The organism is Ruegeria sp. YKSF131 (assembly GCF_059612645.1).
Genome location: NZ_JBXWQZ010000002.1, coordinates 112,509 through 169,073 on the forward strand (window position 1 = coordinate 112,509; position 56,565 = coordinate 169,073).

General features: G+C 57.9%; 50 protein-coding genes, 3 tRNA genes, 2 pseudogenes and 1 riboswitch (1 of these 56 cut by a window edge). Of the genes and pseudogenes, 33 read left to right on the forward strand and 22 right to left on the reverse strand.

Annotated features, from left to right (window positions below; genetic code table 11):
• On the forward strand, nt 1–479 hold the end of the coding sequence (locus tag AC2FLZ_RS01470) for an iron-containing alcohol dehydrogenase (protein WP_480516124.1). Its footprint begins 667 nt before the window's first position; only the last 479 of its 1,146 coding nucleotides appear in the window; its start codon lies beyond the left edge, outside the window; its stop codon occupies nt 477–479.
• A gap of 62 nt (nt 480–541) precedes the next feature.
• On the opposite strand, the gene AC2FLZ_RS01475 is transcribed toward AC2FLZ_RS01470, so the two are convergent.
• Both AC2FLZ_RS01475 and AC2FLZ_RS01480 read right to left on the reverse strand, forming a co-directional pair.
• Complete coding sequence (locus tag AC2FLZ_RS01475; RefSeq protein WP_496881638.1) at nt 542–1,774, reverse strand: HlyD family secretion protein; 1,233 nt, start codon at nt 1,772–1,774, stop codon at nt 542–544.
• Nucleotides 1,771–2,175 (reverse strand): hypothetical protein, encoded by a 405-nt coding sequence (locus tag AC2FLZ_RS01480; protein WP_480476916.1) that lies wholly within the window; start codon nt 2,173–2,175, stop codon nt 1,771–1,773. Before AC2FLZ_RS01480 ends, AC2FLZ_RS01475 begins: the two co-directional genes overlap by 4 nt.
• Nucleotides 2,176–2,361: 186 nt before the next feature.
• Here AC2FLZ_RS01480 and AC2FLZ_RS01485 point away from each other — a divergent pair, with 186 nt between their 5' ends.
• From AC2FLZ_RS01485 to AC2FLZ_RS01495, 3 genes are all read left to right on the forward strand, one after another.
• Nucleotides 2,362–3,435, forward strand: coding sequence for an NAD(P)/FAD-dependent oxidoreductase (locus AC2FLZ_RS01485; RefSeq protein ID WP_480554008.1), 1,074 nt, complete (start codon nt 2,362–2,364; stop codon nt 3,433–3,435).
• Nucleotides 3,432–4,085 carry a DUF938 domain-containing protein gene (locus tag AC2FLZ_RS01490; protein WP_480475690.1) on the forward strand — a complete coding sequence of 218 codons (654 nt, stop codon included), beginning with the start codon at nt 3,432–3,434 and terminating at the stop codon, nt 4,083–4,085. The genes AC2FLZ_RS01485 and AC2FLZ_RS01490 overlap by 4 nt, the downstream gene beginning before the upstream one ends.
• A 69-nt stretch (nt 4,086–4,154) precedes the next feature.
• Complete coding sequence (locus AC2FLZ_RS01495; RefSeq protein ID WP_209504659.1) at nt 4,155–4,490, forward strand: carboxymuconolactone decarboxylase family protein; 336 nt, start codon at nt 4,155–4,157, stop codon at nt 4,488–4,490.
• Nucleotides 4,491–4,531: 41 nt separating this feature from the next.
• Here the strand turns inward: AC2FLZ_RS01495 and AC2FLZ_RS01500 are convergent, their stop codons facing one another.
• The 6 genes and pseudogenes from AC2FLZ_RS01500 to AC2FLZ_RS01525 form a co-directional block, all read right to left on the reverse strand.
• Nucleotides 4,532–7,039, reverse strand: a complete 2,508-nt coding sequence (locus AC2FLZ_RS01500) for a GcvT family protein (protein ID WP_480516118.1) — start codon at nt 7,037–7,039, stop codon at nt 4,532–4,534.
• A 142-nt stretch (nt 7,040–7,181) separates the two neighbouring features.
• Nucleotides 7,182–7,460, reverse strand: a complete 279-nt coding sequence (locus AC2FLZ_RS01505) for a hypothetical protein (protein ID WP_480516116.1) — start codon at nt 7,458–7,460, stop codon at nt 7,182–7,184.
• Nucleotides 7,461–7,545: 85 nt separating this feature from the next.
• Nucleotides 7,546–8,955, reverse strand: coding sequence for an FAD-binding oxidoreductase (locus AC2FLZ_RS01510; RefSeq protein ID WP_480554007.1), 1,410 nt, complete (start codon nt 8,953–8,955; stop codon nt 7,546–7,548).
• A gap of 94 nt (nt 8,956–9,049) precedes the next feature.
• The gene (ggt, locus tag AC2FLZ_RS01515; RefSeq protein WP_496881639.1) at nt 9,050–10,840 is read right to left on the reverse strand and encodes a gamma-glutamyltransferase; all 1,791 of its coding nucleotides are present in this window, start codon (nt 10,838–10,840) and stop codon (nt 9,050–9,052) included.
• Nucleotides 10,841–10,951: 111 nt separating this feature from the next.
• Nucleotides 10,952–11,340, reverse strand: a pseudogene (locus AC2FLZ_RS01520) (GFA family protein).
• 20 nt (nt 11,341–11,360) lie between these two features.
• Nucleotides 11,361–12,347: a 2-hydroxyacid dehydrogenase gene (locus AC2FLZ_RS01525; protein ID WP_480476914.1), complete on the reverse strand. Its 987-nt coding sequence runs from the start codon at nt 12,345–12,347 to the stop codon at nt 11,361–11,363.
• 198 nt (nt 12,348–12,545) lie between these two features.
• Between AC2FLZ_RS01525 and AC2FLZ_RS01530 the strand changes: the two genes are divergently transcribed.
• From AC2FLZ_RS01530 to AC2FLZ_RS01555, 6 genes and pseudogenes are all read left to right on the forward strand, one after another.
• Nucleotides 12,546–13,007 carry an SH3 domain-containing protein gene (locus AC2FLZ_RS01530; protein ID WP_480554140.1) on the forward strand — a complete coding sequence of 154 codons (462 nt, stop codon included), beginning with the start codon at nt 12,546–12,548 and terminating at the stop codon, nt 13,005–13,007.
• A 111-nt stretch (nt 13,008–13,118) separates the two neighbouring features.
• Complete coding sequence (locus AC2FLZ_RS01535) at nt 13,119–14,108, forward strand: NADPH:quinone reductase (protein WP_480475677.1); 990 nt, start codon at nt 13,119–13,121, stop codon at nt 14,106–14,108.
• Between the two features lie 90 nt (nt 14,109–14,198).
• A tRNA-Gln gene (locus AC2FLZ_RS01540) sits at nt 14,199–14,273 on the forward strand.
• A gap of 161 nt (nt 14,274–14,434) precedes the next feature.
• A riboswitch (cobalamin riboswitch) is annotated at nt 14,435–14,626 on the forward strand.
• Nucleotides 14,627–14,779: 153 nt separating this feature from the next.
• The gene (locus AC2FLZ_RS01545) at nt 14,780–15,784 is read left to right on the forward strand and encodes an ABC transporter substrate-binding protein (RefSeq protein ID WP_480475675.1); all 1,005 of its coding nucleotides are present in this window, start codon (nt 14,780–14,782) and stop codon (nt 15,782–15,784) included.
• Nucleotides 15,781–16,830, forward strand: a complete 1,050-nt coding sequence (locus AC2FLZ_RS01550) for a FecCD family ABC transporter permease (protein WP_480493702.1) — start codon at nt 15,781–15,783, stop codon at nt 16,828–16,830. The genes AC2FLZ_RS01545 and AC2FLZ_RS01550 overlap by 4 nt, the downstream gene beginning before the upstream one ends.
• Nucleotides 16,827–17,337, forward strand: a pseudogene (locus tag AC2FLZ_RS01555) (ABC transporter ATP-binding protein); the annotation flags it as partial. The gene AC2FLZ_RS01550 and the pseudogene AC2FLZ_RS01555, both read left to right, overlap by 4 nt.
• 891 nt (nt 17,338–18,228) lie before the next feature.
• On the opposite strand, the gene AC2FLZ_RS01560 reads toward AC2FLZ_RS01555, so the two are convergent.
• Nucleotides 18,229–19,179 (reverse strand): GlxA family transcriptional regulator, encoded by a 951-nt coding sequence (locus tag AC2FLZ_RS01560; RefSeq protein WP_480605338.1) that lies wholly within the window; start codon nt 19,177–19,179, stop codon nt 18,229–18,231.
• 166 nt (nt 19,180–19,345) lie between these two features.
• Here AC2FLZ_RS01560 and AC2FLZ_RS01565 point away from each other — a divergent pair, with 166 nt between their 5' ends.
• The 4 genes from AC2FLZ_RS01565 to AC2FLZ_RS01580 are packed head-to-tail and all read left to right on the forward strand — an operon-like array spanning nt 19,346 to nt 23,820.
• Complete coding sequence (locus AC2FLZ_RS01565; RefSeq protein WP_496715814.1) at nt 19,346–20,056, forward strand: GntR family transcriptional regulator; 711 nt, start codon at nt 19,346–19,348, stop codon at nt 20,054–20,056.
• Between the two features lie 7 nt (nt 20,057–20,063).
• Entirely contained in the window at nt 20,064–20,981 is a 918-nt protein-coding gene (locus AC2FLZ_RS01570) for a dihydrodipicolinate synthase family protein (protein ID WP_480625340.1), read from the forward strand.
• Between the two features lie 5 nt (nt 20,982–20,986).
• Complete coding sequence (locus AC2FLZ_RS01575) at nt 20,987–22,483, forward strand: aldehyde dehydrogenase (protein WP_480553997.1); 1,497 nt, start codon at nt 20,987–20,989, stop codon at nt 22,481–22,483.
• On the forward strand, nt 22,480–23,820 hold the full coding sequence (locus tag AC2FLZ_RS01580) for an NAD(P)/FAD-dependent oxidoreductase (RefSeq protein ID WP_480553996.1): 1,341 nt from the start codon (nt 22,480–22,482) through the stop codon (nt 23,818–23,820). Before AC2FLZ_RS01575 ends, AC2FLZ_RS01580 begins: the two co-directional genes overlap by 4 nt.
• Nucleotides 23,821–23,829: 9 nt before the next feature.
• On the opposite strand, the gene AC2FLZ_RS01585 is transcribed toward AC2FLZ_RS01580, so the two are convergent.
• Complete coding sequence (locus AC2FLZ_RS01585) at nt 23,830–25,377, reverse strand: trimethylamine methyltransferase family protein (protein WP_496881640.1); 1,548 nt, start codon at nt 25,375–25,377, stop codon at nt 23,830–23,832.
• 228 nt (nt 25,378–25,605) lie between these two features.
• Here AC2FLZ_RS01585 and AC2FLZ_RS01590 point away from each other — a divergent pair, with 228 nt between their 5' ends.
• From AC2FLZ_RS01590 to AC2FLZ_RS01600, 3 genes are all read left to right on the forward strand, one after another.
• Nucleotides 25,606–27,072, forward strand: coding sequence for a flavin-containing monooxygenase (locus AC2FLZ_RS01590; RefSeq protein ID WP_496715818.1), 1,467 nt, complete (start codon nt 25,606–25,608; stop codon nt 27,070–27,072).
• Complete coding sequence (locus AC2FLZ_RS01595) at nt 27,073–28,074, forward strand: alpha/beta fold hydrolase (protein ID WP_496715819.1); 1,002 nt, start codon at nt 27,073–27,075, stop codon at nt 28,072–28,074.
• A gap of 55 nt (nt 28,075–28,129) precedes the next feature.
• Nucleotides 28,130–28,206: transfer RNA gene (locus AC2FLZ_RS01600), tRNA-Met, on the forward strand.
• 58 nt (nt 28,207–28,264) lie between these two features.
• On the opposite strand, the gene AC2FLZ_RS01605 is transcribed toward AC2FLZ_RS01600, so the two are convergent.
• Nucleotides 28,265–28,822: a ZrgA family zinc uptake protein gene (locus AC2FLZ_RS01605; protein WP_496881641.1), complete on the reverse strand. Its 558-nt coding sequence runs from the start codon at nt 28,820–28,822 to the stop codon at nt 28,265–28,267.
• Here AC2FLZ_RS01605 and AC2FLZ_RS01610 point away from each other — a divergent pair.
• The 11 genes from AC2FLZ_RS01610 (at nt 28,821) to speB (ending at nt 40,102) form a co-directional block, all read left to right on the forward strand.
• Nucleotides 28,821–29,042, forward strand: coding sequence for a hypothetical protein (locus tag AC2FLZ_RS01610; RefSeq protein ID WP_496881642.1), 222 nt, complete (start codon nt 28,821–28,823; stop codon nt 29,040–29,042). The genes AC2FLZ_RS01605 and AC2FLZ_RS01610 overlap by 2 nt on opposite strands.
• A 28-nt stretch (nt 29,043–29,070) precedes the next feature.
• The gene (locus AC2FLZ_RS01615; protein WP_496809316.1) at nt 29,071–30,342 is read left to right on the forward strand and encodes an imelysin family protein; all 1,272 of its coding nucleotides are present in this window, start codon (nt 29,071–29,073) and stop codon (nt 30,340–30,342) included.
• Between the two features lie 93 nt (nt 30,343–30,435).
• Complete coding sequence (locus AC2FLZ_RS01620; RefSeq protein WP_480476910.1) at nt 30,436–30,729, forward strand: (2Fe-2S)-binding protein; 294 nt, start codon at nt 30,436–30,438, stop codon at nt 30,727–30,729.
• A complete protein-coding gene (gene bfr / locus AC2FLZ_RS01625) occupies nt 30,677–31,162 on the forward strand; it encodes a bacterioferritin (protein WP_480475650.1) in 486 nt (161 codons plus the stop codon). Before AC2FLZ_RS01620 ends, bfr begins: the two co-directional genes overlap by 53 nt.
• Entirely contained in the window at nt 31,122–32,669 is a 1,548-nt protein-coding gene (locus AC2FLZ_RS01630; protein WP_496715824.1) for a di-heme oxidoreductase family protein, read from the forward strand. Before bfr ends, AC2FLZ_RS01630 begins: the two co-directional genes overlap by 41 nt.
• A 3-nt stretch (nt 32,670–32,672) precedes the next feature.
• Nucleotides 32,673–33,683, forward strand: coding sequence for an imelysin family protein (locus AC2FLZ_RS01635; RefSeq protein ID WP_496715825.1), 1,011 nt, complete (start codon nt 32,673–32,675; stop codon nt 33,681–33,683).
• A gap of 3 nt (nt 33,684–33,686) precedes the next feature.
• The gene (locus AC2FLZ_RS01640; protein WP_480519029.1) at nt 33,687–34,772 is read left to right on the forward strand and encodes a DUF1513 domain-containing protein; all 1,086 of its coding nucleotides are present in this window, start codon (nt 33,687–33,689) and stop codon (nt 34,770–34,772) included.
• Between the two features lie 100 nt (nt 34,773–34,872).
• On the forward strand, nt 34,873–36,762 hold the full coding sequence (speA, locus tag AC2FLZ_RS01645; protein WP_480625333.1) for a biosynthetic arginine decarboxylase: 1,890 nt from the start codon (nt 34,873–34,875) through the stop codon (nt 36,760–36,762).
• Nucleotides 36,763–36,784: 22 nt separating this feature from the next.
• Complete coding sequence (locus tag AC2FLZ_RS01650; protein ID WP_480519033.1) at nt 36,785–38,008, forward strand: saccharopine dehydrogenase family protein; 1,224 nt, start codon at nt 36,785–36,787, stop codon at nt 38,006–38,008.
• Nucleotides 38,009–38,093: 85 nt separating this feature from the next.
• A complete protein-coding gene (gene nspC / locus AC2FLZ_RS01655; RefSeq protein WP_496715232.1) occupies nt 38,094–39,263 on the forward strand; it encodes a carboxynorspermidine decarboxylase in 1,170 nt (389 codons plus the stop codon).
• Nucleotides 39,260–40,102: an agmatinase gene (speB, locus tag AC2FLZ_RS01660; RefSeq protein ID WP_480519037.1), complete on the forward strand. Its 843-nt coding sequence runs from the start codon at nt 39,260–39,262 to the stop codon at nt 40,100–40,102. The genes nspC and speB overlap by 4 nt, the downstream gene beginning before the upstream one ends.
• Here the strand turns inward: speB and AC2FLZ_RS01665 are convergent.
• Nucleotides 40,099–40,689 carry an HD domain-containing protein gene (locus AC2FLZ_RS01665; protein ID WP_496715233.1) on the reverse strand — a complete coding sequence of 197 codons (591 nt, stop codon included), beginning with the start codon at nt 40,687–40,689 and terminating at the stop codon, nt 40,099–40,101. The two genes, speB and AC2FLZ_RS01665, sit on opposite strands and share 4 nt — an antisense overlap.
• A gap of 101 nt (nt 40,690–40,790) precedes the next feature.
• Here AC2FLZ_RS01665 and AC2FLZ_RS01670 point away from each other — a divergent pair, with 101 nt between their 5' ends.
• Nucleotides 40,791–41,624, forward strand: a complete 834-nt coding sequence (locus tag AC2FLZ_RS01670; RefSeq protein ID WP_496881643.1) for a LysR family transcriptional regulator — start codon at nt 40,791–40,793, stop codon at nt 41,622–41,624.
• Nucleotides 41,625–41,626: 2 nt separating this feature from the next.
• On the opposite strand, the gene lptF is transcribed toward AC2FLZ_RS01670, so the two are convergent.
• Nucleotides 41,627–42,766 carry an LPS export ABC transporter permease LptF gene (gene lptF / locus AC2FLZ_RS01675; RefSeq protein ID WP_496715237.1) on the reverse strand — a complete coding sequence of 380 codons (1,140 nt, stop codon included), beginning with the start codon at nt 42,764–42,766 and terminating at the stop codon, nt 41,627–41,629.
• Between the two features lie 437 nt (nt 42,767–43,203).
• Here lptF and AC2FLZ_RS01680 point away from each other — a divergent pair, with 437 nt between their 5' ends.
• Complete coding sequence (locus AC2FLZ_RS01680) at nt 43,204–43,422, forward strand: hypothetical protein (protein ID WP_480487675.1); 219 nt, start codon at nt 43,204–43,206, stop codon at nt 43,420–43,422.
• 164 nt (nt 43,423–43,586) lie between these two features.
• Here AC2FLZ_RS01680 and AC2FLZ_RS01685 read toward each other — a convergent pair.
• Nucleotides 43,587–43,662: transfer RNA gene (locus AC2FLZ_RS01685), tRNA-Trp, on the reverse strand.
• A gap of 141 nt (nt 43,663–43,803) precedes the next feature.
• On the opposite strand from AC2FLZ_RS01685, the gene AC2FLZ_RS01690 reads away from it, so the two are divergent.
• Nucleotides 43,804–44,508 (forward strand): lysophospholipid acyltransferase family protein, encoded by a 705-nt coding sequence (locus AC2FLZ_RS01690; protein WP_480506017.1) that lies wholly within the window; start codon nt 43,804–43,806, stop codon nt 44,506–44,508.
• Here AC2FLZ_RS01690 and AC2FLZ_RS01695 read toward each other — a convergent pair.
• The 5 genes from AC2FLZ_RS01695 to AC2FLZ_RS01715 all read right to left on the reverse strand — a co-directional run bounded on the left by AC2FLZ_RS01695 (nt 44,505) and on the right by AC2FLZ_RS01715 (nt 51,678).
• Nucleotides 44,505–44,750 (reverse strand): MoaD/ThiS family protein, encoded by a 246-nt coding sequence (locus tag AC2FLZ_RS01695; RefSeq protein WP_480519045.1) that lies wholly within the window; start codon nt 44,748–44,750, stop codon nt 44,505–44,507. The two genes, AC2FLZ_RS01690 and AC2FLZ_RS01695, sit on opposite strands and share 4 nt — an antisense overlap.
• Nucleotides 44,743–46,998, reverse strand: a complete 2,256-nt coding sequence (locus tag AC2FLZ_RS01700; RefSeq protein ID WP_480519047.1) for a xanthine dehydrogenase family protein molybdopterin-binding subunit — start codon at nt 46,996–46,998, stop codon at nt 44,743–44,745. Before AC2FLZ_RS01700 ends, AC2FLZ_RS01695 begins: the two co-directional genes overlap by 8 nt.
• The gene (locus AC2FLZ_RS01705; RefSeq protein ID WP_496881644.1) at nt 46,998–47,477 is read right to left on the reverse strand and encodes a (2Fe-2S)-binding protein; all 480 of its coding nucleotides are present in this window, start codon (nt 47,475–47,477) and stop codon (nt 46,998–47,000) included. The genes AC2FLZ_RS01700 and AC2FLZ_RS01705 overlap by 1 nt, the downstream gene beginning before the upstream one ends.
• Entirely contained in the window at nt 47,474–48,340 is an 867-nt protein-coding gene (locus AC2FLZ_RS01710) for an FAD binding domain-containing protein (protein WP_496881645.1), read from the reverse strand. The genes AC2FLZ_RS01705 and AC2FLZ_RS01710 overlap by 4 nt, the downstream gene beginning before the upstream one ends.
• A gap of 125 nt (nt 48,341–48,465) precedes the next feature.
• Nucleotides 48,466–51,678, reverse strand: coding sequence for a reductive dehalogenase (locus tag AC2FLZ_RS01715; RefSeq protein WP_496809321.1), 3,213 nt, complete (start codon nt 51,676–51,678; stop codon nt 48,466–48,468).
• Between the two features lie 75 nt (nt 51,679–51,753).
• Here AC2FLZ_RS01715 and AC2FLZ_RS01720 point away from each other — a divergent pair, with 75 nt between their 5' ends.
• Both AC2FLZ_RS01720 and AC2FLZ_RS01725 read left to right on the forward strand, forming a co-directional pair.
• Complete coding sequence (locus tag AC2FLZ_RS01720) at nt 51,754–52,656, forward strand: LysR family transcriptional regulator (protein ID WP_496881646.1); 903 nt, start codon at nt 51,754–51,756, stop codon at nt 52,654–52,656.
• 131 nt (nt 52,657–52,787) lie between these two features.
• The gene (locus tag AC2FLZ_RS01725) at nt 52,788–53,489 is read left to right on the forward strand and encodes an SDR family oxidoreductase (protein WP_480475618.1); all 702 of its coding nucleotides are present in this window, start codon (nt 52,788–52,790) and stop codon (nt 53,487–53,489) included.
• Nucleotides 53,490–53,491: 2 nt separating this feature from the next.
• Here the strand turns inward: AC2FLZ_RS01725 and AC2FLZ_RS01730 are convergent, their stop codons facing one another.
• From AC2FLZ_RS01730 to AC2FLZ_RS01740, 3 genes are all read right to left on the reverse strand, one after another.
• A complete protein-coding gene (locus tag AC2FLZ_RS01730; RefSeq protein WP_480519053.1) occupies nt 53,492–54,763 on the reverse strand; it encodes an NAD(P)/FAD-dependent oxidoreductase in 1,272 nt (423 codons plus the stop codon).
• Nucleotides 54,764–54,939: 176 nt separating this feature from the next.
• A complete protein-coding gene (locus AC2FLZ_RS01735) occupies nt 54,940–56,097 on the reverse strand; it encodes an acyl-CoA dehydrogenase family protein (protein WP_480482138.1) in 1,158 nt (385 codons plus the stop codon).
• Between the two features lie 129 nt (nt 56,098–56,226).
• Nucleotides 56,227–56,565 (reverse strand): transposase (locus AC2FLZ_RS01740; RefSeq protein WP_496881647.1); only part of this gene is annotated, 339 nt, incomplete at its 5' end.

Sequence of the window (56,565 nt, forward strand, 5' to 3'; positions counted from 1 at the left end):
TGGAAGGTATGCGTTTGGTGAAAGAATATCTTCCGCGCGCCTACGCAGATGGCAGCGACATTGAGGCCCGCGCCCAGATGATGAGCGCTGCTGCCATGGGCGCAACTGCCTTCCAAAAAGGTCTTGGTGCGATCCACGCCATGAGCCACCCGGTCGGCGCGCACTTCAACACCCATCACGGCACCACCAATGCGGTCTGCATGCCCGCCGTCCTGGATTTCAATGCTCCCGCCATCGCAGATCGTTTCCAGCAGGCTGCCGCCTATCTGGGTATCAACGGAGGGTTCGATGGCTTCCGCGCCTTTGTGCAGGAATTCAACGACAGCCTCGGCATCCCGCGAAAGCTGGCAGACATTGGCGTTACCGAGACATCAATCCCAACGCTCGTCGAAGGCGCAATCATCGACCCGTCATGTGGCGGGAACCCGATTGAGTTGACCAAAGAAAACCTGACACAGCTGTTCAAAGCAGCGCTTTAATAATACGAGCGCCCGGCGGGGAACCTGCCGGGCGCGTTAAGAACTGTTCTGCGGGAACCGGATCAATGCCCGGTCAGCACCAGCGTGTTGACGGGCATCAGGATCAGGCGCAAACGCAAACCTGCCGCATGGACCACGCCAATTGTGTCGACCACGTGCAGGAAAGCAGCTTTCCAAAAGCCCAAATCCTCGTGTTCCAGACGGTCATGGTTGTCGGTGTAGACATTGGCCAGACAGTTGCTGCCCGGAGGAAGGTCATCGGCCATACCTTTATACAGCGGCTCCATATAGACCAGAATCGAGCCGGGATTGGTGTTATTCTGCACATCCCGCAGTTCATCCGATGGACGGATCTGGCCGGACGGTATGACATCCTGCACCTCGACCACCACAGTGGGAATTACGGTGAATGGCTTGGTCATGCAGCCCAACTCACCGATCATACCTGGTTTGATCACCTGAGCAGACAGCTGGTTGAAAGCAGCCTGAAAACGGTCATGTCCGGTATGCGACGGAACGAGGATGCCCGCAGGACGCAACAACGGGCTCACGTAATCACCAACTTGCAGGCTAAACTGTTCGACCCGTCCGGTAACACCGGCGACAATCAGCGTTTTGTCCAACTCGGTCTGCGCGGCATCCAGCTGTGCAATGGCGCTGGCCAGTTGCGCGGGGATCAGCTCTTCGATCTGCTGTTCAACTGCCGCACGCCTGGATTCGGCCGCAACCACCTGCGCCTCACGCTCGGTAACAAGGTTTTCCAGCCGCTCGATCTCGGTCAGCCGGACAGCGCTTGAACCTTGGTCGCGCAGGGTCGTATTTCGTTCAAGATCGTCCAAGGACTGCGCCAAAGCCGCCTTGGCGCCGGCAATACCGGCATCAGCCTCGGCCAGATCAGTTTCAGCCACTTTCAGCGAGGCCTGAACCTGTGCGATCTGTGCATTTGCCGCCTGAACCTGTGCTGTCTGGCTGAAATCTTCGATCCTGAAAATCGGCTGGCCAGCAGTTACCAGTTCATTGTTCTTAACGAAAATTTCCGAAACACGGCCACCTAGCTGCGGCAGGATCGTCACGGTTCGAAAATAGGACGCTGCGGTTTTGCTGGCTGGGTGAAAATAAAACAGCGTGGTGATTACCGTCAGCGCCAGAATGGCACAGGTCGTAAGACCCCAGCGCAATTCGTACCACATGGTGAAAAGGGTGATCTCGTGACCGATACGTTTGCCCTGAACAAACCGGCGGAACAGATAATCGGGCAGCACCGTGATCAGGGCGCAAAGCAGGGTCTCAATCATGTGTTTTGTTCCTGAACGTCCGTGGATTCTGAAACGCCAGGGGTTGGCGCAGGTGCCTCGGGCACCGGTTCCGGAGCAATCGCACGTCCAAGAGAACGAATGGCATCGGCAATGTTTTTAAGCGGGGTTGCAAAATCCGGAAACTGGAACCCTGCGACTAGTACAGCGGCAATCCAGAATATCCCGTTATGAGTAAACAGGGCCAGCAGCGCCAGAATGCCCACCAACTGAAATTGCGGATGGTTGTTCTCGTGCGCCATTTTTTCCGGAACCGAATGAAGCGTCAGGTACCCAACACCGATCAGCACCACGAGAATGACAAAGAAGACGACCATAGCCGAAAAAAGGTAATCGCTTCCGTCAGCTGCGACGACGTATCGGGGAATGTGCCCAGTGGCCATTGGATGAAGATCTGCTGCGGTCACCTTGCCCTCCTGTTCGTTTTGATACTTCTTTGACCGGGTTGAAGCCCAAATTCAAGGCTGCATATATTTTGGAGAATCTTCGAAATGCCAAATGCTTGACCCAAAGAGCTAAATGAAGCCCAGAAAACTTGTGGCGAACCTGCTGCGGAAGGAACACAAATAATGATCGATTTCCTCGTCATCGGGGGCGGAATTGCCGGGTTGAGCGCCGGAGCGCGCTTGTCGCAATATGGAACCGTGATGGTTTTAGAGGCCGAAGACGCCTTGGGGTATCACGCGTCGGGTCGCTCGGCAGCCCTGTTTGAAGAAAGCTATGGTCCGCCATCCGTGGTGGCGCTGAACAGGGCTGGAGCGGCATTCCTGCGCACGCAGGACGGTGGGTACCTGACCCCGCGCGGACTGATGCTGATCGGTTCATTTGACCAGAGCGAAGTTTTCGAAGCCGACCGCAGAGACCTGAACATGGAAAGAATTTCGATGGATCAGGCGATTTCGAGCGTTCCGATCCTGAACCCGGCCAAGGTGGGTTTCGCGGCAATCAGTGAAGCCGCATTTGACATCGATACTGATCGTCTGTTGCAGGATTTCGCGCGGACCATTCGCAAGAACGGGGGAACCGTTGCAACCAAAAGCAAAGTAACCGGCATTCGAAAAGAGCGGCATTGGCTGGTCGAGGCCGGGCAGATCTTCGAAGCCCGCAATTTGGTGAATGCGGCCGGTGCATGGGTGGACGAAATTGCCATGCTTGCCGGGGTACCACCTATCGGCATCTCTCCTCGCCGCCGATCAATGGCGCGGCTGCCCGCCCCCGGAGGCCATGATGTATCCGGATGGCCCATGATGCTGGGCACAGGCGAAACATGGTACGCCAAACCAGACGCGGGCAAGCTGCTTGTTTCGCCTTGCGAAGCCGACACCGTACCACCTCAGGACGCCTATGCCGACGACATGGTGCTGGCCGAAGGTCTGGCGCGCTATGAAGAATTGATGACCGAGGCAGTAACACGAGTCGAAACGAACTGGGCAGGATTGCGCAGTTTCGCACCGGACGGAACCTTGGTGCTTGGGCCCGACCCGATTGACCCGTCGTTTATCTGGTCTGCGGGTCAAGGCGGGTATGGTTTCCAAACAGCACCAGCAGCTTCGCAGTTGTTGTGTGATCTTGTGATCGGAAACGCGCCGGTGCTGGATCCTGACAGTGTCAAATCGCTGACCACAAACAGGTTGAACAGATGATCAAACGCTATCTACCGCCCTCTGCGAGTGTCGCCAACGTGGGGGAGGATGGTAAACTTGTTGCCCCGGCAGCAACGCGGAACTCCGATGCGCTTTGTGCGGTGCTACAAGACTGGGCACCGCGCCGCGGGCACGCATTGGAGATTGCAAGCGGAACCGGTCAGCATGTCTGTGCGTTTGCTGATTTGCTGCCCGATCTGACGTGGCATCCCACCGAACCTGACCCTGAACGCCGCAATAGCATCGACGCCTATGCCAGCGCCTTACCCAACGTGGCAAGCGCCGAACATCTGGACGCAACGAATTCGGGCTGGCATGCGCGCTTCCCATCGCAGGACCTGATCGTCTTGATCAACCTGATACATTTGATCAGTTGGCAGGATACCAGAACCATTTTCGCCGAAATCGCTCAGTCCCTGACTGAAAACGGGAGGTTCGTTTTGTACGGCCCATTCAAACGCTCGGGCCAATTGACAAGCGACGGGGACAAAAGGTTTCACGAGGCTCTGATCGGACAAGATCCCGACATTGGCTACAAGAACGACAAAGATATGCTTGGCCTGTTCCAGCAGGTAGGGTTGCGCGTGCTGAAAACCATCGACATGCCCGCAAATAACCTTGCATTTGTTTCCGAGCGCCCTGCCAACTGATCGAGATCAAGGTCAACTTACCACTGCCCGCACATATTCCCGTTATCTTATATGAAAAAGGCACTCAAAATGGCTTGGCAAGAAAAGCTCTCGGCAACTCGTACAAGTTTGCGCAATCTCAACGGGGCCATTCCCGACACGTCGCGCGCATTCGGCGCACTTGGGAAGGCTGTGAAGGAAGGCGGAACGCTCGACTATAAAACAAAGGAATTTATAGCGTTGGGCATGTCGGTGTCGCTCCGCTGCGAGCCCTGCATTACCCTGCACACCGACGCGTTGGTCAAAGCAGGCGCAACACGCGAAGAGGTGTCCGACGTTTTGGGTATGGCCATTCAGATGGGTGGTGGACCAGCCATGATGTATGCTGCCAAGGCGTTGGAATGTTTCGACGAACTATCCGCGTAACCAACAGAAAAGGCCCCGGAAATTCCGGGGCCTTAGATTGATCAACCGTCCTTGCGGATGGTTTCGTTTTTCGGATCATAGGGGCTGTCGCATGTCACGACAGCATCCCACAGCTTGTCCTGCATCTTGACCTTCAGCTTGGTGCCTTCGACTGCCAGATCAGGCTTCACATAGCCCATCCCGATCGACTTCTCGAACGCGACAGAATAGCCGCCCGAGGTCAGACGGCCTACACGCTCGCCTTCTGGCGTGTACAGCGCCTCGCGGCCCCACGGGTCAGCATCGGCTGGACCGTCGATCAACAAGGTGCAGCACTTGGCGCGCACACCGGTCTCCTCCAGCTTGGCCTTGCCGTGGAAGTCCTTGGACAGGTCGACAAAGCGCGGCAGGTCGGCTTCCAACGGGGTCGCATCGCGGCCCAGTTCGGTGCCAAAGGCGCGGTAAGATTTCTCCTGACGCAGCCAGTTCTGGGCACGGGCACCAACCAGCTTCATGCCGTGCTTCTCACCGGCCTTTTCCAGCAAATCGAACAGGTAGTTCTGCATCTCGATCGGATGGTGCAGTTCCCAGCCCAGCTCACCGGTATAGGCCACGCGGATCGCGTTGACCGGGCACATGCCCAGCTCGATCTGACGGGCCGACAGCCACGGGAAGCGTTTGTTGGACAGCGCGGTTTCCGGGTCGGCGTCCTTGATGACTTCTTTCAGAACATCACGCGACTTGGGTCCGGCGATAGCGAAGACGCCCCATTGCGTGGTCACGTCCTGGATTTCGATGTAACCGAACTCCCCCATCTTGTCCTCGGCTGCTTTACGCAGGTAGTCGGCGTCGTACTCGGTCCATGCACCGGCAGAGACGATGTAGTAGTTGTTCTCGCCATTGCGGACGATGGTGTATTCGGTGCGGGTGGTCCCGTGCGAGGTCAGCGCGTAGGTCAGGTTGATACGACCGACCTTAGGCAGCTTGTTGCAGGTGAACCAATCCAAGAATTGGGTGGCACCGGGGCCTTTGACGACATGCTTGGTGAAGGCCGACGCGTCGATCAGGCCAACACCTTCGCGGATCGCTTTGGCTTCTTCGACGGCGTACTGCCACCAGCCGCCACGACGGAACGAGCGTGCTTCCTTGTCGAAATTCTCGGGCGCGTCCAGCGGGCCGAAATAGTTCGGGCGTTCCCAGCCATTCACCCAGCCGAATTGAGCACCGCGTGCTTTCTGGCGATCATAGGCCGGAACGGTGCGCAGCGGACGGCAGGCTTCACGCTCTTCATCCGGGTGGTGCAGGATGTAGACATGCTCATAGCATTCTTCATTCTTACGCGCCGCGAACTCGGTGGTCATCCAGTTGCTGCTGTAACGCTTGGGGTCCAGCGAGGCCATGTCGATCTCGGCTTCGCCATCGACCATCATCTGTGCCAGATAATAGCCGGTCCCGCCCGCAGCGGTGATGCCAAAGCTGAAACCTTCGGCCAGCCACATGTTACGCAAACCCGGAGCCGGACCAACCAGCGGATTGCCATCCGGTGTATAGCAGATCGGGCCGTTGAAATCATCCTTCAGGCCGGATTCGGCACAGGACGGCACGCGCTCGGCCATTGCCATGTACTGCTCGGCGATCCGGTCCAGATCCAGCGGGAACAGGTCGGCGCGAAAGCTGTCCGGCACACCGAATTCGAACTGCGCGGGGGCGCCGTGTTCATAGATACCCAGAATCCAGCCACCGCGTTCTTCACGCGCATAGGATTCGTTGTCGGCATCGCGGACAACGGGGTGCTCGGGGTTGCCTGCTTCGCGCCATTTGACCAACTCGGGGTCTTTGTCCATGACGATAAAGGTATGTTCCACCGGGATGGCAGGCATCTTGATGCCCAGCATCTTGGCGGTGCGCTGCGCGTGGTTGCCCGACGCGGTCACAACATGTTCGGCGGTGATCACGACCTGCTCGTCGGAAGGCACCAGGTTGCCGCCCTTTTCAACCATCTTGGTGCAGGTCACTTCCCAGTGCGTGCCGTTCCAGTGGAACGCGTCAGCCTGCATCTTGCGCACGATCTCAACCCCGCGCTGGCGGGCCCCCTTGGCCATCGCCTGGGTCACATCGGCAGGGTTAATATAACCGTCCTCGGTGTGATAGATCGCGCCCTTCAGATCCGATGTCTCGATCAGCGGCCAGCGTTCCTTGATCTGGTCCGGGGTCAGCCATTCGTATTTCACATCACAGGTTTCGGCGGTCGAGGCATAGAGCATGTATTCGTCCATACGCTCTTGCGTCTGTGCCATGCGCAGGTTGCCCACAACCGCGAAGCCTGCATTCAGGCCGGTTTCTTCCTCAAGCGTCTTGTAGAAATCCACCGAATACTTGTGGATATGGGTCGTCGCATAGGACATGTTGAACAGCGGCAACAGGCCCGCGGCGTGCCAGGTGGACCCGGACGTCAGCTCGTCCCGTTCGATCAACATCACATCGTCCCAGCCCGCTTTGGCCAGGTGATAGGCAATCGAGGTCCCAACGGCGCCGCCGCCTACGACCAATGCTTTGACTTGGGTTTTCATAACCGGGCGTCTCCCCTTGAAATCAGTTGACACCATATGGCGTACTTAAGGGGGATAGCGCGACATTCATCCGACCAGTGATATGAAAAAAACGACCCGAATATCGAAAGCGGGTCGCATTTCATTCGCCGCACCGCTGCCCTCAACCACTGGAGCGACAGCGTTTGCTTGTTCCGACCGAGACGCAGACCATTTTGCCAATTTCTTCCGAGGGATTCTTCACCGCCGGTTCCCGTGATGGCGAAGCCTGCGCCTCTGCCGCGAACCAGCCGTCAGAAAGACCGACACGCGAGGATACCGAGGCAAGATATTCCTTCATGCCCAGACCATTTTCCGATGCTTTTGCTTGCTGAACATAGTCCAACCCTGCAACGGCCAACCCGCAGATGGCTACAAACCTCGCCAGATATTTTGCGCTCATGTCGCCCATCCTCTGTCCTCAACCCCGTGAAACCAGAACATGTGGACGTTTTGAGGGCGTAAACACGGAACAGAGGCGAATACGGCTACGTGTCGTCCGACAAGATCTTGCCAGGATTCATGATGTTGTCTGGGTCCAGCGCGGCCTTGATCGCTGCCATGTACCGCGTGGCGGCGCCCAGTTCCCTGGTCAGATAAGGCCGCTTTCCCTGCCCGATGCCATGTTCACCGGTACATGTGCCTTCCATGGATATCGCCATGTCGTTCAGCCAGCCGACAAACGCCTCGGCCTTGGCAACTTCTTCAACGTTTTCCATGTCGATCAGCAGCAGCGTATGGAAATTGCCGTCCCCCACATGGCCCACGATGGGCGCCAACAAGCCGAGGCCAGCAGCTTTTTTCTGCGTTTCGGTCACACACTCGGCCAAACGCGAGATCGGTACGCAGACATCGGTCGAGATGCCCCGCGCACCGGGGCGCAATTGCAGACACGCCCAATACATATCGTGCCGTGCCTGCCAAAGTTTGTTCCGTTCTTCGGTGGTCGAAGTTGCTGCAAAATCTGTGCCACCAAACTCTTCGGCGATCTGACCAAAGGTTTCAGCCTGCTCTACGGCACCGCTTTCCGAGCCGTGAAATTCCAGCAACAACAAAGGTGTATCCGGCAGACTCAGCCCGGAATAGGCGTTGGCGGCCTGAACCGACAACTCGTCCAGCAACTCGATCCGGGCAACCGGGATGCCGTACTGAATTGTCATCATCACCGCACGGCACGCGGCGTCGACGGTCGGAAAGGAACACCGGGCCGAACTGATCGCTTCGGGGATACCCTGCAACCGCAATGTCAGCTCGGTGATGATTCCCAACGTGCCTTCCGCCCCGATCAGAAGACGGGCCAGATCATAGCCGGCTGAAGATTTCTTGGCCCGGTGCCCGGTACGAATGATCTGACCGTCTGGCATTACGGCTTCAAGGCTGAGAACGTTGTCTTTCATCGTCCCATAGCGCACTGCATTGGTGCCCGACGCGCGGGTAGCGGCCATCCCACCCAGCGACGCATTCGCCCCGGGATCAATCGGAAAGAACAGGCCCAGATCGCGCAAGTGTTTATTCAACGCTTCGCGCGTGACACCGGGCTGCACGACACAATCCAGATCCTCGGCATGAACTGCAAGCACACTGTCCATCTGTGTCAGATCGACCGAGATTCCCCCCGCCGGCGCATTTACATGCCCTTCCAGCGATGTTCCTGTTCCGAACGGGATCACTGGCACCCGGTGCGCCGCACAAGTTTTGACGATGTCCGAAACCTCTTGCGTCGAATGCGGGAAAACCACGGCATCGGGGCTTTGGTTTTCGATCCAGGTCGTGGTGTGCCCGTGTTGTTCACGGACAGCGGCACCCGTTTGCAACCTGTCGCCAAAGCGCTGCTTGAGAATGCCTATTACGGTTTCAATACCAGCTTCATTCCTTGGTAATGCGGTTGCCTGTACCATTGTCATCCTCCCCAGCCCCAAAAACGTTTTGGGCCTTTCAGCCTATGACTAAAAGGCCCGTTAAAAGCAGGCAATCCCCACAAATACCGAGGGCCTATTCGCCCAGCGCAATCCCTTCGCGGCGCGGGTCGGCACCACCGCTCAGCCTGTCACCGATTTCGATGGCGTGCAGCCCCGAAGTCAGGTCGCGTGCGTTGACTTCGAAACCCAGCTGAGCAAGCGCGTCTGTAAAACCTTCTGCCGAAGTCGCAGCCTCGACATCATATGTTCCGAACCGGTTGACCAGATGAGGTAGGGAAACCGCTTGCTGCACATCCATTCCCCAATCGGCCCAGGCGATGATGGACTTGGCGACATAGCCGATAATCCGGCTGCCGCCCGGAGACCCGATAGCCAGAACCGGCTCACCATCCCGCAACACGATGGTCGGGCTCATGGATGAGCGCGGACGCTTGCCGGGCTCCAGCCGGTTGGCAATCGGCACACTGTCGCTGTGTGTCTTGAACGAGAAATCAGTAAGCTCGTTGTTCAGCAGGAACCCGTTTGTCATCAGGCGCGACCCAAAACCATTCTCGATCGTCGTCGTCATCGACAACACATTGCCATAGCTGTCCACGATCGAGATATGCGAGGTTGACGGCAGTTCCAGCGACACGTCGTCCGCCCAAATCAAAGCATGGTCAAATTCCGGTTTACCCGGTGCGACCTCGGACAAGGCCACTTCGCTTTCCAGCAACGCCGCCCGCTGGGACAAGTAACCCGGATCAACCAGCCCCTTGGTGGGCATGGGTATGAAATCGCTATCTGCCATGTACCGCCCACGATCCGCAAAGGCGAGGCGCGAAGCATCGCCGATCAGGCGCCATGCCTCGGCACTTTCGGCGCCCATTGCTGCAAGATCATAGCTGTTCAGCATCCCCAGAATCTGCCCGACGGTCAGGGCACCCGACGACGGCGGGCCCATGCCGCAAACATCGTAGGCACGGTAATCGGCACAGACCGGTTCACGTTCGATCACCTGGTAGAGCGCCAGATCCGCCCCCGCAAGAACGCCGGGATTTCCGGGGGCGTTTCGGACTGTTCGCACAATATCCGCAGCGATCTCACCTCCGTAAAACCCCGCAACGCCATCGCTGGCCAACACGCGCAATGTTTCGGCATAGTCGGGGTTCATCAAACGCTGTCCCTGCTGCAACGGCTGACCATCAGGCAGGAAATATGCGGCTGTTTCCGGAAAGCGCGACAGGCGGTCAGCATCGTTTTCAACAAGGCTGGCCAGACGCGGGGACACCAGAAACCCTTCATCCGCCAATCGGATGCCATCGGCAAACAACCCGGGCCAGGACGCGCGCCCCCATCTTCGGTGCGCCTCTTCCAGCAGTGCAGGCGTACCCGGTGTACCCACCGACAATCCGCCCACCACCGCATCGAAGAATTTCAGCGGCTCGCCGTTTTCGTCCTGAAAGAGCGTCGGGGTTGCGGCAAGCGGTGCTGTTTCGCGGCCGTCCAGCGTCGTCATTTGCCCGCTGGCCGCGTCGTACCAAACCAGAAACGCACCCCCGCCCAGACCAGAGGATTGCGGCTCGACCAGCCCCAGCACGACCTGCACGGCCACCATCGCATCCGCGGCAGACCCGCCCGCGCGCAGCACTTTGGCCCCGGCCTCCACCGCCAGCGGATTGGCCGCAGCTATCATCCAGTTTTCGGATGTGACCGGAACTCCCTCAAGCTTGGCTTCGAGGGCCGCAATAACCTCGTCGGTCATCGCCTGAACCTGCCCTTCTGTCGCGGCTTCGGGTGCAACAGCATCGGCTGTTTCCTGCGCGAACCCCGGTGTCGAAATAGTAAGTGCGGTAGTAAACAACAGTGCTGAAACATGTCTCATCTGTTCTAACCCTCCAATACAATCTTTATTTTCAATCCTGTAAGGATTTTGCCCCCTCTGCAATGATCAGGCATGGCAGCGTGTTATCACAGCGAAGTTTCGCCATATCCGCTATGGTTCGGTTTCTTCGGCGCGACGATCCTGATCATAGCGGGTCATTCCGGTGAATTCGGGCAGCCACGCCTCGCGCCGGGTGGTCCAGCATTCATATGTCGGTGTGAATTGGTCAGGCGCATCAAGGCTCCCCAAATGCACTTCGACTTCGGCACCGCTTCGGGCAAATACCGGAGATCCGCAATCAGGGCAAAAGTACCGGTCGGAATAGCTTTTTGCCTTGCCGATTATCCTAACCGCATCCGCCTGAAAATGGCTGCCGCATAGAACACCGCGCCATGGTGTTTGCGGCAGTCCAGACAATGACAAATCCCGACGCGAAGAGGACGGCCCGCGGCCTTGACGCGCAGATTTCCACAGCGGCATCCCCCTTCAAACACGCCCATCCATAATCCTTTCCGACGCGTCAGAGCATCGCAGGCACAACCTGATCCGGCGGGCGGTGGCCATCCTCGAAGGTTTTGATGTTGATGATAACCTTTTCACCCATCTCAACCCGCCCCTCCAGCGTGGCCGACCCCATATGCGGCAGTAGAACCACGTTGGGCAATTGCCGCAAGCGCGGGTTCACACTGGTTCCCTGTTCGTAGACATCCAGCCCCGCGCCCGCAATTTCCCCCGTACGGATCATCCGGGTCAAAGCGTTCTCGTCAATAACCTCACCCCGCGAAGTATTCACGATCACTGCCGAGGGTTTCATTAGCTTCAGTCGACGCGCGTTCATCAGATGGAAGGTCGACGGCGTCGATGGGCAGTTGATCGATATCACATCCATACGCGCCACCATCTGATCCAGGCTTTCCCAATAGGTCGCCTCCAGTTCTTGCTCAATCTCTGGGCGCAATCGGCGGCGGTTGTGATAATGGATCTGCATACCAAACGCCTTGGCGCGGCGGGCCACTGCCTGTCCGATCCGGCCCATACCCAGAATTCCCAGTCGCCGCCCGCCAATGCGACCACCCAGAAACGCGGTGGGTGCCCACCCGGTCCAGTCGCCTTGCTGCATGACGCTCAACCCTTCGGGAATGCGCCGTGTCACAGCGAGAATCAGGGCCATGGTCATATCTGCCGTGTCGTCGGTCAGCACGCCGGGCGTGTTGGACACCAATATGCCGCGCTGCCGCGCCGTCGCCACATCGATATTGTCGACACCAGCCCCGTAATTGGCGATCAGCCGCAACTTTTCACCCGCCTGACCCAATAGCCCGCCATCAATGGTATCGGTCACCGTGGGCACCAGCACATCGGCATCCTGCACCGCTGCTACTAATTCCTCACGCGTCATTGGGGTGTCGTCGTCGCGCAGGCGCACGTTAAACAATTCGCTTAACCGGGTTTCTACTGCCTCAGGCAACCGTCGCGTAACAACAACACTTAAACGTTCTCTTGGCACCTCGGCTCTCCCACTGCTTTGCAAACGGACGCGCGCCATGGCATCGTGGCGCAGGATAAGGCGGGGCACAAGAACCCCAATGGCATTGAGTCGACCTTTTTTCAAAACCGGATCAACAGGCATAAGAGCGGGCAGTCAGTGAGTGGCAATCTACCTGTAAAACGCCGATCTCTGGCGGCAGTTTCCGTATTTCTGGTCATGTTCGGTGTCTGTGCCGCACATGCCGAGGTCAAACGCGGTTCGGTCACCAACCTACCCCTGCCCCGCTATGTTTCGATGAAGGCAGCCGAAGGCAACGTGCGACGCGGACCATCCCTAACCCACCGAATCGACTGGGTATTCAAACGGCGCGGCATGCCGCTGCAGGTCACCGCCGAATACGGAAACTGGCGCAAGGTTCAGGACCGCGACGGCGCGGGTGGCTGGGTTCACTATGCCTTGTTGTCTGGCGTTCGAACGGTGCTGATCGAATCCGAGATGCTGCCTGTTTATGCCCGCCCCGATCCAGCCTCGCCCGTGAACGCTCATTTCGAGACCGGAGTAGTGGCGCGCCTTGGAACCTGTTCGCAGGACTGGTGCCGGATCACCGCTGGCGGATACCGTGGCTGGACATTGAAATCGAACCTTTGGGGCGTCGATCCTTCCGAAATTCGGGAATAGGCGAAAGACGAATTCCGGTATCCGCGGTTGCGCATCGCCCTGAAAAAGCGCGACAAGGTGTTTGAGTTACCGGCCCAATCGCCGCTTAACTCGACCTAAATGGAGGACGCTATGCGCGCAGTCACTTATTCAGCCTTCGGAGACGCTGTCGATGTCTTGCGTATACAGGATATTCCCCTGATCCAGCCTGAACCAGGTGAAGTCACGGTCGAGTTGTCCTATTCCGGCGTAAACCCCTCGGATATCAAGGCCCGTGCGGGAACCCGGCCGGGTGTCACGGAACCCCCGTTTCCGCTGATCGTTCCGCACAGCGACGGGGCTGGAGTCATCACAGCGGTTGGCGATGGAGTACCCGCGGCGCGGATTGGCCGGCGCGTGTGGATTTGGAACGGGCAATGGCAGCGCGCATTTGGTACAGCTGCCAGCCACATCACCCTGCCCGAATCTCAGGCTGTCGAACTGCCCGAGACAGTGTCACTTGAAACCGGGGCAATTCTTGGAATTCCGGGCCTAACTGCAAGCCATGCGGTGTTCTCGGGCGGCGCACCGGGCGGGCAAACCATATTGATCCATGGCGGGGCGGGCACCGTCGGGTATCTGGCTGTGCAGCTTGCCAAATGGGCCGGAGCCAAAGTGATCGCAACGGCCAGCGCCCGCAACTTTGACCGGGTCAAGGCAGCTGGTGCGGATGTCGTGCTCGACTACACCGGTGAACACCTTTCGGATCAGATCCTCGATGCAAATGATGGGCATGCAATCGGTCGAATCGTCGATGTCGAATTTGGACAGAACCTTGCCACCAACATTGCCGTCATCGCCGAAAACGGCCGTATCAACGCATATGGATCTGCCCGGAATATGACACCTGTCTTTCCCTTTGGACCCATGATGTTCAAGGCCGTGACGCTCGAAGCGGTTCTGATCTACCTGCTGCCCGCGGACTTGCGCGCCACCGCAATAAAGACATTACACAAGGCACTGACTGATGGCGCACTGATCTGCCCCGTTCACAAGGTCTTTACGTTGGAAGAATGCGCTGCGGCCCATGCGCTGGTACAAGAAGGCAACCGTACCGGAGCGGTGTTGATCGATACCAAATGAGGGGCCTTCAAAAAAAATTTACGGCGCTCGCTTTTTTTGCAAAACGCTCTTGAACCCTGCCATCAACAATCGTAGATAGCCGCTCACCGTTGGGGTGTAGCCAAGTGGTAAGGCAGCGGTTTTTGGTACCGTGTATCGTAGGTTCGAATCCTACCACCCCAGCCATGATTTTCCTATATATCACACACCGACGTCCTCGGGGCGGATTGTAGCGCCTTCTCAGCGGCTTGTCTGACGTCAGCACCATGTTGAGACGCGCAGGTTCATGCCCTTGGGAGAAAATGGGAAAGACCCCCGAGTTTTTTCTTGCCGCAGAGTAAGTGTTAAGGTACCCGCGTTTTACCGGTCCCGATGTGGCTAAGAGGGAATCCGAGGTGCCTTTTGGTGCCAACCGGAACTGCCCCCGCAACTGTAGGCGGCGAGCGCTGTCCATTCCGTCACTGGGCCATTTCGGTCTGGGAAGACAGGACAGACAAAGACCCGTCAGTCAGGAGACCTGCCGGTATGAAACCGAAACACACCGGGCGGGGTTGTCCGGGGAGGTTGCCGAAGAAACGCGCCGGGCGGGCTATGTACCACTCTGCGCTCACAGCAGGCAGAAAAGCGTCTGTTGCTTCGGTAAATGCCCATTCACCCGTTCTCTGGTCATTGACACATGGAGATCGATTGTCATGTTTCTACGCACTGGCCTGATTGGCCTTTCCTTGCTGGCTACCAGCGCTGCCGCCGAAGGAAACTTTCCCTTAACCATCGAAAACTGCGGTCACTCGGTCACGTTTGACGCGCCAGTGACGTCGTCAGTCACGGTCGGCCAAGCCGCGACCGAGGTGCTTTATGCGCTGGGTCTGAGTGAGCAGGTTCTTGGAACTTCGGTCTGGTTCAACGAGGTGCTGCCTGAATATGCCGAGGTGAATGCCAAGGTAGAGCGTCTGGCAGACAATGATCCCAGCTTTGAAAGCGTTGTTGCCAAGCGGCCGGGACTGGTCGCAGCGCAATATGAATGGCATGTCGGACCCGAGGGCATCGTCGCCACGCGTGAGCAATTTCACGAACTGGGTATTCCAACTTACGTGATGCCTGCGGATTGCGTCGGCAAAGACAATACGGTCGGCGGCGATGGCACCCGCCTGCAAGCGTTCTCGACCGATACGCTGTATCAGGGTATCGAAGAACTGGCGGCAGCCTTTGATGTGTCCGAACGCGGCACGGACCTGGTTGCCGAGTACAAGGCCCGTGAAGCCGCAGCCGTCGCCAAGGCGCAAGCCGTGAAGCTGGACGATGTGTCCGCCGTATTCTGGTTTTCCTCTCCTGAAATGGAAAGCGATCCGTTTGTGGCCGGGCAGAAGGGCGCACCGGGATACATGATGAGCACATTGGGCATCCGCAACGTCGTCGAGACGGATGAAGAATGGCCAACAGTGGGCTGGGAAACCATTGCCAAGGCCAATCCGACGGTGATCGTGATTGCCAAGATGGACCGCCGTCGCTTTGCTGCGGACGACTACCTGAAAAAGCTGGAGTTCCTGCGCGCTGATCCGGTGACCAGCCAGATGGATGCGGTCAAGAATGACCGGATTGTCGTTATGGATGCGCAGGCCATGGACGCCACCATCCGCGCAATCCCGGCACTGGAGGATCTGGCCGAGAAGCTGGATACCATCGGAAACAACTTGTGAACGAGGTCGCCGCAATCTTTCGGCAGGGTTTCAAGGCCGCGTGCCTAACTGTGCCACTGTTGATTGCGGCGGTCCTTGCGGGCGCGATGATCGGGGAAACCTCGTTGTCGCCCGATTTGGTTCTCTCCGTTCTGGTCAACAAGCTGGCCGGAGCGGACCTGCCCGTCGACCCAATTGATCAGGGTATTATCTGGAGCTACCGGATTCCTCGCGCTCTGGTCGCTGCGTCCTGCGGTGCCGGTCTGGCTGTCGCAGGGGTCGTGTTGCAGGCATTGCTGCGAAACCCGTTGGCTGACCCTTATATTTTGGGCATTTCTGCCGGGGCCTCGACGGGTGCCGTGGCTGTTACCATCGCTGGTTTGGGCGGGGGAGCTTTGTCGCTGTCTTTTGGCGCGTTCAATGGCGCGCTTTTGGCTTTCGGTTTTGTCGCGTTGCTGGCCCGAGCCTCCGGCGCAGGCGGCGGGCGGGCTGCGACGGCGCAAATCGTTTTGGCGGGAATTGCCGGGTCTCAGTTGTTCAATGCGCTAACGGCCTTCATCATCGCCAAATCCGCCAATGCCGATCAGGCGCGCGGGATCATGTTCTGGCTGATGGGAAACCTCAGCGGCGTGCGCTGGCCGGATGTATATCTGGCCATTCCGGTGGCCTTTGCCGGCTGGCTTATTTGCCGCTTTCACGCCAGAGCTTTGGACGCATTTATTTTCGGCACTGATTCAGCGGCCTCGCTGGGCATACCGGTGCGGCGGGTGCAGGCAACCCTGATCTTCGCCACCGCGCTGACAACAGCGGTCATGGTTTCGATCGTCGGGTCCATCGGCTTTGTCGGGCTGGTCATCCCTCATGCTGCCCGGTTCCTTGTAGGACCGGGGCATCGCAGGCTTATCCCAACGGCCGCCTTGATCGGAGCGGTCTTCCTGATCGGCGCCGATATCGTGTCGCGCATCATCATCCCGGGTCAGGTTCTGCCGATTGGGGTGGTTACCGCCCTGATCGGTGCGCCTGCCTTTGCCGTAATTCTGGTGCGCGGCCAGAGGAACGCCCAATGAAGATCGAGGCGCAAAACCTGACATTTTCGGTTCGCGGCAAGACTTTGCTGTCAGACGTATCGTTTGTCGTGGAGCCCGGCGAAACACTGGCTTTGGTCGGACCCAACGGTTCGGGCAAATCAACTCTGATGCGCCTGTTGGCGGGTTTGGCACGTCCGGTTTCGGGAAAAGTCGTCATAGCGGGCCATCCCGTTTCGCATTTGTCGCGCAGACAGATTGCCCAACGGATTGCCATTGTTGAACAACAGGCTGATACAGCCGAACGCGTAACTGCACGGTCCGTGGTCGAGCTGGGCCGCACGCCCTGGCTGTCGGCCTTACGGCCCTGGCGCGCCGAAGATACCAGGCAAGTCGACAAAGCCCTGCAAACTGTGGAAATGGCCGATATGGCACACAGAGAATGGGCAACATTGTCTGGAGGAGAGCGCCAGCGGCTGCACATCGCGCGGGCTTTGGCGCAGCAACCGGGCCTTTTGCTTTTGGACGAACCGACCAACCATCTGGACATACATCACCAACTGTCGATCCTGGACTGTGTTCGAATTCTAAAAGTGACAACGGTGATGGCACTGCACGATCTGAATCAGGCAATGGCCTGTGATCGCGTGGCTGTTTTATCAGAAGGACAGCTGGTTTCTCTTGGCCCGCCCAAACAAGCCTTGTCTTTGCAAACCGTTTCAGAAGTTTTCGGTGTCAAAGCACAGTGGGGGTATAGTGCCGGCAGGACAGAACGGTTTCTGTCCTATCATCTGGACTGACGGATCCCGATCGCTTCTGGTCGCAAAGGATATCAGCGTCGTCAGCGCGCCATGCCAGATACGTACAATCTGCGGCCTCGAAGGCGTATTCCAACGGCGAGCAAGCTTGATCTGGGTTTCCTCACAAACTGCAAAATTGCTCGTCGAATGCTGTCTAGATTCTAACAGAAATAGGATTTGTTCGTTTTCTTGCCTTCCAAGATGATCGGCAGGCGCGTCGTCCGAGCGTTGGTCGACCAAACCCTTGTGGTATGTTCACTACTTGATTTGAACCGTGAAACAGATTCCTTTCGGAAACCACTGGGACCTGACCCAAATCTCGAAACGCCATCAGCTTGAACAAATTGCGGCGACCGCACGTCGATATTGCAGATTACCCACAATCAAAGCCTCAACTTGAGCCTTAAATTAACGGTAGATTAACGAAACAGGGCACAACAAATCTCTGGATGACAAGTTCTTGATATACTTATGCCTATATCGAGATTTATTGGTGGGTAATCCTGCCGGTCTGTTGACTAGTCCAGTTTTTAACGAGGGGGTATCCCGGCAGGATCAGGGGGTGCCAGATCGGGCCAGTTCGAGGCCAACAGATCGCGGCACCCCCGCCGGTAAGCGCGAACCAGCAACTCATCTTTCATCAGTTGATCTTGTTGCGCTGCGCGTGGGGTGTGATGCCAAAACTGGATCGGTATACCCGAGAGAAATGCCCCGGATTTTCGAAGCCGCAGGCCACGGCGACTTCGGTAACCGACGCCTCGGTTTGCAAAAGCAGTTTCCGGGCTCGTTCCAGCCGCATTTCCATAAAGTACCGTTTTGGCGAAGTGTTCAGGTATTTACCAAACAACCGTTCAAGTTGACGGGTGGAAATACCCAAAACATCGGCAATGAAGGATGGTGAGACAGGGGTTTCGAGACTGTCCTGCATAATGTCTATCGCCTTTGCCAGATGGGCATTGCGCATTCCATTGCGCGATTGCAGCGAAACGCGCTGCTTGGCGGTCGCATTACGCACAGTGTTATAGACCATCTGATCCGCAACATCAGTGGCCAGTTCTTCGCCATGGTCGCGTTCGATCAGATGCAGCATCAGGTCTGCGGTCGCGGTTCCACCTGATGCGGTAATGTGTTTTTCGTCGGCGACAAAGACGCTGCGCACCAGATTGACATCCGGAAACGCCTCCATGAATGCGTCGTGGTACTCCCAATGGATCGCCGCCTGCATACCATTGAGGAACCCGGCCTCGGCCAGCAACCACGCCCCGGAACACAATGCCCCGATCCGCGTTCCGCGCGCGCGTTCGCGCCGCAGTGCAGCCAGAAGGGAACGAGTCACGTGGTCACGCATGTGAATGCCCGACAAAACAAAGAGTTGATCGCACTTGGGCAGTTCCTCAAGTCCGGAATGCACAAGAGTGACGGATCCATTGGAAGACACGGCCTGCTCGCCCTGTTCGGATACAAAAGACCAGCGATACAGCTCATCGCCACTCACTAGGTTGGCGATCCTCAGCGGTTCGACCGCACAGGAAAAGGCGAGGTGCGAAAACTCCTCGACAAGGATGAAGGCGAAGTGCTGCGTCTGAAGCATGAGCAGGACCATTTCCAAACTGGGCCGACGCCCAAGCGTGAGTCTATTTTGCAGACACCCATGCTGCACGAGATTTTTTTGTATACAAGTTGTATTTTTTAGAAATACAAAAATACGACCACCGCGATTCGGACACGGCAGCCAGAGGACATAGTGAGGCCAAAGGATGAAAGACGAAGCCAAGTCGCGCAAAAATGCGCTCAGAGAACACCTGAAGATGTCCATCCTGACGCTGCGCCTTCGTCCAGGTGACGATCTGGATGAGGCGCATTTGTCCGATGAATTCGGCCTGTCGCGCACGCCTCTGCGTGAGGTGTTTCGTCAACTGGCAGGCGAAGGCTATCTGGATCTGCGAAAAAACCGCAGCGCCCGTGTTTCGGAAATGTCCTACACCACACTGCGCGATTTCTTCCTTGCCGCGCCGATGGTCTACGGGGCCATCCTGCGTCTGGCGGCAGTGAACGCGACTAACGCGCAAATCGAAGAATTGAAAGCGGCTCAGCACGCGTTCAAAGCTGCCCTTCGTTCAGGGTCGGTCGAGGATCGCGCACTTGCCAACAACCGTTTTCATGACGTGACCGGAGAGATGTCCGGCAATGTCTACCTGCTTCCGTCATTCAACCGGCTGCTGATCGATCATGCACGGATTGGCATGACGTTTTATCGGCCGCAGACAGTTGAAATGTCGGAAAACCTGTCGCTGGCCAGCCAACAGCATGACGCGATCATCGCAGCCATCGAGGCACGCGATGAAGCCGCGGCGGCGAAACTGGCCGAGGATCACTGGAACCTGTCCCGGGATCAGATCGGGATGTTCGTGATGCCTGACGCACTGGATGTCGCAATGGGTATCCCGCCACTTTCGAAGCCCGCATGAGGGCGAAATGAACCCGATTTTCAAGTTCGAAGGAATTTATACTCCTGTGGTCACCCCCTATCACGACGATGGCAGCGTGAACTGGGACACCCTGTCCGACGTGATCGAATACCTGATCGAAAATGGTGTGCACGGCCTGATTTCCGGCGGATCCACGGGTGAGAATTATGCCCAGACCGGGCCGGAGCGGCTGGAACTGGCCAAATTCACGCATAAGCACCTGAAAGGGCGGTTGCCCTTGGTCGTTGGCACGGGCGCGATGCTGACTTCGGACTCGATTGCGCTGGCCGCTGGCGCACGCGATATCGGCGCGGACGCCATCCTATTGGCCAGCCCGCCCTACTCGGTGCCGACGGATCGCGAAAACGCGCTGAATGCACTGGCTATCGACAAGGCCGCCGACCTGCCGGTGATGCTGTACAACTATCCGCACCGTACCGGCACAATGATGGGAGAAGAGTTCCTTGACCGCGTAGGTCGTAGCCGAAATTTCTGCGGCATCAAGGAAAGCTCGGGCGATATCAACCGGGTGCATCTGTTGGCCCGGGATTATCCGCATATCCAGCTGGGCTGTGGCATGGACGATCAGGCACTGGAGTTTTTCGCCTGGGGCGCACCATTCTGGGTCTGCGGCGGTTCGAACTTCCTGCCAGCGGAACATGTGGCGCTGTATCAGGCCTGCGTGATCGAAGGCAACTTTGCCAAGGGGCGTCGGATCATGTCAGCGATGATGCCGCTGATGCGGGTGCTGGAACAGGGCGGCAAGTTTATCCAGACCATCAAGCATGGCGTCACCATGAACGGGATCGACGCGGGTATCATGCGGCCTCCGCTGAAGGGCCTGAACAAAGATGACAAGCGCGCGCTAGAACAGGTGACGCGCGTGCTGAGAAAGACAATCGCCGACATCGTGGCTGAGGGGTGACAAACATGGATCTGCTGACACAGGACGAGTACAAATCCATCGCCGCAGGTCTGAGCCTGCCGACAGGCGCCTTTATCGACGGCGCGTTTCGTCCGGCGGTTTCGGGCCAGACCTTTGCGACAGAGAACCCTGCAACCGGTGAAAAGCTGGCCGATATCGCATCCTGTGGCGCGGAGGATGTGGACTTTGCCGTCAAGAAAGCTCGTGAGGCGTTCGACGATGGCCGCTGGTCCAAACTGCACCCCGCCGAGCGCAAGGATGTGCTGATCCGGCTGGCCAAACTGATGGCTCGCAGCGCCCGTGAACTGGCGGTAATGGAGAGTATCGACAGTGGCAAGACCATCTACGACTGCGAAACTGTTGATGTGCTTGAGACAATCCACTGCCTGAAGTGGCACGCTGAGGCGATTGACAAGATTTACGATCAGGTTTCGCCCGCCAGCGACGATCACATCGCCATGGTGGTGCGCGAGCCAATCGGCGTTGTGGGTCTGGTGCTGCCGTGGAATTTTCCGCTGCTGATGTTGGCATGGAAGATCGGGCCAGCGCTGGCGGCAGGCTGTTCTGTTGTTGTAAAACCGGCGATGGAAACCACTTTGACGGCCCTGCGCCTTGCCGAATTGGCGATGGAGGCCGGCTTGCCGCGCGGTGTCTTGAACATCGTTCCCGGTGGCGGGGCCGAGGTGGGCGAACCCATTGGGCGGCACATGGATATCGACATGGTGTCCTTCACAGGCTCGACCGTGACCGGCAAACGTTTTCTGACCTATTCGGCGGAAAGCAACGCCAAAGAGGTGGTGTTGGAGATGGGGGGCAAGAACCCTGCTATCGTGATGGAGGATGCCGAAAACCTCGACCGGGTGGCGGCGCATATCGTCAATGGCGCATTCTGGAACATGGGTGAGAACTGCTCGGCCTCGTCACGCCTGATCGTGCATAAGAAAGTGAAGGCTGAGCTGCTGGAGCGCATCGCGCATCACGCCAAACAATGGAACATCGGCGACCCGCTCGACCCCGAAACCCGCATGGGCGCACTGGTGAGCGAAGACCACTACACCAAGGTTTGTGGCTATCTGGATCAGGCCGAGAACGTTGTGATCGGTGGCAAAGCGGACAACGGGTTTGTCGAGGCCACCGTGGTCGAAGTGCCCGGCAATGACGCTGCTTTGGCGCGCGAGGAAATCTTTGGCCCTGTCTTGTCGGTAATTGAAGTCTCGGGCTTTGATGAAGCGATCCAGATCGCGAACGACACCGACTATGGCTTGTGCGCCTCAATCTTTACGGCCAATGTCAAACGTGCCATTCGTGGTGCGCGGATGATCCGCGCAGGCACCGTGACAGTGAACAGCTTCGGCGAAGGTGACATCACGACACCTTTCGGTGGCTACAAGCAATCGGGATTTGGTGGCCGTGATAACTCGATCCATGCTCATGACCAGTACACACAGTTGAAAACCATCTGGATCGATCTGGCCGATGACGCGGATGAGGCCGTCGGTTGAGCCGACACGACGCCAAAAGGCTACCCCGGCAGACAGGCCCGTCGGGATGGAATACGATTCTGCCGCCCCAAACACCTCTGGCGGTGCTGGAACGGGACCTGACCGCGGATATCACAATAGTTGGTGGCGGGTTTGCCGGGCTCAGCGCGGCGCGGCGGCTGCATCAATTGGATCCTTCTCTGAAAATCGTTCTGCTGGAAGCCGGTCGTTTCGCGGAGAGCTCGGCAGGCCGGAATTCTGGGTTCATGATCGACCTGCCCCATGACTTGGCCTCGGACAACTACGCAGGCAAGGGGTCGGACGCGGATCGCGCCATCATTGCGCTGAACCGCAAGGCCATTGCCTTTGCGACCGAAGTGGCCTCCGATTGCGGGCTGCCACAGGAAATGTTCGACCCCTGCGGCAAATACAATGCAGCCGCCACCAAAGCGGGCGACGCGTATAACCGCGCCTTTGCCGCGCATCTGACCAAACTGGACGAGCCGCATAAGCTTTTAGATCAGCAGCAGATGCAAGAGGTCACGGGCAGCCCGCACTATACCTCGGGGCTTTATGCGCCGGGGACAGTGATGATTCAGCCGGCGGCATATGTGCGAGCGCTGTCCGCCCGTCTGGCCGGGCAAATCGAAGTATTCGAGCATTCACCCGTCACCTGTTTGGAACAACAAGGCGCAGGCTGGGTGGTCAGCACCAACAAGGCCAAGGTGAGCACCGGGCGGATCATTCTGGCCAATAACGGCCACCTGGAGAGCTTTGGGTTCTACCAGCGGCAATTGATGCACATTTGCCTTTACGCCTCGCTCACAGCCCCGCTGAACGAGGCGCAGATCAAGACACTGGGCGGGAAGTCGCGCTGGTCGGTGACGCCAGCGAACCCGATGGGGACGTCAGTACGGCGCATTTCCGGCAGCTATGGGGATCGCATCCTGATCCGCACCTGCTCCAGCTTTCATCCAACAATCGAGACCAGTCCAATGCGACTGCGCAATGCAGGCTGGGTGCATGACAGAAAGTTCAGGGAACGCTTCCCGCATCTGCCGGATGTGCAGATGGAACATCGCTGGGCCGGGATGCTTTGCCTCAGCCGCAATGGATCAGCCGCGTTCGGTGAGCTTGAGGACGGTGTCTACTCTGCCTGTTGCCAGAACGGTCTGGGCATCGCACGGGGAACACTGCAAGGCATGGGCATCGCTGAACTGGTGCTGGACCGTCGGTCTGTCATCGCCGATCATTTTCTGGCGCAGCCGGACTTGCCGCGTTTGCCGCCCGAGCCATTCGCCTCGCTTGCCGCCAACAGTTATCTGATCTGGAAAGAGTGGCGATCCGGCAAAGAATGAACTTGTCCGTCAAGAAGTCTGGTTCAACTCATCCGCGGCCGGAATTTCCCTCTCGCGGCGGGCGATATAGTCCAGAAGGGCGTCGTTCTTGGCCTCATCCAGCTTGGGTTCCTGATACTCAGCCAAAAGCTTCCTCGCGTAGATCAGGGCGCGTTCGGTGATTTCAACTTCGCCTTCCGCCACCCATTGTTCGATCGAGTTGTTGTCAAACAGTTCGGGCATGAAAAAAGCCGTCTGAAAATTCTCCTGGGTGTGCGGATGCCCCAGATAGTGCCCGCCGGGACCCACATCCGGAATTGCGGCCAAGGCTTCGTCAAAATCATGCCATTTAGGCCCCTCCGCCATCCGATAGGCCATCGCGCATTGTTCCGCGTCCACAACAAACTTGGCGACCGAACAATGCATCCCCGCCTCGTTCCAGCCTGCCGAATGCCAGATGTAGTGGGCCCCTGCATGCAGAACAGCGCCCAGAGTTGTCGCGGATTCGTACCCGGCCTGCGCGTCAAACGTCTTGGCCCCGCCCAGCGTGTTCGAGGTGCGCCATGGCACATCGTAAAAGCGCGCCATCTGACCAATCATGAAATTCATCAGACTGATTTCAGGCGTCCCTGCCATCGGCGCACCGGATTTCATCGAAACGGTTGACAGATAGTGCCCCCAAATCGCCGGACAGCCCTTGCGGATCACCTGCGTATAAGCCAGCGCCGAAAGCGCCTCAGCGGTCAGCTGTGCCACGGTTGCGGGTACCGATGCGGGCGTATTGGCACCGCCCAGAACGAAGGGCGAGCACAAAACCGGCTGATTCCGGCGGCAGAAGGCGCGCATTGCTCCCAGCATGGTTTCATCCCAGACCAGCGGGCTGTTGCCATTGCAGTTGCCCGTTGTAACCGGGTGGTCATCAATGAACCCTTCGCCGAAAAGGATATCGCACATGTCCATCACGTCTTCGGCATTCTTGGGCGAGGTGGTCATTCCCATGAAGGTTTTGTCCGAGTATTTCATCGACGAATAAGTGATGCGCAGGTGCCGCTGGCTGATCGGGTGATCGTAAGGTTCGACGATATGATGGGCCGAACTGTGCAGTGCGGGCATCATGTGCGACAGTTTATGAAACATCGCCAGATCGTCCAGCGTCGGGTTCCGGCGCACGTCGACAAGATCACGCAGAAATGGCGCGCCGGTCATCGGCACGAAGATCGAGTGCTTGCCGCCGAGAGCGAGGTTCTTTTGCGGATCGCGTGCGTGATAGGTGAATTGCGCCGGAATGGTCGCGATCAGCTCGCGCACCATGTTGCGGTCCAGAAAGACCAGCTCTCCGTCAACCTTCGCGCCCGCTTTCTTCCAGTCTTCCACTGCGGTCGGATCGCGAAACTGGACACCAACGTTCTCCAGAATATTCATGGCGGCCTTGTCGATAAGCTCAACCTGGCTTCCGTTCATAACTTCGCAATGCGGGATGCCGCGGGTCAAACCCGGCAGCATGTCAAAGTTCGGCGCGGTGCGAAGAGCGCGGCGCGCGGAACGCCCACCGGCACGTGCAAGAGTACGGGTCGACAAGGGGCAATCCTCCTGTTTTGAATCAGACTGACGGAAATACGCCGCGTTCACCTCTCTGATTGCGATATGTGTTTGCAGGAAGCGACACCGCCCTGATGACGGTTTTTCGCCGCGCCTGTTCACGTAAGGTCGTTCGGTCATTTTATCTTGTGTGACCTACTTCACTGCCAATCACGTGCAGACATCTGCAACAGATATCCATAAAGTTGTTTCAGGAGGGGCGCTTCAATGCACCACACGACAGAGATGCTGATCATCGGTGCCGGGTTCTCAGGGCTGACGATGGCGCTTGAGGCACGCAAACACGGCATCAAAGATATCGCCATTCTGGAAAAGGCTGAAGATATCGGTGGCACGTGGCGCGAGAACACCTATCCTGGCGTCGCCTGCGATGTGCCTTCACATCTGTATTCCATGGCGACCCACCCTAATCCGTACTGGAGTCGCGCCTATGCCGGTGGCGCAGAGATACAGGAATATCTGCAAAATGTCGCGCATCAGGAAGGATTGTATGATCTTTGCCATTTTGGGCAGGAGTTGAAATCGGCGAGATGGGATGGCACGCATTGGCAGGTTGAAACCACGGATGGCCAGATCTGGTCAGCCAAGTTTCTGGTCTCGGCCATTGGCGCGCTGCATCATCCCAGCATTCCGGACATTCCCGGCACCGACAGCTTTCCCGGCCCCTGTTTTCATTCGGCCAAATGGGATCACACCGTCGATCTGACCGGAAAGCATGTGGCAGTTGTCGGCACCGGGGCGTCAGCCGTTCAGTTCGTGCCAGAGATTGCCAAGATTGCGCGCCACGTCACCGTTTTTCAGCGCAGCGCGCCTTACGTTATGCCGCGCCCTGACGGCCCGATCGCGCCATGGGTGCGCAAACTTTATGCCTACCTTCCCCAGCTTCCCCGCATCCGGCGCAAACTGATTTTCATGTTCTTCGAGTTCCGTCACCGCGTGTTCAGGGGCGAGGAACGCGCGATGAACTTTGCCCTAAAAATGTGGCGCAAGTCACTGGAAGGCGCGATTGCGGACCCCAAAGATCGGCGCATTCTGACCCCGGACTATCGAATTGGGTGCAAACGCATTCTCAGTTCAAATGACTGGTATCCGACCCTGGCCCGCGACAATGTCAGCGTCATTCCGCACGGCGTGGCCAGTATCGATGGAAACAGCATCCTGGCGACAGATGGCACCAGGACAGAGGCAGACGCGCTGATCTGGGGTACCGGGTTTCAGGTCACCAATGTCGTTGAAAGGTTGGATATCACCGGCACAGATGGGCTAACGCTGCGGTCGGCCTGGGCGAATGGGATGTGTGCACATCTGGGTACAGCGATAGCCGGTTTTCCCAACTTTTTCATCCTTCTGGGGCCTCATACCGGGCTGGGGCATAATTCGGTTGTGCTGATGATTGAAGCTCAGGTCGGGCATATCGGCCGGGTTCTAAGCGAGATGCAACGCAAGGAACTGTCGGTGATCACTCCCGATGCGGTGAAACAGGCGGCCTTTACGCAGGAAATGCATGACCGCCACGCGGACAGTGTCTGGCAGATCGGAGGCTGTACATCCTGGTACATTGATGCGGAAGGGCAAAACACGACGCTTTGGCCCGGAACAGTTGCCGAGTTTCAGAAACGCATGGCACAATCAGGATTGGAGCAATACAACCCCGTTAGGACCGGAGACAGCTAGATGACATTTATTCTTAGCGTGGTTACGGCCTTTGCCGTCTTTCTTCTGGCCATGGCCCTGTGGACCCGGCGGATAACCCGTCAGGGGCTTAAAACCGTGCCGCAGATGGGCCAGATCGTGCCCGTGCAGGGCGGCAGCATCCACTATGTGGAAATGGGCAATCCGGACGCGCAGACGGTTGTTCTGATTCATGGCCTGGCTGGGCAGTTACAGCATTTTACCTACGCGTTGGCGGATCAACTGGCCGAGGATTACCACGTCATCGCGTTGGATCGCCCCGGTTGTGGATACTCAACCCGGGATACGGCAGAACTCGCACAATTGCCGCAGCAGGCCGCGATGATTGCTGAATTTCTTGAAACTAAGGGCGTGGATCAGGTCGTGCTGGTGGGGCATTCACTGGGCGGTGCGGTGTCGCTGGCACTGGCTTTAGACCACCCCGAGCGGGTATCCGGCCTCGCTCTGCTGGCGCCACTGACGCACAGGCTGCCTGAAACACCGGTGATCTTCAAACCGCTCGAGATCCGGACCAAATGGCTGCGCAGCCTGATTGCCAACACGATTGCGGTTCCCATGGCCTCAAAAACAGCACCGCACAGTCTGGGTGTGGCATTTGACCCTGAAACCCCTCCACATGACTTTCTGGACCGTGCGGGTGGTGCGCTAGGGCTGCGCCCGTCGGCCTTTGTCACGGCCTCGCAGGACGTTATCGGGTTGGATGCCAGCTGCGATGCGCTGGTGGCCAGATACCCCGAGCTGTCGGTCCCCGGCGGGATATTGTATGGCCGCCAGGACGCGCTTCTGTCCCCTGCCCTTCACGGACCGCCGATGGCCAAATATGGTCTGAGCTATGAAGAGCTTGACGGTCTGGGTCATATGATCCTGATCACAGAACCGGAGATATGCGCCGCGTTTATCCGCAGGATGGTGGACGCCACGATGTTCCGTCAGACGCCCTTGCAGGACCCGGTGACAGAGCCCGTGAAAGAATTCCCCGGTTAGGGCGATTTCCCTCTTGACCCTCCCCGGCCCCTCGCTTACATCGCCTCTCACTCACGGCGGAGTAGCTCAGTTGGTTAGAGCAGCGGAATCATAATCCGCGTGTCGGGGGTTCAAGTCCCTCCTCCGCTACCAAAATCCCCCGACCATCGAACAAAAACACCACTTTTGGTTTTCCCTTTGAATTCAGCGCTCATCGATCCGGCCGAAGATCGAGATATGGTGCCGCGCGTGTGATTTCGACAGCGCCCTGTACCCCGCCCGTATTCAAGTGGATGTTCAGCTGGTCAGTCCCACTGAACCGCGCGAAATAGGCGAACTCGATCATGTTCAGCGCACCCATATCCTGACACTGAATGACATAGTCTGCCTGAAACTCCGAGTGACTCTCTGCCGTTGTGGAGCCTGTGACTGCGTTCGCCTCACCTTTCTGCTGTGTGATGCCGTATGTCAAAACCACATGGGCGGTCACCGTAGAGCACCCAGCTTCGGGCGGGGTTACGAACAGGTCTAGCGGGTCGGAAAGTTCCGACATTGCTATGGCCACACGCGTGCGGTTGTCATCGTTTTCAACCGGGGATTCAAACCCGACGATGTCCATGCTTGGCACCCTCAGCGCCAAGGCGAACCCGGTGTCAGAAAACACGATATCGATCTGGCCCGAACCATGGTGATGAGGCATGGAAATCTGCGTTGCTTGCGCCGCAAGTGCCGCAGGAAACAGGAACAAGGCCAGAACCACGCGCTTCATGAACCACAAACCACCTACAAAGAATCACTTGGCTGATTTTAGCTGGAAACATGTACCGCACAATGTCATCCGCCGGATCAAGACCTCGTCAGATATGGGGATGGTGACCACCAGGCCAGCAACTCCATTTCCCGATAAAAAAACTCAGATTGACAATGTTGACTTTTTAACTCAGTTATTTCAGCGAAAGCCGCCGCGGGAACAAACCCGCCTGATCTGACAGTTCTGACTAGAAAGTAATGACCTCAATGACCAAGTTGTTTGCAACAGCCAGCGCTTTGACATTTGCGACAGCCACTTTTGCTTTTGCAGGGGATGTGCCTGCAAAAGCGGATATTCTGGAAACCTATGCCGATATTGCCGAAGCCAAGTATGACGACAGCCTGATTGCGGCAAAGGCTTTGCGGGATGCAGTCGATGCGCTGATTGCAGAACCCTCGGACGTGACTCTGACTGCGGCACGGGCAGCATGGGTTGCAGCGCGTGTGCCCTATCAACAGACCGAAGTTTATCGCTTTGGCAATGCAATCGTTGATGACTGGGAAGGCAAAGTAAACGGTTGGCCGCTGGATGAAGGTCTGATTGATTATGTCGACGCGGCCTATGGTGGCGCGACGGATGAGAACGAATTTGCGGTTCTGAATGTCATCGCCAACCCCAGCTTCGTACTATCGGGCGAAACCATTGACGCCAACACGATTACTCCGGAACTGCTGAGCGAAACCCTGCACGAAGCTGATGGTATCGAAGCCAATGTCGCAACTGGCTACCACGCTATCGAGTTCCTGCTGTGGGGTCAGGACATGAATGGCCACGGGGCAGGTGCAGGCAACCGTCCAGCCACTGATTATGCAAACGGCGATGCCTGCACCGGTGGCAATTGCGACCGTCGTGCCCAGTATCTGAGCGCCGCAACCGACCTGTTGGTCAGCGATCTGACCTGGATGACCGATCAGTGGAAACAAGGCGGCGCGGCGCGCACGGCGCTGATGGAAAATGAAACGGCGGGTGTCAGTGCGATCCTGACCGGTATGGGTTCACTGTCCTACGGTGAACAGGCGGGTGAGCGGATGCGTCTGGGCCTGATGCTGAACGACCCGGAAGAAGAGCATGATTGCTTTTCGGACAACACCCACAACAGCCATTACTACGATGGGCTGGGCGTTCAGAACGTCTATCTGGGCAGCTATACCCGCATCGATGGAACACCTGTATCGGGCGCATCACTGGCCGAATTGGTAAACGCAACAGACCCGGAACTGGACGCCGAGATGAAAGCGAAACTGGCCGTCACGATGCAAGCCCTTGGCAGGATCAAATCGACCGCGGAAGCAGGGTTTGCCTATGACCAAATGCTGGAACGCGGCAACGAAGGCGGTGAAACCCTGATCATGGCCGGCGTCATCGGCCTGATCGACCAGACCAAGACAATCGAGCGCATCGTGACCGCACTGGAACTGGACCAGATTGAATTTGAAGGATCAGACAGTCTGGATAACCCCGACGCGGTATTCCACTAAACAAGAACGCGCGCCGGGGGCTTGCCTGCCCCCGGTACACTCAACACGCTGACCCGCCAGCCCACTGAGCCACACAAACTCAAGCCAACATCCATGATTGTCTGCCACTGCACCAACATCTCGGACCACGACATCCGCGCCGCCATCGACTGGATGCGGACAGCCGACCCCCGAACCATCATCACCCCGGGCAAGGTTTACCGTGCTCTTGGAAAATCGGCGGATTGCGGCGGATGCATGCCTCTGTTTCTGGACACGATGCGGTCAAGCGATAATCTCGAAGTACCCATGCAACTCCGCGCCCTGCGCGCGGCAGTATCACAGGAGAGTGCAGATGAAGGGCGATCCAAAAGTCATCGAATATCTCAACAAATCTCTGCGGCATGAACTGACTGCTGTCAGCCAATACTGGCTGCACTACCGGTTGCAGGAAGACTGGGGACTTGGCCACATGGCCAAGAAAAGCCGCGAGGAAAGCATCGAAGAGATGGGCCACGCGGACATGCTAATCGAACGGATCATCTTTCTGGAAGGCCACCCCAACCTTCAGAAGCTAGACCCGCTTCGGATAGGTCAAACACCAAAGGAAACGCTGGAATGTGACCTTGCGGCCGAGATTGATGCACGGGCCTTGTACAAGGAAGCGCGCGAATACTGTCGGGATGCCGGCGACTATGTCTCGATGTCGCTGTTCGAGAAGTTGATGTCCGATGAAGAGGGTCATATCGACTTTCTCGAAACGCAGCTCGACCTCTATGAAAGGATCGGCGAAGCCAATTATGCGCAACTCAACGCATCGAAAATGGACGAAGGCGAATAGCTTTGTCGCCCTGTCGGTGGTCGCCTTTGCGGCCACCCCTTCCCTGTCAGCCGAACTGGTGGATCTGCATCTGAACGTCACCCCCCGCACTGACGATGAACGCGCCCGGATTGCCGTTGTCACGGCGCCGCCCCAGGATTTCAGCGCACCGCAGCAATTTGAAGAACTGCCCGCCGGGGCCGCGACAGTTCGAGTTCGTACGGACGCGGATGCGTTCTCGCAACCCTCAGACAACTTGAGCTTTGAACAGGAGCTGAATTTCAAGGTCGGAAACGGGCTGTTCAAGAAGGTTTGGGTTTCGTCGCCCTCATCGACGCTCGCCTCTGACGGGTTGGGGCCGCTCTATAACGCGCGGTCATGCCAGCGCTGCCATATCAAGGATGGGCGCGGGCACACGCCAAACGGGCCCGATGACAACGCGGTTTCGATGTTCCTGCGGGTCTCGATCCCCGGCACGTCGGAAGATGGCTATGCAGCGATCGAAGAATACATCGCCACTGTGCCCGAGCCTACCTATGGTGGGCAGATGCAGGATTTCGCACTGGCAGGTCATCCAGCGGAATACCGGCTGGACATCTCGTACGAAGAAATCCCGGTAGCGCTTTCTGACGGTGAAACCGCCTCACTGCGCCGCCCGACTTATCAGGCAGCCGGTCTGGGTTATGGTCCGCTGCACCCGGACGCGATGCTAAGCCCACGGATCGCGCCGCAGATGATCGGGCTTGGCCTGTTGGAAGCGATCCCGGTCGAAGACCTGCTCGCCAGGGCCGACCCCGACGATTTGGATGGGGACGGCATATCGGGTCGCCCGAATATCGTCTGGTCGGTCGAGTTTGACACCCCAATGATGGGCCGGTTCGGTCACAAGGCGGGGATGCCGACAGTTATGGAACAATCGGCTGCTGCTTTTGCCGGGGATATCGGCATATCGAACCCGCTCTACCCTGCTCCGCACGGGGACTGCACCAATGTGCAGGTGAACTGCATCAAAGCCCCGCACGGCGACGATGATGAGCGCGGCTTTGAGATCGATCATCAGGGTATGGACCTGGTCGCTTTCTACAGCCGCAATCTGGGCGTGCCGGGTCGCCGCGACGTGGACAACCCCAAGGTTTTGCGCGGCAAAGAGGTATTCCATGCGACCGGCTGCGCGTCATGCCACACACCGTCACATGTCACCCATCGGATGGAAGACCGGCCCGAGCACAGTTTTCAGTTGATCTGGCCCTACACCGACCTGTTGCTGCATGACCTGGGCGAAGGTCTGGCCGACAATCGCCCCGAGGCCCGAGCGACAGGCCGGGAATGGCGCACGCCGCCTTTGTGGGGCGTTGGCCTGACCGAACGCGTCTCGGGCTACACGGAGTTTCTGCATGACGGGCGGGCGCGCACCTTGCTAGAGGCGATCCTGTGGCATGGCGGTGAAGCGCAGGCTGCCCGTGATGCCGTAGTCTCGATGCCCAAGGCAGACCGTGACGCCCTGATCAAATTTCTGGAAAGCCTGTGACCCATGCGTTTTCTTACCCTTGTTGCAGTGTTGTTGATGCCACTTGCCGCGCAGGCACAGGATCGCGCACCGATCCTGATGGACGTTGCCGAGACACATATCCTGCCCCGGTTCGAGACCCTTCCGGAAACGACCGGCGCGCTTGTCAGCGCATCATTGGTTGAGTGCGATCCGACCTCACCGGCGCTGCGCGCGGCCTACGATGCGGCTTTCGACAGCTGGATTTCAGCCAGCCACCTGCGGTTTGGTCCGACCGAGGTCGATGACCGCGTTTTCGCCCTGGCTTTCTGGCCCGACACGAAAGGGTTCACATCCAAAACTCTGTCCCAGCATATCGAGGCTCAGGATGATGCCGTGCAAAGCCCGGACGCCTATGCCGAAACGTCAATCGCAGGGCGCGGGTTCTTTGCCCTCGAACGGATGTTGTTCGATCCCACCTTCGCGGAACAGGGCAATGCCGAATATCGCTGCGCGCTGATCAGGGCGATCACGGCGGATATCGATGCCAATGCCCGCGCGATGGCGCAGGACTGGCACATCTATGCCCCTAGCCTTACCCAACCCGGAGAAAATAGCCGCTACCGGACGCAGGACGAAGCGATGCAAGAGTTGTTCAAGGCCCTGTCCACAGGTCTTGAGTTCACGGCTGACACTCGGCTGGGTCGCCCCATGGGGACATTTGACCGCCCCCGTCCGAACCGGGCAGAAGCGTGGCGGTCCGGGCGGTCTTTACGCCATGTAGAACTGTCGCTGATATCCTTGCGAGATTTAGCCGCACGGCTGTCTTTTGATCACCCCGAAATCGCGTCGGAACTGGACGCTGCGTTTGCACGTGCCATCCAGAACGCTCAATCCATTGACGATCCCTCGCTGGCCGGGGTTTCAGATCCCCAGGCCCGGTTCCGGATCGAGGCGCTTCAACAGTCGATCCACGATATCAGCACCATCGCCGTGACCGAGCTGGGTCCGACATTGGGGATCAGCGCAGGATTCAACTCGCTGGACGGAGACTAACCCATGACGTCACGCCGCCATTTTCTTGCCGGTCTTGCCGCGACCACGATTTCCCCGATCCGCGGGTGGGCCTCGGCCGGTTCGCCTGATTTTCTGGCCGCAGGGCTGTTTCCCGACGGGTCCTTTCGACTTGCCGGGTTGAGCACATTGGGCGCGATCGTGTTCTCCGTGCCTCTACCCGGACGCGGACATGCGGCCGCTGCCCACCCGCACAAAGCTCTGGCGGTCGCGTTTGCCAGGCGTCCGGGCACCTTTGCCATCGTCATCGATTGCGCAACCGGCGCGCAGATTGCGCAGCTAAAGGCCCCTGAAAGCCGACACTTCTATGGCCACGGCACATTCTCGGCAGATGGCGCGTATTTTTATGCCACCGAGAACGACTACGAAGCCGGGACAGGTATTATCAGTGTCTGGGACGCAGAAAGTTTTTCGCGTCTGGGTGAGTTTTCATCGGGCGGAATAGGCCCGCATGACATGCGCCTGATGCCCGACGGGGAAACGCTGGTGATTGCCAATGGCGGGATCGAAACGCACCCCGAAACCGGGCGCACAAAGCTGAACCTGCCGACGATGGCACCCAACCTGAGCTATCTCACCCTGTCGGGCAGGATCCAAGAGCAGGTGTCGTTACCTGACGAGCTTCACAAGAACTCGATCCGCCATCTGGCGGTGCGGAGCGACGGTCTGGTTGGCTTTGCCATGCAATGGCAGGGCAGCAAGTCCGAACACCCGCCCCTGTTGGGCCTGCATCGTCAGGGTGAAGCCCCGCGCCTGCTTGCCGCGCCGGATCACGAACAAAGCATGTTGCAGGGATACGCTGGCAGCATCGCATTTTCAGCCGACGCCGAGACGATCGCAATCACCTGTCCGCGCGGCAATGCGCTGCACCAGTTTGACACAACCAGTGGCACATTCATCGGCGCCTTCGCGCTTGAGGATGTCTGTGGGCTTGGGGCCGGTGCGAACGGGTTGGTCTTTACCACGGGAACAGGCGCCTTCGGGACATTGACGGGCGCGCGCCCAGCTGTTCGAACCCGCGCCGAATGCCAATGGGACAATCATCTGATCCCAATCCACCCGTCCGCGTAAAATTCGGAATCCCCAATCAGATAGTTTACACTTGGAAGAATCAAACTGCTGCCGTATTGGCGGGCGCGAAACTGGCACCCTACGTTAAGGACCGACTTGATTGAAACAGACGCCCGACGCACCGCATTCCATCTACGGAGTTGAGAAATGGGGCAAAGGCCTCATCGAGGTGACCGAACAGGGCGAGATCGGTCTGCGCAATCCCATGGCCCCCGAGACAGCGGCGATCAGCCTGCCCGGTATCCTCAGCGATCTGGACGACCGCGGCATCAAGGCACCGATGGTCCTACGAGTCGCGTCTTATCTGGAACACGAAATCGCCCATCTGAACGAAAGTTTCCAAGATGCGATTACGCGCGTGGGCTATAATGGCAGCTATCGCGGCGTATTCCCGATCAAGGTAAACCAACAGGCCCAGGTTGTTGACCGGATCGTCGAGTTTGGGAAGAAATATAACTATGGGCTCGAGGCAGGCTCTAAACCCGAACTGGTGATTGCGCTGGCCCATCGTCTGGCCCCTGACGCGCTGATCGTGTGCAACGGCGTCAAAGATGCCGAGTTCATCCAACTGGCGATTCTAAGCCGCAAGATTGGGTTCAACACGGTCATCGTTCTGGAAAGCCCGAAAGAGGCCGACACGGTAATAGAAGTTTACAACGAACTGGGCATCGAGCCCCTGATCGGTGTTCGGGTGAAGCTGACCAACCAGATCAGCGGCAAATGGGAAGAAAGTTCGGGCGACCGCTCGGCCTTTGGGATGAACACCGATCAGCTTATCGCCACGGTAGACAAGCTGAAAGACGCAGGCTTGCTGCATTGCCTCAAGCTGCAGCATTCACATCTGGGCAGCCAGGTTCAGGATGTCAACGATGTGCGCCGCGCTGTGGGCGAAGCCTGTCGCTATTACACCGAGCTAACTCGCGAAGGCGTTCCATTGACTCACCTGGATCTGGGTGGCGGCATGGGGGTCGATTACACCGGCGAAAAGAAAGCTGCCGAAAACTCGATCAACTACACGGTCGAAGAATACTGCGCCAATGTCGTCGAAACCGTGGCCTACGCCATGGACGAGGCAGAGGTGGGCCATCCGACACTGGTCACGGAAAGTGGGCGCGCGGTGGTGGCGACGTCCTCGATGCTGGTCTTCAACGTGCTCGAAAGCACGCTTTACGATGCGCCCAATGGCCCCGAGGTTGATCCGGATGACCACCACTTGGTCTCGGACCTCGCCGCGGTGCACGGATACCTCTCCCGCGACCGTCTGCAGGAATGCTGGAACGACGCCACCTTCTATCGTAACGAGCTGCGCGCCCTGTTTCGTCGCGGCTATGTCGACCTGCGTCAGATGGCGCGGGCCGAACGGATATACCTGTCGCTGATGGCCCGGCTCAAGGCATTGGCCGCGTCAGAGGATCTGGAAACGGACCTGAATGACCAGCTTGAAAAGGTTGCTGATATCTATCACTGCAACTTCTCGCTGTTCCAGTCGTTGCCAGATGTCTGGGCCATCGACCAGCTGCACCCGATCGTGCCGTTGCAATATCTGAACCAGATCCCCGACCGTCGCGCCGTGCTGTCCGATATCACCTGCGACAGCGACGGCAAGATCGACCGGTTCATTCTGGCCGACGGTGTTTCCCCCAGCCTGCCGGTGCATTCCCTGCCCGAAGAGGACGAATACTTCATGGGTGTCTTCTTCGTCGGCGCCTATCAGGAGACCTTGGGCGATCTGCACAATCTCTTTGGTGACACCAACGTCGTCACCATAGACCTGCGTCGGGACGGTGGCTTTGACCTGCTGCACGAACAAGAGGGCGACACGATCAGCCAGGTTCTGTCATATGTCGAATTCGACCCGCAGGATTGCGTCGCCGCCTTCCGCAAAATGGTGGATGAGGCGATTTCGACCGGCACCCTGAAAGCCAAGGACCGCAAAACCCTGATGAGCGCTTACCGCGACTCGATCAATGGTTACACCTATTACGAATAACCCCTGAGAGGAGATCACCCCCATGGGAACTTTGAGTGGCAAAACACTGGTTGTCGGCGCAGGTGGCGTATCCCACGCTGCCGTGCACAAGATGGCAATGAATTCAGATATCTTCACCGAAATCACGCTGGCCAGCCGCACGAAATCGAAATGCGACGCTATCGCCAGGTCGGTGAAAGACCGTGTGGGCGTTGATATCGCGACCGCCGAGTTGGACGCCTACAAGGTCGAAGACACTGTAAAGCTGATCAAGGAAACTGGTGCTGAAATCCTCGTAAACCTCGCCCTGCCCTATCAGGATCTGGTGCTGATGGACGCATGCCTTGAGGCGGGCATTCATTACGTTGACACCGCGAACTATGAGCCCGAGGACGAGGCCAAGTTCGAATACCACTGGCAATGGGCCTATCAGGAACGGTTTAAGGCGGCCGGTTTGACAGCCATCCTTGGTTCGGGCTTCGATCCCGGGGTCACATCGGTCTTTGCCAAATGGTTGAAAAAGCACAAGCTGGACACCATCCGCCAGATCGACGTGCTTGATGCCAATGGCGGATCGAACGATCAGGAATTTGCCACCAACTTCAACCCCGAAATCAACCTGCGCGAAGTACTGGCCGAAGTGCGCCACTGGGAAAACGGCGAATGGAAACATTCTCCCGCCATGACCCACAAGGTCGAGTTCGATTTCCCCGCCATCGGCCCCAAGAACATGTACCTGATGTATCACGAGGAACTGGAATCGCTCTCGACCCACTTCCCCGAGATCGAGCGTGCCCGTTTCTGGATGACATTCGGCGACGCCTATATCATGCATGCCAAGGTCTTGGAAAACGTAGGCATGACCCGCATCGACCCTGTGATGCATGACGGTAAGGAAATCATTCCGATCCAATTCCTGAAAACCCTTTTGCCTGATCCCGGTGATCTGGGCGCGGAAACCAAGGGCAAGGCCTGCATCGGCGATATCGCCACAGGTCAGGCCAAGGATGGCTCGGGCGAGAAGACCTATTACATCTACAATATCTGCGATCATCAGGAATGCTATGCGGAAGTCGGCAGCCAGGCCGTCAGCTACACCACCGGTGTCCCCGCCATGATCGGCGCGGCGCAGGTGCTGAAAGGCAACTGGACCGAGCCCGGCGTATGGAACATGGAACAGCTCGACCCGGACGACTTCATGGCCATGCTGAACGAACATGGCCTGCCATGGCAGGTCCATGAACTCGACGGCCCGGTCACCTTCTGATCCGCTTCAGCTTCATCTGGCCCTAAATATCCCGGGGGTCCGGGGGCAGCGCCCCCGGCCTCTCCACCAAACGGAGACGCCGGTTATGTCCGACATGATGACCACACAGGCCGGAGACGCCGGTGCCTTCCGCAATTTCAACCTCTCCCGTGTACCCAGCCCTTGCTTTGTGGTCGACGAAAAAGCGGTTGAACGGAACCTGAAAATCCTCGCTGATGTCGGAACCCGTTCCGGCGCGCATGTTCTCAGCGCGCTCAAGGCGTTTTCAATGTTCTCACTGGCCCCGTTGGTGCGCCGACACCTTGTGGGCACCTGCGCCTCGGGTATCTATGAGGCCCGGCTGGGCCGCGAGGAATATGGCGGAGAGGTCGCCACCTTCTGCGCCGGGTACAAAGACGCGGATTTCGACGAAATCCTGTCGTTGTCCGATCACGTCATATTCAACTCCCCTGCCCAAAAGGATCGGTTTCTCGCCAAAGCCCAAGCCGCCAAAGTGCACGTTGGCCTGCGCATTAATCCGGAACATTCCGAAGGCGAGGTTCCGAAATACGATCCCTGCGCCCCGTGCTCGCGCCTTGGCACACCGGTCAGCCAACTGACCGCCGACACCCTGCGCGGTGTTGACGGGCTGCACATGCATACGCTTTGTGAACAAGGGTTTGCGCCTTTGCAGCGCACCTGGGACGCTGTCGAACCGAAGCTCAAACCGTACCTTGATCAGCTCAAGTGGCTGAACTTCGGCGGTGGCCACCACATCACCCGCGACGATTATGACCGCGACGGGCTGGTGGCCTTCATCCAAACCACCCGAGAAACTTACGGTATAGATGTCTATCTCGAACCCGGCGAGGCTGTGGCGCTGGACGCAGGTGTTCTGATCGGTGAAATCCTCGACCTGCCGACCAACGGCATGAACCTCGCGATCACCGATATTTCGGCCACATGCCACATGCCCGACGTGATCGAGGCCCCCTATCGCCCTGCCCTGATGGATGAGGCCGAAACAGGCCATACCTATCGCCTTGGCGGCCCGTCCTGCCTGGCGGGTGACGTTATTGGCGACTACACCTGGGACAAGCCGCTGGAGATCGGGCAACGTTTTGCCTTCCTCGATCAGGCGCACTACTCGATGGTCAAGACGAACACTTTCAATGGCGTCCCCCTGCCCACAATCGCCCTGTGGAACAGCGAAACGGACGAGCTGAAGATCATCCGGCAGTTCGGATATGACGACTTCAAGGACAGACTCTCATGAGCATTTTTCTCGACAGCGAATTGACCACATCCGAACGCACCGAAGATGCCCGCTTTCGCGTGATCCCGGTGCCTTTGGAGCGCACGGTCTCTTACGGTTCCGGCACGGCCAAAGGCCCCGAAGCGATTATCGAGGCCAGCAATGAACTGGAACGCATCACCGGTCACGCGGAGCCCTGTGTCGAAGGGATTTTCACCGAAGAACCGCTGAATTGTGACGGCCCGTTGCCCGAGGTGATGGAACGCCTTGCGCACCGCACCGAGGCTGCAATTCGGGCCGGAAAGGTGCCGGTCACTTTGGGCGGCGAGCATTCCCTCAGCTATGGCGCAGTGATAGGTGTAGCCCGTGCACTAAACCAACCCATCGGCATCGTCCAGATCGACGCCCATGCCGACCTGCGCAACGCCTATCAGGGCGAAAAACACTCTCACGCCTCAGTGATGCACCTGCTTGCCGAAGAAGGCGTGCGGCTGGCCCAGTTCGGTGTCCGCGCTTTTTCAACTGAAGAGGCCCAAAGCCGACTGAAAAACCACGTTTTTCACGTGGATGCCGAGGAACTGGTGACAGGTAACATCCATTCGGTTGACCTGCCTGCAGACTTCCCCGAGCTGGTCTATGTCAGCTTCGACGTTGATGGGTTGGATCCATCGCTGATGCCCGCCACCGGAACACCGGTGCCCGGTGGGTTGGGCTATTATCAGGCACTGCGACTGGTCGAACACGCGCTCAAGGGGCGCAGATGCGTGGGCTTCGACGTGGTTGAGCTGGCCCCGGACGGCAATGCCGCCTGGGACTTCACCACAGCTCAGATTGTCTATCGCCTGATGGCCGCCTGTTAATCTTCGGCAGTTTCGTTCAGCTCCATATGGCCTTCGCCCTTGCTCAGGATGCGGCGCAGCATGGGTTCAAAAAACTCCAGCGGTTTCGTCGGATAGTCTGGGTCAAACGCCTTCTGATCATATTCATGGCAGAAATAGCGACAGTCTTCCCAATGGGGGCTGTCGCGATACTTGTCGCGCGCGTCGCGGTCGCCGCCAAGGTGGTGGTTGTAGTAGTAACCCTGAAACACGCAATGGTGTTTGAGTATCCAATAGGTTTTCTCGCTGACATACGGCTTCATCATCGCCGCTGACAGCTCTCCATGGTTGTAGGGTGACAGAATATCGCCGGTATCGTGGATCAGAGCGGCGACCACCAACTCCTCATCCGCGCCATCCTCATAAGCCCGGGTCGCGGCCTGAAGGCTGTGCTGATACCGGTTGACCGGATAGGGTGTCCATTCCTCGTCCAACGACCGAATAGCGTCGAGGATGCGATCCGGCAGAGCCGCATTATACGCCTCTTCATAATCCATAACGGCGTCCCAGTCGGCCTTGGTGGCATTCTCAAAACTGGTCCAGGTCGGTTTGTGGCTTTTGTCCAGCATGGCTGATCCCTTGGCGTGTTTCCTGAAGTCGACAATATTACGAGTCGCAACTTCAAAAAAATAAATTGATTTCATCACAATGATCAAAAAATACTCTCGGTATGCGAACCAAAGCTTTGGAAACCTTTCTATGTGTGGCTGAAACGGGTGGTTTTCATGCCGCTGCCCGTAAGCTGAATGTGACTCAAACGGCCGTCAGCGCGCGCATTCATCTGATCGAAGAAGAAACCGGCAGACCACTGTTTACCCGCGGCGCCGGTGGTACAGCGCTGACCGAATTTGGCAGACAATTCAAACCGTATGCAGAACAAATATTGTCCCTTTGGGCCTTCGCGTCGCGCGACTTACCGTTGCAGACGCAAAACCGCCCGGCACTTCGGTTGGGTGGTCAGCTCAGCATCTGGGACCCTTTGCTTGTGGATCTGGCTGTTCGGTTCGAACAGCGCTTTGACAAACTGCTGCTGACACTGAATTACGATCACGATCTGAACATGGTTGAAGCTGTGGCGACCCATGTGCTGGACGTGGCGGTCACGCATGAAACGCCATCAGACCGACGCGTCACCTATCACGAACTGGAACCGGAGCTTCTAACCCTCGTCAGAACCCCGCAAGCAGCAACGGCAGAAAACGATTTGGTCTTCGTCAATCTTGAACTTGGAGAGATCTACCAGGATCACGTTAGATCGGCTGTGCGACGCGCCTCAGGGCAGACCTTGTTTCTTGGCAATTGCATGATGGCGCTACGATATGTCCTGCAAAGAGGCGGATGCGGCTACTTCCCCGACTACGTCATTTCGCAACATCTGGCTTCGGGTGCGCTCGAACGGGTCGAAGACAGTGTAAGCCTGCCGTTGCCGATGTATTTGGTCGCCCGTGGCGATCGCGAAGAATTCGACGACATTCGTTGTTGTCTGGAAGAACTTCGAACCTGAAATCAAGCGGGTGTTGGGATGACCTCGGACCCGCGCGCACGTTTCCGCAAAAGCGGACGACCTGCGACAAGCAGAAAACAGCACGAGATCAACACACCCATAACGGCAGGAAGGTAAAGCAGTGCCCAAAGCTTCGGGTCATCGATCACAACCGGGGACACAAACCCGCGTACGCCTTCAAGCAGCACAAGAATGGTAAAGGCACCCAAAATCTGAGGCCACAATCCAAACCGTGAAAAGCTGCCCAGCATCAGGGTTGAATACCCCGCCAGCGACACGGCGATGCAAATGGCTATCCAGGAAAATCGCTGATGCAGTTCTTCGATCAACTTACCCTGGCTGAACCCCTCGGTTTCTGAAATCGTATCCCGGTTGAGGATCAAATCAGAGGTCGGAATGGCTTCGAGGCTGCGGTTTGCCAACGGGCTTGAGTTCGTCAGTTGCGAAATGTCGTATGATGCGTCCTGAAACAGGGTCGAGGAGAGAACTCTGCCCGCCTTGTTCAAGCGCAGCGCCACCCCGTCGACCATCACCAGATGAATTCCCGCGTCGTTATTGACCAGATAGGCCGTCACACTGGAATAGCTGACTGCGTTTTCCGGGTCGCGCCGATCGGATACGAACACCTCGTGCAACGTACCGTCCAAATCGATGCCACCGATGTAAACCGTAACATCTTCGGCGGGGTGCAGAAATTCGCCTTCATTCAACAACTGCGCTGTCACATCTCCTGCTACTTCGGCTTGCCGGTATTCCAGTTGTTGGACCGATGCAGGGCGCAGGAACACACTGATGGCAGCCATCATCAGACCGGTGATCACACCGAACAAAACAACGGCCCGCGCCAGTCGCCACGGGCTTGACCCGGTTGCCAGCATCACTGTCATCTCGCTTTCGCGACTCAATCTGTTAGTCGCATAGACGGCAGCCGCAAATACCGCCATCGGCATAACCGTACGAACAAGCGTTGGCAGGGTAAGCGCGGTGAATTCAAGAAACACCATAGCGGACTGGCCACCGCTGATGACTTTGTCAAACAGGCTGACAGAACGGGTGATCCAGAAGACACCCACCAGGACGAGGGTGAAGAAGCCGAATAAAACCAGCAATTGCCGCAGAAAATATCCATCAAAACGCGACATTTATCCTCATCCGGCTGATTGCGTCGTGGCCGGACAATAAGTCAATCGCCCACCCAAGGAAACCTCGATTACCGCCTCAGAACCGGCATCGGCGGCAACCTAGTTATTCGGACATAGGAAGGGCGCGCTCAACCACAAGCGCGCCCCGGCCACAGGAGGGAAAAACAAAACAGCGTCATGTACCGAACGTGAGCGCCAACTCGTAACAGTTGTAAGTAAAGCGGGATTCTAGTGATTGGTCTGTGATTTAGTTCACCTTTGAACCGGTCACATGAACACTCTTATGGACAAGAACCCCAGCAAAAAGTTAACGACACGTTAACGCCTTGTTTCCAGCCCATTCACTGTTCTACCCACATAATGATACCTGTCGGTTTTGGTGAATGTCCGTGACAGGACGATTGCAAATAACAGTATCAGTTGGCACAAGGGGTCCGATGGCAATGCATAAACCTTCGACATCAGAAGCCGCTGCACTGAATGCGCAATTACTGAAAAAGACCGACTCGGATTACGATGTCGCTATGTGGGCCGCGTGTGCATTGATGGCGCTCCACTCAGACAAACCAGCGGTGTTTCAAGAATATCAGAATATGTGGGCTGAAAAACTGGATGCGGTACGCCCGCACGAAAAAACAGGTGCCAACAAAAGATAACAACAGGTCACGATGGCCTCGCGTCATTGTAGCAGTGTTGTCGAAGCCAATGCTGCGACTAGTATTGATCCAAGCGCGAAATAGCTGAAGACAGGTATAGCGAACTCAAAGGCTGAAACCCGTTCATCCTTGGAAATCACAACTTAGTATTCGGACAATTTCAATGGCAGGGGCAGCAGGGTTCGAACCCGCGACCTACGGTTTTGGAGACCGTCGCTCTACCAACTGAGCTATACCCCTGTAGTGAGCCCCAGATATGCCAGCCGCGCGGCGGACTCAAGAGGCTTTTTCAGATTCCGATCCACGAAATGTCCGGACAAACAAGTTGCGCAAAATGCGTGGTGCGCTAAGACAAGGACCGGTTAGCAGAAGGAACCCGGCGTGAACCTCCGTAAGAAGATTGCAGACAGCGAAGCTGTGCTAAACTGGGTGGCGCGTCGGATTGCAAATTATATTCGGCTGGTACACCGCAACACACGTTGGCAGCGCATCGGCTATGAAGAACTGGACCAGTTGGCCGAACAGGGTGAGCCGGTCATCGTTGTTCTCTGGCATCAACGGCTGGTGCAGTCGCCTTATTTTTTCCCGCTGGACAAGGGGCGCATCTGTTCGATTACATCTTCTGCGCGGGCTGGCAGCATGGTGGGTCGCGTGCAAAAGTTGTTTGGAATGGACACCATTGCCATGGCCAGCAAGGCACGCCATGTCGCCCTGTCGCGACAGGTATTAGGCAAAATGAAACAGGGGATATCCATTGGCATAGCGGCGGACGGCCCCCGTGGGCCAGAGCGGGTTTTGTCGACGGTTCCTCTGGTTTGGGCGCGAACATCGGGTAAACGTGTTTTTGGTATTACCTTTTCGGCGAAACATGGGCGCGAAGCAGGAACATGGGATCATCTTTTGATGCCCCGGCCATGGGGTAACGAGGGGGTTTTTCTGTGCCGAGAATGGACAGAAACAGTTCCGCGGAAAGCCAGCGAAGACGAAATAGAAACGCTGCGTTTGAGTCTCGAACAACACATGAACGATATCACGGCCGAAGCAGACCGAATGGTCGGGCGCGAGCCTTGGTCGCCTGACGCTTAACCGCCCCTCAGCCTTTGCATCAAATAGACTTCACTGCCTTCGGGAATCGGTTCGGTCAGCCCGGTCGCGATCACGCGCCCGTCGACAGCGATAGATACGCCAGCGTCGATGGGTGCTTGAAGCTGCGGATACGCACGCACGAGCGCACGCAGCAACTCTCCGGTGGTTTTGGCCTCGACCTCAACCACCTGCTGGCCCCCGGTCAGTGACCGGAGGCCGGACCAGAGGTGAACCTCAACCATTGCCCTTGAGAGCGGCCAGAATGCGTGGCGGCGACATCGGCAGCCGCTTCATTCGCACGCCAGCCGCGTTGGACACAGCGTTGGCGATGGCGGCCAGTGGCGGCACGATACCCGTTTCGCCCACACCGCGAACTCCAAATGGGTGGCCCGGATTCGGAACCTCGACGATCACGGTGTCGATCATCGGCAGGTCGCTGGCCACCGGGATGCGGTAGTCGAGAAAGATCGAGTTCTGCAATCGACCGTCTTCGCCGTAGATATATTCCTCGTTCAGGGCCCAGCCGATACCTTGCGCGGCACCGCCCTGATACTGGCCTTCGACATAGGTCGGGTGGATCGCTTTGCCCGCGTCCTGAATGACCGTGTAGCGGGTCACACTGGTCTTACCGGTTTCCGGGTCAACCTCGGCATCGACGATGTGGGTGCCAAAGGACACGCCAGCACCTTCGGGGGTTGCCTCGAAATGGCCCGAGATCGGACCACCGGTTCGGCCCATATCAGCGGTGATATCGGCCAGCGGCATCGGATCGAAATCGCCTGCATTCGGGCCTGAGGGCACCGCACAGCCGTTTTCCCATTTCACCGCATCAACCGGGATGCCCCATTTGGCCGCAGCCCGTTCGCACAGTTTCTCGACCGCGTGCCTCGCAGCCTTGATAGTTGCCAGCCCTGACGCATAGGTCACGCGAGAGCCATGGCTTACGTCATTGTAGCCCAGTGTGGCCGTATCGGCGATGGTCACCCGGATATTCTCATACGGGATGCCCAGAACCTCGGCCGCCATCAGGGCCATCGATGCGCGCGAACCACCGATATCAGGCGTTCCGACCATCACCTGAGCCGAGCCATCCTCGGACAAGGCAAGCGACACGCTGGTCTCGCCACCATGGTTGAACCAGAAGCCACAGGAAATACCGCGCCCCTGCCCCGGCTTCAGCGGAGCCGAATAATGAGGATGCGCCTTGGCTGCTTCCAGCGTTTCGACAAGACCGATGCGCTCGTAGGTCGGTCCATAGCTGGCCTTCGTGCCCTCATGCGCGGCGTTCTTCAGGCGTACCTCAACGGGGTCGAGACCCAGCTTGTTGCACAACTCGTCAATCACCGACTCGACCGCAAAGGCACCCATCGGTGCACCCGGCGCGCGGTACGCTGCCTGCTTTGGGCGGTTGGCCATAACGTCATAGCCGATCTGCTTGACGTTGGTCAGGTTGTACGGCGCAAAGGCACACATGGCAGTCATGTCGCCCGGCGCGCCGGGAAAGGCTCCGCCCTGAAGGCGGAAGATGCCCTGAGCCGCCGAGATCGTGCCGTCTTTCTTCATGCCGATTTTGACGTCCATCGAGGCAGACGAAGTCGGACCAGTAGCCCGGAACACCTCGGACCGGGTCATCACAAGCTTGACCGGGCGATTGGCCTTACGGCTGAGCGCTAATGCGACGGGTTCGATGAAAACGGTTGTCTTACCGCCAAACCCTCCGCCGATCTCAGACGCAGTGACACGCAACTGCGAGGTTTCGATCCCCAGAAGCGCGGCACAGGTTTTCTGCGCAATCCAATGCCCCTGCGTCGTGCACCACAACTCACCCTTACCGTCATTACCCAATATGGCCAAACAAGCGTGCGGTTCGATATAACCCTGATGCGTCGCTTCGGTGACGAAACTGTCTTCGATGACCAGATCAGCTTCGGCAAATCCGGCCTCGACATCGCCGTGACCGCTTTCATGGTAGCGGACAACGTTCGGGTGCATTCCTTCCGGCACGGAATAATCCGCAGCTCCTTCGCGGATGACAGGCGCATCCGGTGCCATCGCCTTATCCACATCGGTGACGTGGGGCAGCACTTCGTACTCGACCTCGATCAGCTTGAGCGCGTCACGAGCCGCCAATGCCGAAGTCGCAGCAACCGCTGCAACCGCGTGCCCGTCATATAGCGCTTTCTCACCGGCCATAACGTTTTCCAGAACGTTATAGAATTCGCCTTCCAGACCGGGTTTGAACGGCACGTCAGCAAAGTCGGCACGCGTTACAACAGCTTTGACATCCTTATGCGCCTCGGCTTTCGACGCGTCGATCTTCACAATCCGCGCATGAGCATGAGGTGAGCGCAGGATCGCGCCATGCAGCATTCCCGGGGCGTAGGCATCCGCACCGAATTTGGCGCGACCTGTCACCTTGTCCAGACCGTCCGGGCGGTTGGGGCGGGTGCCGACAAAAGTGAAATCTGATTTACGATCGTCCAGAGCCATTACGACGCCTCCCGAATCTCAGCCGCCGTATCCATCACGGCGCGAATGATCTTGTCATATCCAGTACAACGGCAGAGGTTGCCTGCCAGCCAATACCGCGTTTCTTCCTCGGTCGGGTTCGGGTTTTTCTCCAGCAGAGACTTGGCCGCCACCAGAATGCCCGGCGTGCAGATGCCGCATTGCAGGGCGGCGTATTCGATCATCTTCTTTTGCAGCGGATGTAGAATATCACCGTCGGCAATGCCTTCGACGGTTTCGATCTGCTTACCCTCGGCCTCCACACCCAGCATCAGGCATGAACAGACCAGGCGGCCATCAACCGTGACCGAGCATGCGCCGCAATCGCCGGTGCCACACCCCTCTTTCGCGCCTGTCAGGTTCAGCTTGTCACGCAGACAATCCAGCAGGGTTTCACGCGGATCACATAGGTATTCGACCGCATCGCCATTCACGGTGGTGGTTACGTGGAACTTTTTCATGCGTCTTCTCCCTTCGCGCGGGCATAAGCAATTTTTGCGGCGCGCTTGGCCAGAACGCCTGCGACCTCGGTACGGAACGCGATCGTGCCGCGCTTGTCGTCAATCGGGTTACAGGCGGCGGAGGCGGCGGCGGCCAGCGCTTCCAGGGCTGCATCATCCAGCGTGCTGCCGATAATGGCCTTGGCACAGTCTTCGACCAGCAGAACGGTCGGGGCCACAGCGCCCAGTGATACACGGGCCTCGGTGATGGTGTCGCCGTCAAGACGCAGGTTCACACCAACGCCAACCACAGCGATGTCCATTTCGGTGCGGGGGATGAACCGCAGATAGGCATCGCCGCCGTTTTCCCCACGTGCCGGGATATTGACCGCCGAGATCAGCTCGCCTTTGGCCAGCGAGGTTTTGCCGGGGCCGGTCGGAATATGCTCGACCGCGACTTCGCGAGTACCGTCCGGACCGGTCACGGTGACGGTCACACCAGCTGCGACCATGGCGGGCACGGAATCAGCCGCAGGTGAGCCGTTACACAGGTTACCGGTCGGTGTTGCGCGCCCCTGCACCTGGGTTGATCCGATCAGGTCCATCGCCTCGACCACACCGGGCCAGTCACGAGCCAACGCAGGATGCTCGCTCATTTCGGCACCGGTTGCGGCAATTCCCAACGTCCAGCTTCCGTCAGCGTTGCGGGTGATGTCGTGTACACCGTTGATTTTCTTGATGTCGATCAGCGTATCAGGCGTCACCAACTCCGAGCGCAGCTGCACCAATACGTCAGTGCCGCCCGCCAGAAAGCGCGTGATGCCCGTCGCATTTGCGGCCAGAGCCGAAGCCTCGGCAAAGCTGGCGGGGCTGTGATAATCCATAATGCTACCTCGCACCTGTTGGTCAGGGATATCTGGGTTCCGGGCGACGTTAATTCACCACCCACCTGACGTCCATGGGCCGAGCGACCAAATTTCACCGTCCAAAGGTCGCTTTCTGACCATGCTTACAGATCGAGCTCGATCACACCATCCGGCGCCACAGCGCGGCTTTGGCACAGAATCATGGCCCCTTGGCGCTGCTTTTTGGACAGCACGAAATCCCGATGCTCGACCTCGCCCGAAAGGACACCACATTTGCACACACCACAGATACCATCGGCACATTTCACATCCACGTGGAAACCCGCCTCGTTCAGAACCTGCGCGGCATCCTTGTCTGCGGGCACCGGCAGCGTTCTACCTGAACGCGCGAGTTTCAGGGTAAATGGGTGATTTTCGTATTCCGGGGTTTCCGGGACAGAGAAATATTCAAGGTGTCGGGCCTCTTCGGGGAAACCCTGATGTTCGGCCGCCTGCATGACGCCATCCATGAACCGATCAGGCCCGCACGTATAGACGTGCCATCCCTGCTGATACCCCGAAAGGATCGCATCCAGATCAGCGCGCGTGCCTTCATCCGAGAAATGGTAGTGGACGCGGTTCGCCCAGGGCATCCCCGCCAGATCATCCAGATACCCCGCACCGCCCCGCGTCCTGGCCGAGTAGTGCAACTCGAAATCCATGCCCAATGCATGCAGGCGATGAGCAAATGCGATCATCGGAGTGATACCGATACCACCCCCCATCAAAATGGTTCTGGACGCCTCTTCGTCCAGTTCGAAATGGTTGATCGGTTTCGATATGAAAACCTTGCGCCCTACGTTGAAAATTCGGTGCAGCAATGCCGAGCCACCCCGCCCTTCATCCTCGCGCAGAACACCGATCTGATAGGTTCCCCGTTCTGACGGGTCGCCGGACATGGAGTATTGTCGCAGGAACTCTGGCGCGACAAGCACATCCAGATGCGCGCCTGCGGACCATTCCGGAAGCGGCGCACCGTCAAGGGAGGCAAATTCATACTTGGTGACGTCAGCGGTCATCTTGTCGACCTTAGTCACAGCGACCCTCATCACCGGCGCATCACCTGCGACCTGATAGCGATGAATGATCGACATATCCCCCGCAGCTTTGCGCGCCTTGTACTCTTTGGCTGTCACCAAAGCCTCATAGGCGGCAATTCCTGCCTCGCGATCCATTGCAAACGGATAGGGCCAAGGGTGCGGGGCCAAATAGGCCGGGTAGACCGCCAATGTCTGATCCTCGTATCTAAGGTCCAGATCCTTTTGCAGATCGCGCCGGTTCAAAGGGTGTGTTGTTGGCCGATACGCCCCGTCGGGCTGCAACTCGATATCCCACCACCATTTCTTGGTGTCGTTCAGACCGCCATTGCCAACCGCATCATCCAGCTTGGCCAATGCAGGCGCCGCAGAGGGGATGTTCATCGCGGCCCAGCGGAACGGGCGTTCCTTGAAGATACCCTCAAGGTTCCAGGGGCAGGTCTTCATGCACCGCCCGCACATCGCGCCGCCCGGAGTGGTCACGCGGTAGGTCGCGCATTTCTGGCTGTCGGATTTCCAGATTTCATAGCCGTTGAACATCAGCTTTGGCCCAGCCGTGATCGCGCCCGATGGGCATTCGCGCGCGCATTTGTTGCAAGACTCACAAAAGCTTTGCAGACCGAAATCAATGGGCCTGTCATGCGCGATCGGCATATCGGTGGTCACCACGCCTGATTTCAGGCGGGGCCCCAGATAGGGGTTCAGGATCACTTCGCCGATCCGGCTGACTTCGCCCAGACCGGACAGCAACAAAAGCGGAGGTTGCAGAACTTCGCCATCCATCACCGTGTGCGCCTTGGCCTTGTAGCCCAGATTGCGGATCTGCTGAGCAATCACGCCACCCAGCAAGGAGAATCTCAGATAGGCGCGCATCGATTGAGCGACGCTGATCCAGTCGTCGCCGCTGGCACCCTCCATAGTCTCATATCCCTGATCGATGATCATGCTGACGGCCTGATCATGGGGCGGTACGATTTCTTCGCCGGTCGCGTCATGGGAATACCAGGCCCATTCCGGGCAGCGGCTGAGACCCACCGCATCGACCCCCAGAAAATAAGTCGCAGCCTTGATGTTTGCTGCGTTGCGTTGCGCGTCAGATTGCTTGGACGCGTCAGCGCTTTCACCGTCCTGCAACAGCACAAACGCACCCAAAGCGCGGCGTTGGGCAAAACTCGGTGCTGCCTTGCGTACGTAGTACCCACCTTTGGCCGCGTCCTGTAGCGACTTGCCCATATCTCCGAACTGCGCCCGGGCAAACATATCCGCACGCTTGGGCACGCGAGCGACATTCTCTTCGTCAATAAAGGTCGTAGGTGTCTCGACCCGTTTGAGTTTCTCAAACGGATGTGCCCCGTCCACATAGCGCCGCTTGGCATAGGGGTCACGGTTGAGGGCGTTCTTGGCAAAGCCCGTTCCCAACCACCATGCCGGCCCCTGCGTCCGGAACCAGGGCTGATCGGCCATAGGCTTGAGCGGTTTGTCATGGGCGATCGGCATCTCAGTCGTCACAGCGGCCAAACCAAAGCGCTTGCCCAGCCAGGGCACGACGACCTCGCCATTCTCGACCGAAGCCAGCCCAGCGGCAACCGCCAGCTTGCCCAAATCAACGTCGGTCGACATCATGCTGTGCGCCCGCGCGTCAAAGCCCAAAAGGCGGATGTAATTGGCGATGACCACCGCGTTCTCGGTCGCCAGCAGACAGGCACGATGATCCTGGGCGTCGACAATCCAATCAGCACCGGGTTCGGACAGGTCGGGGTCGCGGTTGTGTTCGTAAAGAAAGACAATGCTGTGCCAATGGCTGTCGATTGGCTTGGGCGCGGCCTCGATACTGTCTTTCAGATCAGCCATGATGACGTCGATCCCGGATGCCAGCGTTTTGGTCTGACGGGTGCGCAACGCGTGGGCAAGCCGGTCAATATCGGGATTGCGGCGGGCCTCGGACAACCGCGCATCAGATGGCAGCGGTCCGCACCCCATCATCGACGCATCGTTGAAATAGCCGAATGCTTTGATGTGGTTGGCCCGTTCCTGCGGGTTCGATGGAATCTCGGATGCAACCGGGTTCACCATTCCGTCGCGGATGGCGTCCATCATCGCCTGAAACTCACCCATCGCATTGACGATGCTGTCAGGGTGTTCCGGTCGGCGGAAACTCAGCTCGGCCAAAGGGGGCACAAGCGACAGATCCGGCATGTCATTTTGCCGGGCCAAACGCTCCAGCGGGTAGCCGCCCATATGAACAGGCCGGTTTCTGTCCGAGAATAAACGGATCCCCATCGAATATCTCCTGTTGATGCCCGTCCCGTACCCCGCCATGGACAGCAAAACCATTCATGATTAATCATAAATGGTATGAGCAAATTCGATTTCATTGACCTCGACGGCAAGGTTCTACGCACTTTTTTGACGATACTCGAGGAAAACTCGGTCTCGAAAGCCGCAGATCGGCTGGGGGTTACGCAATCTGCGATCAGTCATACTCTGGCCAAACTGCGGCAGGTCCTGGGCGACCCGCTGTTTGTTCGCTCAGGTCAGGGTCTGACACCAACCGAACGGGCCCTGTCCCTGAAAGAGCCTGCGCAAAAGGTACTGGACGGGATGCGCGCGCTGACCGACGGCCGACCGTTCGATCCGCTGTCGGAACAGATCAACATCCGCATCGCCACCAATGACATGCCACGAGAGCTGATCTTTCCACGGTTGCTGCGTGACACACGCGCCGAAGACGCGCGCCTGCGGTTGGAATTCATCCCATCGGGTGTGCCCGACCCCGAATTGTTGCGCAGCGACCGGTGCCAGTTGATGCTAACCCCGCTGCCGCCCGACGGACCGGATATTTTCCAGAAAAGACTGATCGAAAGCCCGCTGATGGTGTTCTACGACGCCACGCAACGCCGACCACCGGGCAGCTGGCAGGACTATTGCCACAGCGACCATGTCGAGGTGCGATTTGCCGATGGCCGAAACGCCCGTGCCGTGATGCGCGGCGTTGATCAAAGCCAGATCAATCCTGCGGTTGTAACCCTGCCGCATTTCAACGCGATCCCGGCCTTTGTGCAGGGCAGCGACCTGATCTCGACAGATACGGCACTGATGAAACAGGGCCCACTTGCCGCGCTGGATTGCGCACCGTTACCTTTCGCCTGCCCGCCTGTGTCCATCTATATGGTCTGGCATCAAAGATCCACCAATGACCCCGCCCATCGCTGGTTACGCGGCCGGATAGAAGCCATCGCAGCGTCCCTTCAGACCTGAGACAGCCGTCAGCTGCGCATGACCCGGGCCAGGTTCGGCTGCGGGACACGGTCACGAGTACTCAACAAAACTGATTGGTCAAACCGCAAATCATTCGCCATCCTGAAACCAAATCAAAACGGAGATCTCAGATGGAGAAAGTAGCACTCATCACAGCAGGCGGCAGCGGCATGGGCGCGGATTCCGCGAGGCGGCTGGCCGCAGACGGTTTCAAGGTCGGGATTCTGTCATCCTCGGGCAAGGGCGAAGCGCTGGCGCATGAGTTGGGAGGCGTCGGTGTAACCGGCTCGAACCAGTCCACGGTGGATCTGCAAAAGCTTGTTGATGCGGCCATGGCCCATTGGGGGCGCATTGACGTCTTGGTCAATTCCGCCGGCCACGGCCCCCGTGCTCCGATCCTTGAGTTGACAGACGAGGATTGGCACACCGGTATGGACGTCTACTTTATGAATGCGGTCCGCACCACGCGGCTTGTGACACCGATCATGCAGGCGCAGGGCGGTGGATCGATCATCAATATCTCGACCTTCGCTGCATTCGAACCTGACCCGGTTTTCCCGACCTCAGGTGTGTTTCGCGCCGGGCTGGCCGCGTTCACCAAACTGTTCTCGGACAAATACGCTGCCGAAAACATCCGCATGAACAACATCCTGCCCGGTTTCATTGACAGCCTGCCCGAAAAAGAAGAATTCCGCGCTCGCATTCCCATGGGGCGCTATGGGCGCAGTTATGACGAGGTCGCCTCGGTCGTGGCCCTGCTGGCATCCGAAGGCGGTGGCTACATCACCGGGCAGAATATCCGGGTTGATGGTGGCATCACCCGCTCGGTCTGAATTCAGATCCGCGCCTTTATCAGATGCGTCAGCGCCGCGCCGGATTCAAAAAAGGCGCGGCGCACGCGCGTCCAGCTTTCGCGATGCTCATGCACCGCAGGAACGGGCAAAAGCGAAAGCTCACCTGCAAGAAGACTTTCGGCCATCATTCGCCCGAACACCGTGCCAGGGCCGATACCACGGCCGGAATATCCGTGCGCGGCCAGAGCGTTGGGGCCAATCTGCGTGATTTTCGGGATATGGTCCGAGGTCATGGCAATCCGCCCGTGCCAACCCTGTTCAAACGGCTGATCGGCAAGCTGAGGATAAAGCTCAGCCAGTTTGCGTCGGACCCATCCGGTATGCGCGCTGCGTCCTGCATTCCCCAGATCACCCATGCCGCCAATGATCATCCGCCCCGCCTGATCCAGCCGGAAGGACGTCATGATCAGCCCGGTATCCCAGCATCCTTCTGCCTGCGGCAGAATGCTGGCGCGCAGATTATGCGACAGCGGGGCTGTAGCGTATTGAAAGTAATAAACGGGAACATAGGCAGGCGCAGTATCTGGCAAGCCAAGGTGATAGGCGTTGGTTGCCTGAATGACGGACTTGGCCCTTACAGTCCCGCTCGGTGTGGTCAACACCCATTGCCCACCTTCGTGCCGAAGGGTCTGCACCGCGCTTTGTTCATGGATCTGCACCCCGGCCTGAGACGCGGCACGCGCCAATCCCATGACATAAGCCAAGGGTTGTATTGTTCCTGCGCGAGGGTCGAACAACGCCCCATGAAAAGCATCGCTGCCGGTCCGGTCACGGGCCTGATCCGCCGACAGCAGCGCTACCGGCGCGCCAGACCCGCTTAGCTGCGCATGTCGCGTTTGCAGGTCCTTCAGGCCCGAGGCGGAATGCGCGCAATGCAGGGTTCCGTTGCGAATGGGCTCACATGTGATGCCGTGTTCTTCGATCAGGGAAAAAACGTCTGACGGTGCTTTGCCCAGCAGATCGATCAGGCGATCACCAGCCTCTGCACCGATATGCGCGCGGATCTCATCCGGTGGCAGCCACAGCCCGGCATTGACCAGACCGACATTGCGCCCTGACCCGCCAAACCCGATCTTCTGCGCTTCAAGCAAACAGACCGAAGCGCCGGTACGGGCTGCCGTCAAGGCAGCTGAACACCCGGTATATCCGCCACCTATAATGGCCAGATCGACAGTTTTGTCACTGCTCAGCGGCAGAGCAGTGACTGCTTCGGTACATGTAGTCCGCCACAAGGCTTGTTCGGGATCGTTCACGTCAGACCTCTGAGTCTTTTCGGCGGATCATCATACCGCTGCACGTCCTTTGCAAGTGGGCAACTGTGGTCGGGTCAACAACGAAAAAACCCCGCAAGCACGGGCCTGCGAGGTCCAACAGAAGCGAGCATTCCGTCAGGAATGATGACATCAGGCAAGAGGCCGCCCGGATACCTTCAAACGTCAAGCGACCGTGCGATCACCTCTTTCATGACCTCGTTGGTGCCGCCGTAAATCATCTGCACGCGGGCGTCTGCGTAGAGACGGGCAATTGGGTACTCCATCATAAAACCGTATCCGCCGAACAGTTGCAGGCACTCGTGCATGATTTCGTTCTGCACCTCCGAGCCCCAGTATTTGGCCATCGAGGCGGTGGCCGCGTCCAGTTCGCCTGCCTCCAGTTTGCCGATACAGTCATTGACGAAACTGCGCAGAACCTCGGCCTTGGTCTTGCATTCTGCAAGTTTGAAACGCGTGTTCTGGAAATCCATCACCCGCTGACCGAACGCTTTGCGCTCCTGCACGTACTTTACCGTTTCGGCAATGGCAAAATCGATCGAACCCAGCGCCATGATCGCGATATTCAGCCGTTCCCATGGCAGTTGCTTCATCAGCTGATAAAACCCCTGACCTTCCTCAGCCCCCAGCAGGTTCGTCATCGGTACTTTGACATCTTCAAAAAACAGCTCGGCCGTGTCGTTGCCCTTCATCCCCAGTTTTTTGAGGTTGCGCCCCCTGCGAAACCCCTCGGCCCCTTCGGTTTCGACCACGATCAATGACACACCCCGCGCGCCCTCGGACTTGTCAGTCTTGGCGGCCACGATGATCAGATCCGCCGTCTGGCCATTCGTGATGAAGATTTTCGAGCCATTCAGCCGGTAGGAGTTTCCGTCTTTCTCGGCCGTTGTGCGCACAGCCTGAACATCCGAGCCGGTGCTGGGTTCTGTCATGGCAAGTGCACCGACCATTTCGCCCGAAGCCAGTTTGGGCAGCCATTTCCGTTTTTGATCTTCGCTGCCATAAGCGGTAAGATAATGGGTCACGATCGACTGAATACCATAGCCCCAGCCGGCGTCGCCCCGTGCGCCCTGTTCGTACGCGGTGATGGCGTCAAAGCCCATACCACCGCCGACGCCGCCATATTCTTCGGGGATTGCACCAGCCATCAGGCCGGTTTCACCCGCTTTGCGCCAGAAGTCGCGATCAACGGCCCCGTTTTCAACCCAGGTTTCGATATTCGGCGACAGTTCGTCATCCATGAACCGGCCAGCCATATCCGCGAACATGCGGTGTTCGTCGGTGACCCATGCCGCGGTCGAAGTGAAAAGTGACATCAAAGGCTCTCCAAACAGTCTTTCGCAAAAGCCTAACGGTCGGCCCGATTCCCGCCAATCCACGTGACGTGGCGTTCCGACTTCGAACAACGCAACGTTTCTTTGCTAAGTAACTAACGCGTCCCGCCTTTAACCTGAGACATATCCAGCAGCCTTGAAGTAGTTCCGACATTCTTGCGCCGAGTAGAGGTCGCATACATGGCCGATGGCATTGAACATATCGGTGAATGTTCTCGCGCCGATCCGTCTGAGTTGGGCCTTGAGCTTAGAGAAGGCCATTTCGATGGGGTTGAGGTCGGGGCTGTAGGGCGGCAGGAAGAGGAACCAACACCCTGCCTCCCTTATCGCCCTGGCGGCGTCGGCGTTCTTGTGCGTTGCCAGGTTGTCGAGAATGACCACGGTGCCTGGGGCCAATTCCGGGACCAGCACTTTTTCGACATAGGCCGCGAAGGCGGGACCATCCATCGC

Bases quoted from the DNA above. Each gene is read 5' to 3' on its own strand.
- AC2FLZ_RS01475 (WP_496881638.1), bottom strand. From the start codon at position 1,774: ATGATTGAGACCCTGCTTTGCGCCCTGATCACGGTGCTGCCCGATTAT.
- AC2FLZ_RS01480 (WP_480476916.1), bottom strand. From the start codon at position 2,175: ATGGCCACTGGGCACATTCCCCGATACGTCGTCGCAGCTGACGGAAGC.
- AC2FLZ_RS01485 (WP_480554008.1), top strand. From the start codon at position 2,362: ATGATCGATTTCCTCGTCATCGGGGGCGGAATTGCCGGGTTGAGCGCC.
- AC2FLZ_RS01490 (WP_480475690.1), top strand. From the start codon at position 3,432: ATGATCAAACGCTATCTACCGCCCTCTGCGAGTGTCGCCAACGTGGGG.
- AC2FLZ_RS01495 (WP_209504659.1), top strand. From the start codon at position 4,155: ATGGCTTGGCAAGAAAAGCTCTCGGCAACTCGTACAAGTTTGCGCAAT.
- AC2FLZ_RS01500 (WP_480516118.1), bottom strand. From the start codon at position 7,039: ATGAAAACCCAAGTCAAAGCATTGGTCGTAGGCGGCGGCGCCGTTGGG.
- AC2FLZ_RS01505 (WP_480516116.1), bottom strand. From the start codon at position 7,460: ATGAGCGCAAAATATCTGGCGAGGTTTGTAGCCATCTGCGGGTTGGCC.
- AC2FLZ_RS01510 (WP_480554007.1), bottom strand. From the start codon at position 8,955: ATGGTACAGGCAACCGCATTACCAAGGAATGAAGCTGGTATTGAAACC.
- ggt (WP_496881639.1), bottom strand. From the start codon at position 10,840: ATGAGACATGTTTCAGCACTGTTGTTTACTACCGCACTTACTATTTCG.
- AC2FLZ_RS01530 (WP_480554140.1), top strand. From the start codon at position 12,546: ATGTTCGGTGTCTGTGCCGCACATGCCGAGGTCAAACGCGGTTCGGTC.
- AC2FLZ_RS01535 (WP_480475677.1), top strand. From the start codon at position 13,119: ATGCGCGCAGTCACTTATTCAGCCTTCGGAGACGCTGTCGATGTCTTG.
- AC2FLZ_RS01545 (WP_480475675.1), top strand. From the start codon at position 14,780: ATGTTTCTACGCACTGGCCTGATTGGCCTTTCCTTGCTGGCTACCAGC.
- AC2FLZ_RS01560 (WP_480605338.1), bottom strand. From the start codon at position 19,179: ATGCTTCAGACGCAGCACTTCGCCTTCATCCTTGTCGAGGAGTTTTCG.
- AC2FLZ_RS01565 (WP_496715814.1), top strand. From the start codon at position 19,346: ATGAAAGACGAAGCCAAGTCGCGCAAAAATGCGCTCAGAGAACACCTG.
- AC2FLZ_RS01570 (WP_480625340.1), top strand. From the start codon at position 20,064: ATGAACCCGATTTTCAAGTTCGAAGGAATTTATACTCCTGTGGTCACC.
- AC2FLZ_RS01575 (WP_480553997.1), top strand. From the start codon at position 20,987: ATGGATCTGCTGACACAGGACGAGTACAAATCCATCGCCGCAGGTCTG.
- AC2FLZ_RS01590 (WP_496715818.1), top strand. From the start codon at position 25,606: ATGCACCACACGACAGAGATGCTGATCATCGGTGCCGGGTTCTCAGGG.
- AC2FLZ_RS01595 (WP_496715819.1), top strand. From the start codon at position 27,073: ATGACATTTATTCTTAGCGTGGTTACGGCCTTTGCCGTCTTTCTTCTG.
- AC2FLZ_RS01610 (WP_496881642.1), top strand. From the start codon at position 28,821: ATGAACCACAAACCACCTACAAAGAATCACTTGGCTGATTTTAGCTGG.
- AC2FLZ_RS01605 (WP_496881641.1), bottom strand. From the start codon at position 28,822: ATGAAGCGCGTGGTTCTGGCCTTGTTCCTGTTTCCTGCGGCACTTGCG.
- AC2FLZ_RS01615 (WP_496809316.1), top strand. From the start codon at position 29,071: ATGACCAAGTTGTTTGCAACAGCCAGCGCTTTGACATTTGCGACAGCC.
- AC2FLZ_RS01620 (WP_480476910.1), top strand. From the start codon at position 30,436: ATGATTGTCTGCCACTGCACCAACATCTCGGACCACGACATCCGCGCC.
- bfr (WP_480475650.1), top strand. From the start codon at position 30,677: ATGAAGGGCGATCCAAAAGTCATCGAATATCTCAACAAATCTCTGCGG.
- AC2FLZ_RS01630 (WP_496715824.1), top strand. From the start codon at position 31,122: ATGCGCAACTCAACGCATCGAAAATGGACGAAGGCGAATAGCTTTGTC.
- AC2FLZ_RS01635 (WP_496715825.1), top strand. From the start codon at position 32,673: ATGCGTTTTCTTACCCTTGTTGCAGTGTTGTTGATGCCACTTGCCGCG.
- AC2FLZ_RS01640 (WP_480519029.1), top strand. From the start codon at position 33,687: ATGACGTCACGCCGCCATTTTCTTGCCGGTCTTGCCGCGACCACGATT.
- AC2FLZ_RS01650 (WP_480519033.1), top strand. From the start codon at position 36,785: ATGGGAACTTTGAGTGGCAAAACACTGGTTGTCGGCGCAGGTGGCGTA.
- nspC (WP_496715232.1), top strand. From the start codon at position 38,094: ATGTCCGACATGATGACCACACAGGCCGGAGACGCCGGTGCCTTCCGC.
- speB (WP_480519037.1), top strand. From the start codon at position 39,260: ATGAGCATTTTTCTCGACAGCGAATTGACCACATCCGAACGCACCGAA.
- AC2FLZ_RS01665 (WP_496715233.1), bottom strand. From the start codon at position 40,689: ATGCTGGACAAAAGCCACAAACCGACCTGGACCAGTTTTGAGAATGCC.
- AC2FLZ_RS01670 (WP_496881643.1), top strand. From the start codon at position 40,791: ATGCGAACCAAAGCTTTGGAAACCTTTCTATGTGTGGCTGAAACGGGT.
- lptF (WP_496715237.1), bottom strand. From the start codon at position 42,766: ATGTCGCGTTTTGATGGATATTTTCTGCGGCAATTGCTGGTTTTATTC.
- AC2FLZ_RS01680 (WP_480487675.1), top strand. From the start codon at position 43,204: ATGGCAATGCATAAACCTTCGACATCAGAAGCCGCTGCACTGAATGCG.
- AC2FLZ_RS01695 (WP_480519045.1), bottom strand. From the start codon at position 44,750: ATGGTTGAGGTTCACCTCTGGTCCGGCCTCCGGTCACTGACCGGGGGC.
- AC2FLZ_RS01700 (WP_480519047.1), bottom strand. From the start codon at position 46,998: ATGGCTCTGGACGATCGTAAATCAGATTTCACTTTTGTCGGCACCCGC.
- AC2FLZ_RS01705 (WP_496881644.1), bottom strand. From the start codon at position 47,477: ATGAAAAAGTTCCACGTAACCACCACCGTGAATGGCGATGCGGTCGAA.
- AC2FLZ_RS01710 (WP_496881645.1), bottom strand. From the start codon at position 48,340: ATGGATTATCACAGCCCCGCCAGCTTTGCCGAGGCTTCGGCTCTGGCC.
- AC2FLZ_RS01715 (WP_496809321.1), bottom strand. From the start codon at position 51,678: ATGGGGATCCGTTTATTCTCGGACAGAAACCGGCCTGTTCATATGGGC.
- AC2FLZ_RS01720 (WP_496881646.1), top strand. From the start codon at position 51,754: ATGAGCAAATTCGATTTCATTGACCTCGACGGCAAGGTTCTACGCACT.
- AC2FLZ_RS01725 (WP_480475618.1), top strand. From the start codon at position 52,788: ATGGAGAAAGTAGCACTCATCACAGCAGGCGGCAGCGGCATGGGCGCG.
- AC2FLZ_RS01735 (WP_480482138.1), bottom strand. From the start codon at position 56,097: ATGTCACTTTTCACTTCGACCGCGGCATGGGTCACCGACGAACACCGC.